Raw genomic sequence first — 57,671 nt, forward strand, 5'->3', positions numbered from 1 at the left:
AGTTATATTGATAAAATGAGTAACTACTGCGAAAAATGTCACTATAACAAAAAAGAAAAAACAACCGATAAGGCTTGCCCATTTAACAGTTTGTATTGGAATTTTTTGGATGATAAAAGAGACATTCTTGGTAATAATAGACGTATGGGAATGATGTATAGTTTATTAGATAAAATGGATAAAGGCCAATTGAATAGTATAAAAGAACGTGCAACCGCAATCATAGAAAATCCGGATGAATACTAACAGAGAACATATCAATGTGGTGTGGCTTAAACGCGATTTAAGACTTCAGGATAATGAGGCGATTTCTTGTGCATTATCTACAGGAAAACGTACACTCATCATTTATGTTTTTGAACATATTTTACTAAATGATGATCATTATAGCGAACGCCATTTTAACTTCATAAAAGAATCTCTTAGAGATATAAATATAAAATTAGAGGCTTACGATTCCAAAGTACTTTGTGTTACTAGCGATATTACAAGTGCATTTAATCAGTTACAAGAGTCTTATAAAATTGATACCATTTATTCGCACGTAGAAACGGGCTTATTAGTCACCTACAATAGAGATAAAGAATTTAAACGATACTGCCGAAATAATTTTATAGAATGGCACGAATCTAAAAACAATGGTGTAGAACGTGGTTTATTGAATAGAGATAATTGGTTTGAAAACTGGGAGGATTATATGAACAGTAATCTTGAAGTATTTGAACCTCTCGACAACCAATTGCTCAATAGTAACGAAATTGACCATTTAGAGAAAGTCTTTTCTGTAACGGATTTAAACACACCAACAGAGACTAATTTTCAGAAAGGTGGTACAACTATGGGTTGGAAATATGCCAATTCATTTTTTGAAACTCGTCACGAAGAATACATGTTCAATATCTCAAAACCAGAAGCCTCAAGAAGTAGTTGCAGTAGAATTTCGCCATATATAGCTTGGGGAAATTTATCGATAAGACAAGTTTTTCAAAAAGCAAATCAATTAAAAAAAGTGTCTAAAGAGAGGCAACATATTGGTGCGTTTATTTCGCGATTGCGTTGGCAAGCTCACTTCATTCAAAAGTTTGAAATGGAACACACGATGGAAAATGCAAGCGTTAATAAAGGTTATCACAAACTTAAGAAAAGCATATCGGACAGTTATATTGACGCATGGAAAACAGGCCAAACGGGATTTCCATTAGTCGATGCAAGTATGCGATGTTTAATTGAAACAGGTTACGTTAATTTTAGAATGCGTGCCATGTTGGCATCCTTTTTCACTCACATATTGTGGCAACCTTGGCAGTATGCTACCACACATTTATCGCAACAGTTCTTAGATTTTGAACCTGGTATTCATTTTCCACAATTACAGATGCAAGCTGGTGAAACTGGTATCAATAACCTAAGAATTTACAACCCAACTTTAAATGGATTAAAACACGATCCTGATGCAACATTCATTAAAAAATGGGTGCCAGAATTAGCGCATCTAGACATCGCCTTTATTCATGAACCATATCTTATGACAGAGATGGAACAGACCTTTTATAATTTTAAGTTAGGCGAAGATTACCCAATGCCTATTGTAGATATAAAGGAAAATCGTAAACGCGCTAGTGATATTCTCTGGAATATGAAAAAGGATCCTACGGTAGTTCGTGAAAGTTTTAGAATTTTAAAACGACATACTATACAAGACAGAAATCGTATGCTGAAAAGCGACTAATTCTTCATTCGATATAAACACTTTTCTATACTCATAATTATCTGTTAATTTTTGTTTAACTATTTTGATAAATAGTTAAACATTTAGTATATTTGACTAGATATGATACTGAACACGACTCATTATAATGCTGAACACAAACAGATTATTGCCGACTTAGTTGGCAGTCCTTTTAGTTTGGTACAGAAATTGAAAATGAATGGTGTAGGTTCTAAACGCATGATCATTGATGAAGTGAGTCCAAATATGCAATCGTTGATGAATTTGGTTTCAGACATTAATTATGGTAATATAGAATTAAGACCTAAAGGCATTCTCATAAGAATAAATAAAGGTTTAAAAAATTTTACATGGATTATACCTTATTACCATCTCGTTATTTATAAAATCAATGGTTCTAGCATACATGCACAAGGAAAATTTGTGCATTTTAGAGCAAATAAAACATTTCGTGAAAACAAAAAGTTTTTTGACAAACTTTTAGATGAAAAAACGAAATATGATATGCAATATGCAATGCCTCATAGTTTATGAAATTAGAACTTAGAGATATAGATAGAATTATAGAAATGGCATGGGAAGACAGGACACCGTTTGATGCTATTACCTTTCAATTCAAATTAAAAGAACAAGAGGTTATTAATTTAATGCGTCGCGAATTAAAACCTAGTAGCTTCAGATTATGGAGAGCAAGAGTACAAGGCAGAGCTACTAAACACAGTAAAAAAAGAACGTTTGACGAAGGCAGATTTAAATGCTCGAGACAAAGAATAATAACAAACAACTCTATTTCAAAACGTTAACACGTGCTTTGATTTAAGCTTGGAGTACTTAAAGACAGCACATTAAAAAGATTCTATGAAAACAGAAACGATTTCCAAAAAAAATGGTCACAGTCTAAAAGCCTTTAATGTAGAAGATATCGGAGACGACCATTTATTTACAGGTTTAGAAACACCGATGAAGCCTAACGCTTTTGAAATGTCTAATACCGAAAAAAAAGAACGCATATCTATCTTATTTTCAGAAATAATGGATGTTCTAGGTTTAGACCTAAATGATGATTCTCTACAAGGTACGCCAGACAGAGTAGCTAAAATGTATGTAGAAGAAATTTTCTCAGGACTAGATCCAAAGAATAAGCCAAAAGTTGCACTCTTTGATAATAAATATCAGTATAATCAGATGCTTGTAGAAAAGAATATTACTTTCTACTCTAATTGCGAACATCATTTTGTACCAATTATTGGTAAAGCACACATTGCATACAAATCATCTGGAAAGGTTATTGGACTTTCAAAATTAAACCGCATTGTACAGTATTACGCCAAGCGTCCACAGGTACAAGAACGTTTAACGAACCAAATAGCAAATGAATTAAAAACTGTTTTAAACACAGAAAATGTCGCTGTTATTATAGATGCTAAACATTTATGTGTATCTTCAAGAGGTATAAAAGACGATACATCAACAACAGTAACAACTTATTATGGAGGTGAATTTAATACGGCCTCAAAAATTGCAGAATTACAAAACTATATAAACAATTAAGCTATGAAAACAATAGAAAGAGCTTTAGAATTTGAAAACAGAAAGTTTTCTTTTAAAACAACAAGTGACAGAATTATAGCAGCTAGAGAAGCAAAAGATATTATACTAGAAGTTAACGAATTATATAAAAAAGAAAAAGATTCTAAACTTATGGATTTAATGAAACGTCTTACTGTTATTAAGCAAAAAATAGAAAAGCGTTTAAAAGGTAGACCTTTAACAGCATCTTAATATGAAAACTATAATAGTTATTGGAGGAAGCAAAGGTATAGGTAATGCAATAGTTTCTTCTTTGCTTTCTTCAAATAACAAAGTTGTAAACATTAGCAGAACATCACCAGAACAATCGCACGAAAATTTTACGCATTATAACTGCGATGTGTTACACGATGAATTACCAGATATAGGTGTTGCAGACGGTCTTGTTTATTGTCCGGGAAGCATAAATCTTAAACCCATAAGTAGACTGAGTATAGACGATTTTAAAAGCGATTTTGAAATTAATGTGCTTGGAGCGGTCAAAGCGGTTCAAAAATATTTAGCCATCTTAAAAAATGGTAACAAACCATCAATACTACTATTTAGTACTGTGGCTTCTAAATTAGGTATGCCATTTCATGCCAGCGTAGCAGCTTCAAAATCTGCAGTAGAAGGTTTAACCAAATCATTAGGTGCAGAATTAGCACCGACTATTCGTGTTAATGCAATCGCACCTACAGTAACAAATACAGATTTAGCTTCTAAATTATTACGAAACGAAAGGATGATTGAAAACATGAATGAGAGACATCCACTCAAAAAATATTTAGAACCACAAGAAGTTGCGGATATGGCTATATTTTTATTGTCTGATAAAGCTGCGTCCTTATCTGGACAGATTTTTGAAATGGATTGCGGTATTGTTAGCTTTAAACTATAGACTATGAACCCTTTTAAAGCATTCATCAGTACAATATCGACTACAGATGCCAGTGTAAAACAAAATGCACTACAATCTATTTATGATATTGAAATTAATAGTCTTCAAGGCAAACCAATTCAACTTTCCGACTTTAAAGGAAAAAAGATATTATTTGTAAATGTAGCTTCAAAATGCGGATTTACACCTCAATATAGAGAGTTACAGCAATTACATGAAACCTATAAGAATAACTTAGTAGTTATTGGTGTACCATGTAACCAATTTGGAAAACAAGAACCAGGTCAATCTAATGAGATTCAAGAATTTTGTGAGGTTAATTACGGTGTGTCTTTTTTAATAACCGAGAAGATTAGTGTTAAAGGCTTAAATCAGCATCCATTGTACAAATGGTTAACAAAGAAAGCTATTAACGGCCGACAAAATTCAGTGGTGAAATGGAATTTTCAGAAATATTTAGTAGATGAAAATGGTGAGTTCATTGATTACTTCTACTCGATTACAAAACCAATGAATTCTCGTATTACCAAATATTTAAAATAAAGATTATGTTCGGATTATTTAAGAAGACGTCAGAGTTAGATAAATTACAAAAAAAATACGAAAAGCTTATGGCCGATTGGCATAAACTCTCAACCACCAATCGAGCTGAAAGTGATAAGAAGTACGCTGAAGCTGAGAGAATATCTGAAAGGATAAAAGCTTTAAAACAATCTTAGTTTGAAAAGAATTTACTATTTAATAATTTTTCTTGCCATCAATTTTGGTGGTTTAGCTTTAGGAAGCTGGCTTATGGACTCAGGGCCAACCTCAGAATGGTATCTAAACCTAAATAAAGCACCATGGACACCACCAGGTTGGGTTTTTGGTGCAGCATGGACATTGATTATGCTATGTTTTTCTTGGTACTTAAGTGTTCTATTTCATTTGAGAAAATCGCGGTTTTTGTGGCTTCTATATTTATTTCAAGTATTACTAAATGTAAGCTGGAACTGGATCTTCTTCAATCAGCATTTAACCAACATTAGTTTAGTAGTTATCATTTTACTAACACTGGTTATATTTTATTACTTCATAACGTTTAGAAGTGATAAACTTAAAAACGCAAAGTATTTACTGCTACCCTATTTAATTTGGTTATGCATTGCAACCTCACTAAATGCATACATTGTCTTTAACAACTAAGAATTCTGATGAAAATATATAGATTACATAAAAAACAAAATCTACCTATTACTATTGACCAAGCGTGGGATTTTTTATCGAGTCCGAAAAACCTTAAAACGATTACACCAGATTATATGGGTTTTAATATCCTATCGGGTGCTGACAGACCAATGTTTCCAGGTCAGATCATTCAATACATTGTCACTCCAGTGTTAGGTATAAAAACAAAATGGGTCACAGAGATTACACATGTTAGAGATAAAGAATACTTTGTAGATGAACAACGCTTTGGACCGTATGCTCTTTGGCATCATAAACATTTTATTAAAGAAATTGAAGGTGGTGTAGAGATGGAAGATATTATAGATTACAAAGTGCCAATGGGAATTTTAGGTCAACTAGTTCACCCAATTTTAGTAAAACCAAAACTCGAAGAAATTTTTAACTACCGAACAAAAAAGCTAGAAGAACTTTTTGGCAAATATTAGTTTATGAATTCTACTGTAAATATTTTTTGGTTTAGAAGAGACCTGAGATTAGACGATAATGTTGGTTTTTATGAAGCCTTAAGAGGAGAACATCCTGTATTACCAATTTTTATTTTCGATTCTGAAATTTTGAATAAGTTACCAAAAGATGATGCTCGTGTAACTTTTATACATAAAACGCTTCAAGGCATGAGGCAGACTTTGCAAGACGAACATGCAAGTAGTATTGCAATTTATCATGGCAAACCAAAAGATATTTTTAAGACCTTATTAAAAGAATTTAAAATTCATACTGTTTATACTAATCACGATTACGAACCTTATGCAAAAGAACGTGATGAAGAAATAGAAAAGTTACTAGATAAAAATGATGTTAGCTTTAAAACTTTCAAGGACCAGGTAATTTTTGAAAAAGATGAAGTTGTAAAAAAAGATGGTGATCCATATGTCGTGTACACACCTTATATGCGCACATGGAAGGAAAAATTTAAAACTATAGACCTAGAGATTTTTTACACCAATTCCTATCTCAACAACTTAGTTGAACATTCAAGATTGCCAAATTTAAGTTTATCAGACATTGGGTTTAAAACTTCGAAACAAGAAATTGCAGATTATGAAGTAACACCTACTCTAATTCAACAATACGAAGACACTCGAAATTTCCCAGCAAAGGATGCCACATCTCGATTAGGTCCTCACTTACGTTTTGGTACGGTTAGCATTCGTAAAATGATTAAAAAAGCCATTGCTGAAAACAATGAAATCTTTTGGCAAGAATTGATTTGGCGCGAATTTTTTATGCAAATTCTATGGCATTATCCTAGAACAAAAGATGAATCTTTTAAAACAAAGTACGACCGCATAGAATGGAGAAATAATGAAAAAGAATTTAAAAAATGGTGCGAAGGTCAAACAGGTTATCCATTAGTGGATGCTGGTATGCGCCAGCTCAACGAAACCGGTTTTATGCATAATCGCGTGCGTATGTTGGTTGGCAGTTTCCTCTGCAAACATTTACTAATAGATTGGCGTTGGGGAGAAGCCTATTTTGCAGAGAAACTTCATGATTACGAAATGGCCAGCAATGTTGGTAATTGGCAATGGGTTGCGGGAAGTGGTGTTGATGCTGCACCTTATTTCAGAATTTTTAATCCAACAACTCAGATAGATAAATTCGATAAAGACAGAAAGTACATTAAAAAATATGTCCCAGAATTTGAGTCTGATGATTATGTGGAAAGAATGGTTGATCATAAAGAAGCTAGAGAACGTTGCTTAGAAACTTATAAATCTGCATTAAATTAACGCTATTATTTAAATTATGTCATTTTTTTAACAATTTAACACAATAAACAAAGTTTTATACCGTTACTAAATTTAAGTCGAATTTTCGTCTTATTTGAATAACCATTTCAAAAACAATTTAAAAGCTCCGTTTTTAGTCATCGGAGCTTTTTGCTATATATAATTTAGAAACCTGTCAATAATTTAGGGCTTTGTTCATTTCTTTTCTTTAATTTTAAGGAATTAATATTAAAACTAAACAATTATGAATACTTGGGATGTTGCCAAAAAATGGAAAGAAATGTGCGAACAAGGAAAAAGTCTTGAATGCATTAATGAACTTTATGCAGACAATATAGTTAGCCGAGAAATGCCTGGTATGCCTGGTGAAGTTACAGAAGGCAAACAAAACGTATGGAATAAAAGTAAGGAATGGTTAGAGAATGTAGAAGATTTTCATGCAAGTACAATTAGTGAGCCAATTGTTGCTGGCAACTTTTTTAGTGCAAAAATGGGATTTGACTGTACATTTAAAGACAGAGGAAGACAACAAATGGAAGAAGTCTGTGTTTATGAAGTAAAAGATGGTAAAATTACGAGTGAACAGTATTTCTATTCAATGGAATAAGTATATAACTTTTTTAAAACAAAAAAAGCTTCAAGTTAATCTTGAAGCTTTTTTTTATAATTAAGAATTTAAAGATATTCTAATTACCTTCTACTCGTTCAATTTTAGCACCAATGGCTCTTAAACGTTCATCTATATTTTCGTAACCTCTATCAATTTGTTCAATATTATGAATAGTTGAAGTTCCTTTTGCAGATAAAGCCGCAATTAGCAACGACACACCAGCTCTAATATCTGGTGAAGTCATCGTTGTTGCTTTTAAAGTCGATTTAAAATCATGACCAATTATTGTCGCTCTATGTGGGTCACAAAGAATAATCTTTGCACCCATGTCGATCAGTTTATCAACAAAGAACAAACGGCTTTCAAACATTTTTTGATGTACAACTGCACTTCCTCTAGCTTGGGTTAATACCGTAAGTATAATACTCAATAAATCTGGCGTAAATCCTGGCCATGGAGCATCTGCTATAGTAAGAATAGAACCGTCGATATAGTTTTGTACTTCGTAACCATTTGTATGTGCAGGAATATGTATATCGTCACCTTGACGTTCTACTGTGATACCTATTTTTCTAAATACATTTGGAATTTGACCTAAATCGTCCCAACTTACGTTAGTAATAGTTAATTCACTTTTGGTCATAGCAGCTAAGCCAATCCAACTGCCAATTTCAATCATATCTGGTAACATTCTATGATCTGTACCACCAAGAACATCTACACCTTCAATAATTAACATATTAGAACCAACTCCAGAGATTTTTGCTCCCATGCGGTTCAACATCTTACAAAGTTGCTGCAAGTAAGGCTCACAAGCTGCATTATAAATGGTCGTTGTACCTTCAGCTAAAACGGCAGCCATTACAATATTTGCTGTACCAGTTACTGAGGCTTCATCTAAAAGCATATAAGTACCTGTTAACTTGTCTGCTTCTACTCCATAAAATAAATCCTCTTTGTTATAACGGAATTTTGCACCAAGGTTAATAAAACCTTCGAAGTGCGTATCTAAACGACGACGCCCAATTTTATCTCCACCTGGTTTTGGGATGTATCCTTTTCCGAAACGTGCTAATAAAGGGCCCACTATCATTATAGAACCTCTTAGACCTTTACCATCTTCTTTGAATTCGGCAGATTCTAGATATTTTAAATTAACTTCATCTGCCTTAAACGTATAAGATCCTTTACCAACTTTATTGATTTTAACACCTAGCTTCTTTAATAAAGCGATCAGTTTGTTAACATCTATAATATCTGGAATATTATCTATCTTAATTTCTTCGGCAGTTAAAAGCACTGCGCATAAAATTTGTAAAGCTTCGTTTTTTGCTCCTTGAGGCTGAATTTTTCCCTTTAGTTGGTGGCCTCCTTCAATTTTGAATGTTCCCATACGTTGTTAGTAACGTTTTCTGTTATTGGAATATTTTTTCTTGTTGTTATTCTTTTTGTTTGAATTGCTTTTACCACCATACTTAGATTTGGCGCGCATTAAACTAGAAGAATCACTTAAATCTTCATCGCTATTTTTTAGATTTATTTTTCCATCTGAAAGTTCATATAAATGATCGAAAATTACTGCATCTTCAACTGTGTCTTTATTCCAATTAAGGAAACACTTTTTCATATGGTTAGCAATTGTATATTTTAAAGCTTCTTTAAGCTCTCCTTCCTCCCAACTAACAGCAACATCTATCATTGTTTTTATGTTGTTTCCATAAAAACGATACTTCGGATGATTTTGCGGATATTTTAAAGGTTCTGGTCTTGCTTGTATCTCTTCTTTAGACGGTTCCCCATAAGGTGAATCTACATCTATATCAAAATCAGCCATAATGAATAACTGATCCCATAATTTATGCTGAAAATCTGGCACATCTCGTAAATGTGGTTGAAGATTTCCCATGACAGAAATAATTGCCTTCGCCACTTTATTGCGCTCTTCTTTAGTTTCGCGAGACTTAGCATAATTAATCATCTTTTGAAGATGACGTCCATATTCTGGTATAATTAAATGCTCGCGTTCTGTGTTGTATTCTAAATCGTCAATCAAAATTTTAAAATGTGTAGTAAATAATAGTTAAAACCTGTAGTCTTTTAGGTTTTGCTGCAAAGTACAAAAAAATAAGAATCTAAAAAGGCTTTTTAAAGGGAAATTACTCCCTCAACATTTTCGGCCACTTCCTTATATTTAGCTATTACAGCTTCAGGGTTTTTTAACCTAACATTAATAGACACACTAGTATATTTACCATTTTTAGATTCGTTAGTTGTTATAACTGCACCCAAATCATTAAAAAGATCCTCTATATCTTTAATTCCGGTACCACTAGAAACCACAATAAATTTATATAAATACTCTGATGGCCAAAGTGCTGTATCGTAAAGTTGTGCCTTTAATTTCTCGTAAAATTCGTCTGTTTTTTTAGAACTATCCATGCTTATTTTTTTCAGATGCAAAGATACATTTAACTTTACATTTTTTATATTTAATTTTACTGCAAAAATATTGCCAATTTGAATCCAAAAAAAGTCGTAATTGCTGGTGGACCTGGTACAGGAAAAACATCAATCATCAATTATTTAAAAGAACGTGGTTTTATTTGCTATGATGAAATTTCGAGACAAATAACGCTTCAAGCCAGAGAAGATGGTATAGAACAATTGTTTTTAACCGAACCTTTACTATTTAGTGAAAAGCTTTTAGAAGGAAGAACGCAACAGTTTATGGATGCAACAAACGAATCTGAAACTGTTGTCTTTATAGATAGAGGTATTCCAGATGTACTGGCTTATATGGATTATATAGGTGACACCTATCCTAAACATTTTATAGAGGCGTGCGAAAATCACAAATACGATCATATTTTTGTTTTAGCTCCTTGGCAAGAAATATTTACAAGCGATAACGAACGTTACGAAAATTTTGAAGAAGCCATTGAAATTCATCATCATTTATTAGAAACCTATCAACGATTTGGTTACAAATTAATTGATGTGCCATTTGGAAGTATTAAAAATAGAACGGATTTTATTCTAGACTCCTTAAATTTGCAGTAATGCATCCTATAGAAGTTTTAGAACGGTATTGGAACCACACCTCCTTTAGACCATTACAAGAAGACATCATCTCTTCGGTATTAAACCGTGAAGATACCTTTGCATTGTTGCCAACTGGTGGAGGAAAATCGGTATGCTTTCAAATTCCTGCATTAATACAAGATGGTATTTGTATTGTTGTATCACCTTTAATTGCTTTAATGAAAGACCAAGTAAATACCTTAAAAACTAAAGGTATTAAAGCAATTGCACTTACATCTGGTATGTCTTACAAGGATTTAGACACACAGTTAGATAACTGCATTTATGGTAATTACAAATTTTTGTACCTCTCTCCAGAACGTTTATTACAACCTTTGGTACAAGAACGCATTCAACAAATGCAAGTGAATTTAATTGCTGTAGATGAAGCACATTGCATTAGTCAATGGGGAAATGATTTTAGACCGGCATATAAGAATATTAGTGTTTTAAGGCAAATGCATCCACATACAAATTGTATTGCCTTAACAGCAACTGCAAAACATGATGTTATTGATGATATTATTAAAAATCTAGATTTTGTGAGTCCAAAGATTTTTAAAGCCTCATTTTCTAGATCTAATATTGCGTATAGTGTTATACATACAGATGATAAATTATTTCAGCTTCAACATCTTTTAAAAACACATCAAGGATCTTCTATTATATATGTTAGAAATAGGAAAGCCACGATAGAAATCCATAATTATTTAGAAGCAAAAGGCTTCTCTTCTACCTTTTATCATGGAGGTATTACTAATAAAGAAAAGCAAGACCGGTTAAACCAATGGACTAATAACCAAATACAAATAATGGTTGCTACAACTGCTTTTGGAATGGGTATTGATAAAGCTAATGTAAAAACCGTAATTCATTTCAATTTACCAGAAAGTTTAGAAAGTTATTATCAAGAAGCAGGTAGAGCTGGTCGTGATGGAGAACTTGCACATGCCATTGTTTTAAAACAACATATTGATGAAGATCATCTGCGCAGTCAGTTCTTAAATACATTGCCTTCAATTGCATTTGTAAAAACCGTTTATAATAAATTGTGTAATTATTTTCAGATCTCATATGGTGAAGGAGAGAATAGTTTACATCAATTTGATTTTAAATCCTTTTGTAATGATTACAAATTAAAAGCAGGCTTAACGTACAATGCTTTATTATTACTAGACAGAAACGCTATTATTACACTTACTCAACATTTTAATTTTAGAACTAAAATTCAGTTTATAACAACCAATGCAGTTTTATTTCAATATTTAGAAACCCATTTAGACCTCAACACCTTAGTTAAGGTATTATTGAGGACATATGGAGGTATTTTTGATTATGAGACAAAAGTGAATCTTAGTTTAGTAATTAAAAAATCTGTTTTATCTGAAAAGCAAGTTATAGAACAATTACATCGTTTAGAAAAAGATGACGTAATAAGTTTACAAATGGCAAATACCGATTCTGAAATAACTTTTTTAAAACCACGCGAAGACGATATTACTATAAACCCAATAGCAAAAACTATTGAGCAACAACACACCCTAAAGCATCAACAAATTGAAGCAGTAATAGCTTATATTAAAAATGATTCGATATGCAGAAGTCGACAGTTACTTTCTTATTTTGGAGAAAAAACGAACTCAACTTGTGGAATATGTTCTGTATGTTTAGCTAAAAATACAGAGGTACATCTAGATGCATCAACTAATGTTTCAAACAAAATATTAAACGCCTTACAGACCGAAGCATTATCTTCGCGACAATTATTACAAACTATAAAATGCACTGAAAAAGAGCTTTTACAAAGCATTTCGGAACTTATAGAAATTCAAAAAATTAAAATAACACCAGCAAACACTTATATAATTATATGACAACAAAACGCGACCTACGAATTGTTTTTATGGGCACACCAGATTTTGCCGTTGCAACTCTAAAAGCCCTTTTAGACCATAATTATAATGTGGTTGGAGTCATTACGGCTCCAGACCGAAATGCAGGTCGTGGACAAAAATTAAGAGCCTCTGCCGTAAAAGAGTTTGCTATAGAACAAAATCTAAACATATTACAACCCAAAAATTTAAAAGCCGAATCTTTTATTGAAGAACTAAAGGCTTTAAATGCCAACTTACAAATTATTGTTGCTTTTAGAATGTTACCTAAAGTGGTTTGGCAAATGCCAAAATATGGTACATTTAATTTACACGCTTCTTTATTACCACAATATAGAGGTGCAGCACCAATCCATTGGGCAATTATTAATGGTGAAACAAAAACGGGTGTAACCACTTTCTTTATCGATGAAAAAATTGATACTGGAGCAATTATTTTAAGTAAAGAAACTAGTATTGGAAATGAAACTACTGTTGGAGAATTACATGATGAGTTAATGACAATTGGTAGTAATCTTGTAATTACAACTGTAAAGCAGATTGAAACAGACTCTGTGACTACAGAAATTCAACCACAGACCAAAGACTTAAAAACAGCTTACAAACTAAATAGAGATAATTGTAAAATTGATTGGTCTGAACCAATTGATAACATATATAATAAGATTAGAGGACTCAACCCTTTTCCCGCAGCTTGGTGTTATTTAGATAATGGTGAAAAAGATCTTTTAAATATAAAGATTTATGGAATTGAAAAATTTGAAGAAAATCATAATCTTGAAGATGGGCAACTTGTTTCAACAAAAGAAGAACTAAAAATAGCTTGCAAAGGAGGTTACATTAAGATTATAGAAATGCAATTACCTGGAAAGCGAAAAATGGATGTAAAATCTCTCTTGAATGGGTTTAATTTTTTAAAAACAGCAAAACTGCTGTAAACCCTTATCATTGTTGGTATTACAAAAAATCCGATAAAACGCATACCTTTATTAACAAATGGTGTAAGTTATTAACAAAAAGCCCTTTTTCCCTTGCTATTACTTGCGTAGCTTAATATTCCTAATAATTTTGTGTACGGATTTTAAAGATCTATAATTTTAAAATCGAATTTTTAACAATTTAAATTTAATATTTTATGAACAAAACAGATTTAATCAACGGAATGGCAGAGAATGCTGGGATTACTAAAGCAGCAGCAAAAAAAGCATTAGACTCTTTATTAGTTGATATCGAAGGTTCTTTACAAAAAGGGAACAGAGTATCTTTAGTAGGTTTTGGTTCTTGGTCAGTTTCTAGAAGAGCTGCAAGAGACGGAAGAAACCCACAGACTGGAAAAACTATCAAAATTAAAGCTAAAAATGTAGTAAAATTTAAGGCAGGTTCTGACTTAAGTAGTGCTGTAAACTAAAACATTTTTTGTTTAAAATACAGAGCCTGCTCAATGAGCAGGCTTTTTTTTGTCTTAATTTTAAAGGTATTAAGTTGTTTTTTTAAGAAAAAAACTCTAGATTTAGTAGAAATAAAGCGAATTATAAAAGATGACCAAGCCCGAAAAAGGTAATTTATTAATTGCAGAACCATCCATTATTGGTGATATATCATTCAATCGTGCTGTAATATTATTGGCAGATCATAATGCTCTAGGATCTGTTGGGTTTATCTTAAATAAGCCTTTAGATTATAACCTCAAAGACCTTATTGAAGGCACTGATTCTGAATTTACAGTATATAATGGTGGGCCTGTAGAGCAAGATAATCTTTACTTTATTCATAAATCACCAAAGTTAATTCCTAATAGTATAGAAATATCTAACGGGATTTTTTGGGGTGGCGATTTTAGTGTTGTAATAAACCTCATAAACGATAATAAAATATCTCAGGATGATATTAGATTCTTTTTAGGCTATTCTGGTTGGGACGAACAACAATTAGACAACGAACTTCAGTCTAATGCTTGGTTAGTTTCAGAAAATATTTACAATAATGAAATTATATCTAAAAGCTGCAATTCATTTTGGCGCGAGAAAATGATAGAACTTGGTGGTGACTATAGTATTTGGTCTAATGCACCAGAAAACCCTAGTTATAACTAAGTTAATCGCAGTTTTGCATTTAATTTGGTTACAACTTTTTGAGCAAATTCATTTCCATATTTCTTTTTACGGTATTGGGTAATGGGAATGATACCTTGAATGACGTTCGTAATAAATAATTCATCTGCTTTTTGAAGCTCAAAAGGAGAAATTGAAGCCTCTTCTATAAATAAATTGACATCTTTTGCTAATATTTCTAAAATCTGCTTACGCATTACACCTTTTAAACATCCATCTTCCAATGGTGGAGTTTTAATTTTATCAACTTTTACTAAAAAAAGATTTCCATTTAAAGCTTCAATTACATTTTTATTGGTATTTAATACTAAACAATTATCAAAATCATTTTCATTAGCATAAATACTTCCTATAACTTGTATAGCTTTATTGTTAGATTTTAAACCAGATAATAGTCCTGGTGCCATATAATAATCCTTATACAAATCGACTTTATAAGATACATTAGTTTTGATGGTGTAAAATGGATTGCTATGAGGTTCTGCAACTATATTAAAATTTACTTGTGCAGTATCAGTTGGCAAATATTTGCCACCTTCACCTCTATCAACATTTAATCGAACACGAGCTGAAGCGTTTATTAAATCATTTGCTTTCAACGTTTTTTGGATTTCTGCCTCAAGAAATTCCATTGTAAAGTTCATAGGAATATCCATACGTAGAATTCGCATAGAAGCCATCAACCTAAAATAGTGATCTTCCCAAAAAAAGATTTTACCATTAACAACTTTAAGAGTTTCAAAAAGAGCATCACCATATTTATAACCTCTATTATTAGTTGAGAGTTTAGAATCTTCCGGCGATATCAGTGTTCCATTAAAATTTATCATAAAAAAAAAGTCTCGATTTAGTTTATAAAATTAAATCGAGACAAATATATAATAGTTGAGTTAGTTACGCTTATCTTGAGCCTAAAACTTGTTTAAGGCTAGAAATTTGATTTGTCCATAACATTTTCCCTTCATCTATTTCATCGTCTTCAGCAAAATCTGTAATCATTAATGAAACATCTTTAGTAATTTCATCAACCTGAATACGGATTTCAAAAAAACAACTAGAACCATCTTCATCATCTGCTAACCATCTAAACTTAACACGTTCTCCACTTTTTTTACTTAATAATTTGGCTTGCTCCTCAGAGCCATCCCAAATAAAAGTGAATAATTCTCCACGAGAATTAACGTTGTCGGCAAACCACTCTGATAAGCCTGAAGGTGTTGATATATAAGTATATATTAGTGAGGGAGAAGCCTGTATTACAAACTCCATTTCATATTTTTCTTTATCGTCCATAGCTGCATTATATTATGTGCTCAATATATACAATTATGACTCAATAAGAAACTTTAAATTAAAAATTATTTTTTTAGATTGTTATGTTTGTTGTCGTAGAATTTGTTTTTATATTTGCAGCCGCAATTATGGCGAGGTAGCTCAGTCGGTTAGAGCGTCGGATTCATAACCCGGAGGTCACGAGTTCAATTCTCGTTCTCGCTACAACAATAAAAGTTCAGTATTAAAGTACTGGACTTTTTTTATGTATTTCTTTGAAAATCACTTCAATCAAAATCATCACATATAAACACCACAACTATTTTAATAAAGATTAATTGTTAATTTAGTTAAAAAAATATTGCCAATCCGTATTTCTATTAGAAAATTATTTAGTTCATGAGATCCAAATGTTACATACCGCTTTTAACTCTTCTAGGTTTAATGCTGTTATTTTTTAATTGTAAAAAAGAAACCAAAGCAACAGATAAAATTAACACTATTGAAAATAAAAATAATTCTCAACCATATAACTTAATCGTAGAGAAGCCTGAAGGCATATCTACTCCCGAAGGTATGGTTTGGGTTAATGGCAAAACATTTTTACAAGGAGCAAAAGCTAATGATAAGTTTGTAATGATGAGAGAAAAACCAGCGCATCAAGTGAGTGTTGATGGATTTTTTATAGATATTACAGAAGTAACAAACAAACAGTTTAAAGCTTTTGTCGATGCTACGAGTTATATAACCGTTGCTGAGCGACCTATAGATTGGGAAGAAATGAAAAAAGAACTTCCTGCAGGCACTCAAAAACCACATGATTCCATTTTACAACCTGGTAGTCTAATTTTTAACAAAAATGTGGATGCAGTTGTAAACATGGCCAACTATAGTCAATGGTGGACATGGAAAATAGGTGCTAATTGGAAACATCCTGAAGGTCCAGAAAGTTCTATTGAAGGTAAAGATAATTTTCCTGTTGTGCATATTGCTTTAGAAGACGCATTGGCCTATTGTAAATGGGCAAATAGAAGATTACCTACTGAAGCAGAATGGGAATCAGCAGCTCAAGGTACTGCTGCAGATAACATATATACTTGGGGAAATGAGCCAAGTATTTTAGATGACAATGCTAATACATGGCAAGGTACATTTCCTATTAAAAATGAAAGTGTTGATGGTTTTGAACTTATTGCACCAGCTAAATCGTACCCACCAAATTCTATTGGTGTTTATGATATGATAGGGAATGTTTGGGAGTTAACTTCAGATTTATTCAATGTTAATTATTATCAGGAAATTGATAATTCAGAAATATTGATTAATCCTAAAGGTGCTAAAAAAGCATTCAGTCCTGATAATCCGTATCAAAAAGAAATTATTATAAAAGGAGGCTCTTTTTTATGTCACGCATCTTACTGTGCTAGTTTTAGAATTTCTGCTCGCATGGGAATGAGCTTGGATTCTGGCTCAGATCATACTGGATTTAGAACTATTGCTACACCGAAAATGTTGGAGTAAAATTATTGTTTTAATGATCGATTTCATCATAAAAAAGATAGACTCAATCATTTAATGTTAAAATTGAAAAGTGCAATATTAGCCACAGACCTTTATATTAGTTTTCTAGTTACTATAGTACTTTAAACCCTACATATGTAAATCATAATTGTATATTAGCAATAGACAACTTACTTTTCAATTCAAAAATAAATGAATTCACCAAAACAAAGAATAGGTCTATTTTTAGGACCACTTTTATTTATACTTATTAAGTTTTTCTTTCATCCTGAAGGTATAGGTGATTCAGCAAATGCTATATTAGCATCGACTGCTTGGGTAGCTGTCTGGTGGATTACTGAAGCCATAGCAATACCTGTAACTGCATTGTTGCCTATTGTTTTATTTCCATTATCTGGTGGAATTTCTTTAAGCGAAACCACGGCATCATATGGTCATAAATATATTTTTCTATTTCTTGGTGGATTTATTATAGCAATTGCAATTGAGAAATGGAACCTACATAAACGCATTGCATTAAACATTATAAAACTTGTAGGTACTAATGTTAGTAGAATCATTCTTGGATTTATGGTAGCAACAGCGTTGTTATCTATGTGGATTTCTAATACTGCAACAGCTGTAATGATTTTACCTGTTGGTATCGCTATAGTACTGCAACTTCAAGACAACCCAAATACCAAAGAGAATGAAAATTTAATCTTTGGAAAAGCATTAATGCTCGCTATAGCATATAGCGCTTCAATAGGCGGTATGGCAACATTAATTGGCACTCCACCAAACCTTGTACTTGCTGGTGTGGTTGAAAGTACCTACAATACAGAAATTACATTTTCACAATGGTTTATGTTTGGTTTTCCAATAAGCATTATCTTATTAATTATATGCTGGATTTATTTAACTCGATTTGCATTTAAATTTGAACAGAAAGAATTTCCAGGTGGTCGAAATGAAATTGATAAACAGCTTAAAGCATTAGGTAAAATATCTTATGAAGAAAAAATGGTTTTAGTCATATTTTCTATAGCAGCAATAGCTTGGATTTGTCGATCATTTATTTTAGCCAAATGGCTGCCTGCTATTGACGATACTATTATTGCAATTATCGCTTCAGTAGTTTTATTTTTAATACCTAACAGCAAAAAGAATGAAGCCATTATTAATTGGGAAGATGCTGTAAAATTACCTTGGGGAATTTTGTTGTTGTTTGGTGGTGGTATGGCTCTAGCTACAGGATTTGAAACTAGTGGTTTAGCTGGTTGGATTGGCAATCAATTAACTTCATTAATTGGGGTTTCAGTTTTTGTGTTGTTATTAGTATTGATTGCATCCGTAAATTTTTTAACAGAAATCACATCAAACATGGCTACAACAGCAATGCTTTTACCCGTTTTAGTTGCTCTAGCTACAGTTTTAAATATCCATCCATATATATTAATGGTTAGTGCAACTTTAGCAGCCTCATGTGCTTTTATGCTGCCTGTTGCAACACCACCTAATGCTGTGGTATTCGGTTCTGGTTATTTAAAAATTGAAGACATGGTTAAAAAAGGGATTTGGATGAATGTCATTTCAATTGTCCTTGTCACCTTAATTGTGTATTTTGTATTGCCTTTGGTTTGGGATTTGAAATAAGAATTATCTTTTACGACTTCGGTCAATTTTACAACGTCTGCATCTCGATAAATACGTTACAGACAACTCGTAAACCCCATTGGTTCGTCCTATGTTAGTTGTATTCATATCGTAAGATAATCCAAATCTAAATTCGTCGTATTCTAATCCAAGAAAACCATTTATAGAGGTTAACAAATGACTGTTATTATCATTCTGCGCAGGATTTGTAGCAGCAGTAACACCAATAAGAAATTGATCCACTATAAACAAAGAGCCTATATCTAAACGGTTATATTCACCTTGTTGCATATAATTAGCTGTCATCATAATACCATAATCTCTCAAAAATGGAAAACGGAAATTACCATGTAATGAATAGAAAATATCTAATGGTAATTTTTCTCCATCTACAAATGAAATATTTGGACGATTAAGATGCTTTGCAGAAGCACCAAACCAATAGGTAATGCCGTTTAATTCTTCTCTTTCAAAAGCTAAACCAGCTGAAATATCTCCAAAAAACACATTATCTGTATTATTGCTTAATGGATCTACAGATGTTGGACTAATAGTACCAGAATTAATATTAATCTGGTCTGCCAAAGTAAGGTTACTAAAACCTATATCCTTAAATCCTAAACCAACTTCTATTGCTGGCCTAAAAAACCAACCACCATCAAGATTAATGCGATGCATATAATTTACATTGGCCTGATAATAATTGTACTTATTGAAAGTTTCATGTTGTCTTAAAAAATTGATTCCAATACCAAAACCAAGACTTGGCCCATAATCGTAAGACTTATTGAGATAAGCATATTGTGTATCTACTCTAAGATCTAAATTAGGCCATTGGGTTCTGGTTAAGACACCAGCTGCAATTCTGTCGCTATCTTCAAATCCAGAAAAACTAGGATTTAATGTTTCTTGTATATAATTAGATTGTGTAAAAATTGGATCTTGAGCATTTGCACAAAAACCTATCAAAATTAAAACTATAAATATTATTCTTTTCAAAGTGATTCTTAATTATTTGATATATACAAAAGCTCCTTGTTTGTTAATTTCATCACCATAAAACGTTTTGGCAGTAAATGTGTAATAGTAATTTCCGTTTTCAGCAATTTCATCCTTTACTTTTCCGTCCCATCCTCTAATACTATCTCCTTTCTCCTTATATATAAGACTTCCCCAAGTATCATAAATATTTATTTCTAAAGTATTGAGTCCAATGTGTACTGGAGCAAAATAATCATTTAGTCCATCTTCATTTGGTGTAAAAGCATCTGGCATTATTAGTTTATAACCTTCTTCAATATTTAATGTGATAACTTTAGTATAAACGCAACCTAAAGGGTAAGTAACCGTTTGTGTAACAATGTAACTACCAATATTGAAATAAGTATGTGTTGGATTTTCTTCTGCCGAAAAACTACCATCTCCAAAATCCCATAAAACACTTTCATAATTACCAGTAGCTGTATTTATAAATTCAATTGGATCTTGAATTGTATAAATTCCATAATTTAAAAACCCGAATGATGTAGTTTCAAAATCAGCATCGCCCAAAACAGGAGTTTCAACATTTAGCGAATATGTAGTTGTACAACCATTGCTATCTAAAACTTCAACAATCACTAAACCATCTTCATCTGTAGTCATTTGTTCATTATTAATACCACTTACCGTTCCTGTTGACCAAGTATACTGAAATGGTGGCACACCTCCACTTGCCATAGCAACAAAGGTTTGATTAACATTATGCGATTCACAATCTACTTCAGTTTGTGTTTCGATATCTATAGTTAAAGGTTCAAACCTAATAACATCCCAACTGCCTTGAATTTCGCAGCCATTAGCATCAGTAACATTTGCCACATAAGTATTAGGTGGTACGCTATCTAAATCTTCTGTATTTGCTCCATTTGACCATACAACATCAAAAGGTGGTGTTCCTCCTTCAATTAATAAATTAATTGCTCCGCTATTGGTGTCATCGCAATCTAAGGCATCAGTTACATTAGCCGAAAGCTCTAATGGTAGAATATTATAAATGGTAAAACTATCCTGTATTACACAAGGCGTACCATCTGTTATCGTAACCGAATAAGTGCCAGGAGCAAGATTATTTCGCTCAGTTCCAGCTACAGGATCATCATCCCAAACTAAGGTTACTGGATCTATTCCTCCAACAAAATTTAAAGTAATACTAGCATCATTTTCACCAGAACATGACATTTGAGTTACTACTGGATCTATTAAAAATATTGGAGGTGCTTCAATTTCAATAGGAAAATCGCGTTCACAATTTTCACTATCAGTAATAGTTATTGTATATATTCCGGGTGATAAATTTATTTGGCTATAGCCTGTACCTAAATTACTCCACGCTACTTGGTAAGGTGGTACTCCACCAGAGATATTATTAATGGTAATTGAAGCATCATTGTCTCCATAACACATTATTTCTGTGGCCGTAACATCTATTTCAATTTGATTATTTTGAATAATTTCAACTTCAAGTGTATCTATACATTCAGAATTATCAGTTACTGTTAAGTTATAAATACCAGCAAATAGATTATCAATATTTTGATTGGTACTTGTGAAACCATTAGGTCCAGTCCAAGCAAATGCATAATCTATTCTACCACCAACTACATCTACAGTTATCGCTCCTGTTGCATCACCAAAACAAAGTACATCTGTTTTAGTGTCTAAGGTCACATCTAATAATTGAGGTTCTTCAATACTAAAATCTAGCGTTATTGGACCACAATTATTTGCATCTGTTACAGACACATTATAATCTCCTGGACCTAGATTAGTTAAATCTTCGTCAGATGAAAATGATGCTCCGTTTAAAGTCCATGTGTATGTATAAGGCAATGTACCACCAGCAATATCGATACCAATACTTCCATCATTGGCACCAAAACAAGAAATAGTTTCAGGATCAAAATCTATGGCACTAAATACTAATTCGTCTGGCTGAGAAATTGTAAATGATTCAGAATAAGGACAACCTCCATTATCTTCAATATCTAGAGTATAGATACCAGCTTCAAGATTAAAAATATCTTCAGCATTACTTGTATAACCATTTGGCCCTGTCCAAGTAACATTATAAGGATTTCCTGTTGTAAAAGGTATTCCACCAACTATGGCTATTTCAATTGAGGCATTATTAGACTCAAAACAAGAATTATTTACAACCGTTGAAGCAACAGAAATGGAAGGGTTTACGGTTACTACAATTTCAAAATCTTCACCTTCACAATCTCCAGAAATTGGGGTTACTGTATAAATTACTGTCGCTGGATTAGTTGTCATATTCTCTAAATATTGAGACACCGTAGCAATAGGTGTCGCTTGAGCAGTTGCACCAGTAATGCTTCCAATAGGATTAACTACAGGATCTGTCCAAGTATATAATGTGTTTAATGGTACAATATCACCTGTGTTTGAAGTATCTGGCACAAAAACAAATGTATTTCCACTACAAATCAACACTTCAGAATCATCAATTATTGGTGTTTCTTTAACAATAATCTCTGCTGTATTGGATATAATTTCTGAACAACCTCCAGAATTAAACGTAATAACTACATAATAATATGTAGTACCAACAGTATTTACCATTGGACTATAAGTGCTAGAAGTTGCACCTGCAATTGCGGTTCCTGTGGTTGTATTATCTAGCGGATTTTGATACCATTGATATGTAGGTGTTCCTGCACCATTGGTATAAGAAACATTTAATGCAGACGTGGTTTCTCCTAAACACAATTCATCTGAAATGGGTTGCGCACTAAATTGTGCTCCTTCACTAACCTCAACCTCACTAATTTCACTAGTAACCTCACAACCTGATACATCTTGAGTAACAATACAATAGTAAAAAAATGTCCCAACTGTTGTTGTAGGTGGTGTATAAGTTGCTGAAGTTGCACCTGAAATTGCGGTTCCTGTTGTTGAATTATTTACTGAATTCACATACCATTGATATGAATTATTACCTAATCCACCAGAGACCATAACCTCTATATTTTGTGCTACGGTATTTTGACATATACTCTGAAAAGCCAATGGCTGAGTTGTAATTATAGGATCATCTACTACAACAATTTCTGAAACATCACTTATTAAACCTGCACAACCACTTGCGCTATATGTTACTTCAGCATAATAATAAAATGTACCTGTACTTGTAAACATTGGAGGTGTATATGTTGAAGCTGTTGCACCTACAATTAAAGTACCACCTGTGTTTGCATTTACTGTATTGCTATACCATTGGTACGACTCCACACCTGCGCCACCCGAAACAGTGATGGATAATTCTTGTGCTATACCTCCTTCACAAATAGTTTGCGTATTAATAGGTTGTGCATCAATTTGTGTTGTATTTGCTACTTCAATTTCTGCTGTATCCGAAACAATTTCATTACAGCCGCCTGTAGAAAATGTAATTACTACATAATAATAGGTTATTCCAACTGTATCTGTTGGTGGTGTATATGTTGCTGAAGTTGCACCAGATATTGGTGTTCCAGTTGTAGTATTATCTACAGTGTTTTCGTACCATTGATAATTAGGTGTACCAGTACCTTGAAGGGTTACCGATAAATCATCAGCAGTACCATTTAGACATACAGAATTTGATATGGGTTGAGCTGTAATTAATGGTGCTGGCTCTACAGTAATTTCAAAATTAACTGGAGCACCAACACAGCCACTAATTTCTGGAGTTACCGTATAAATTAATGTAATTGCTGTAGATGTCGAATTTATTATTGTTTGTGATGGAATTGTACTAGATGTTCCGCTATCTACAAAACCTGTAAGACCTGCAGGATTATTTGAAGACCAACTAAATGTAGTACTTGCATTGTCTGAAGTTAAATTAATAGCATCTGATACTGTACCAGAACATATTGTTTGCTCTAAATCTGTATTAGTTATTGTTGGTGAATCGTTAATTGAAAAATCTTCGGTAACTGTAGTTGTACCACAAGCATTGGTAACACTAAAGGTTATTGTATAATCACCAACCGTAGAATAAGTTACTGTTCCAGGATCTAACTGATCTGAAGTAGCAGGAGAACCACCAGGAAACAACCAGCTATAAGTTATAGTATCTGAAGCGGGCGCACAAGTATCTACAGTTGCCACAGGAATAAAAGTTGCCATACCACAAGCATCTGTAATCTCATCTATCATAGCATTTGGTGGTTGTTTTACTTCAATTGTTTCTGATATTGAAAAATCGCCACAGCCATTTGTTGCCGTCATAGTTAACTCATAGGTTCCTGCAGAATCAAACTGAAATGATGGATTGGCTGAATTTTCATCTGTACCATTTGTAAAACTCCAAGCTGCAGAAGTACCGCATGAAGCCGCTGTATAGTTTACTTCCCATAAATAGGTTGGCGGATTACAACTATCTGTCTCATCAGTACTATTTACAGTAGTTACTTGCAAAGGTGAACACCCTTCATTAACATTTGTAGTAAAAATTGGAACTAAATCTTCTTCTATACATATAGTCTTAACAACTGGATCTGTAGTACCACAAAAATTCTCTTCAATGAGTGTTACTGTATAAGTTCCGGCTGATGTATAAGTATGACTTGGGCTTTCTAAATCTGATGTTGTGCCATCACCAAAGTCCCACATATGATTAGCATCTTCGGTACAATTAGGGCCAAAACCATTTTCAGTTTCATTGGTAAATAATATCGCTGTTCCTACACAACCAGGTGTTTGAAAGGTAAAATCAACATCAGGTAATTGTAATAATGTAACTGGTCCTGCTGTAGAAAATGTTTGACCACAAGACGTTGTAATAGTTAGAGATACAATATAACCTGCTCCTGGACAATTTGATGCAGTATAGGTATAATCTAATAAAATAGGGCTAGCCGCTTCTGGATTAGCAGGATCATAATCTGTAGATAATGCTATTAAATCAGCCTGAGTAAATGTTTCTTGATTACCATCACCGTAATCTACATAATATGTGGTGTCCTGAGGATTATCTCCCCATTCATCAATTGTAAATCCTAAGTTACTAACAGGTAAACATAAATTAGTAGTATTACCAGGATTAGTAACATTACCACCAGGATTACTAGAGTTTTTTACAAGTATGGTTTCAGTAGAAATACATCCACTGTCTCCATAACCAGTGAATGTCATATTAAATGACCCTAATTCTGTATAGGTATGCGTTATAGGAAAGGAAATATTGGTTTCAGAGCTACCATCTCCCCAACTAACGTCATATGAAGTAATACAACCTGCAGAAGGAGAAACATTTCCTACATTAATTATATAAGTAGGATCAACCGTATTATTGCCACAGTTATCAAATGGAAGAAATTGATCATCTAAATCTTCAAAAACCATTTGTGGACGCTGTTCAACATTTATCGTTTGAGATGAACTCGCTGTAGAATTATCACTTTCGTCTGTAACCGTTAATGTTACAGTAAAATTAGAAAAACCACATCCAAATGCATTATATATTTTATTAGGATTTTCGATAGTAGAACTCGTACCATCTCCAAAATCCCAATTGTAAATAAAAGGACCTGTACCTGTTACAGTAGAAGTAAAATTTATTACTGTACCAGAACATGCATTGTCATTGTTGAATGTAAAGCTAACTCCTGGCGGATTAGCAGATGAAACTAACCTATTATTTAGTGCATCTATTTTATTAAAAAAAACAGTTTCTGTGATGTTAAATGCACCAATTAAACCAAAAAAAGACACAACAAGTACAAGTAAGCTATATTTTATTTTCCCCATAAATATTTAACAGCTAATTCTTTGAAGGGTTTAATGTAGTTAAATTCTTGTTAAGCCATTATTAAACTTTAACATTTTTCGACAAGAACATTGAATTATCTATGAATGACCGTTTTACATTAATTATGACAGCCACATTACTTAAAGTTTATGAAAATTAGTTACGCAATATTTTTATAATAATCATATTAATTTCCTTATTTTTAAACACTTAATTAATCAACATACCTTTGCTAAAGCTTGGGTGTAATAAACCAACCATATGAAAAAGTACAATCACTTTTACATTGCCCTCCTCTTACTACTTTTTATAAACATTTCATTAGCTCAAGAAACTTCAAAACAAAAAGACTCTACAAAGAAAGCGACAAAAGAGTTACCTCTAGAGCCTACCAGAAAAGTTAACTTTACTACGGATAAAGGCACTTGGATTTCGGTAGATGTAAGTCCTGATGGTAAAACCATTATGTTTGATATGATGGGAGATTTATACACCATCCCAATTACTGGAGGTAAAGCAACCCGAGTTACAGAAGGTATGCCCTATGATGTGCATGCACGCTACAGTCCAGATGGTAAATCAATTTTATTCATTTCAGATAAAAGCGGATCGGATAATCTTTGGACCATGGATTTGGCCACTAAAGAACAAAAACAATTAACTAAGGACAAAGACAAATACCATGTTTCAGCAGCCTGGAGTCCAGATGGTGATTATATAGTTGGTACTCGTGGCAGACGAAATATAAAACCATTTATAGTTCATAAAGACGGTGGTTCTGGTGCTAATTTATTGAGTAAACAAAAAGCTAATAAATATATCGACCCTGCATTTAGTGCAGATGGTAAACATATATATTTCTCTGCTCGTCGTGGAGCTTGGAATTATAATGCTCAATTACCACAATATCAAATTATGAGTTTTAATCGCGAAGATGCAGCTACAGAAACGGTGACTTCTCGATACGGTTCAGCATTTACTCCAACCTTATCAAAAGATGGAAAATGGATGGTTTATGGTAGTCGTTTTGAAGAACACACTGGTTTAGTACTAAGAAATCTTTCATCTGGTGAAGAACGTTGGTTAGCATATCCTGTACAAAGAGATGATCAAGAGTCAATAGCGCCATTAGGTGTTTTACCTGCAATGGCTTTTACTCCAGATAGCAAAAACTTAATAGCTTCTTATGGTGGAAAACTCTACAAAATTGGAATTGCAGATAGTAAAGCAACAGAAATTCCATTTTCGGTAGATGTAGATTTAGATATGGGACCAATGGTGTCGTTTAAATATCCTATTGATGATTCACCCGAAGGACTTGTAACTCAAATAAGAGGTGCAAAACCCTCACCAGATGGTAGTAAGATTGCATTTACAGCATTAAACCGTCTGTATGTTATGGACTTGCCAAATGGCACACCTAAGCGTTTAACCAATCACAATTTTACAGAAGCGATGCCAGCTTGGTCACCAGATGGAAAACAAATTGTGTTTACAACATGGAAGCCAGATGGAGGTCATTTGTTTAAAGTTAATGTTTCTGGAAGAGGTAATGTAACGCAATTGACCAAAGAACGAGGAATCTATACCAATCCTGCTTGGTCTTATAAATCCAATAGAATTGCTTTTACCAAAGGGGCTGCTCAAACTTACGATGATGCTATAGATCCTTTTAATGGCAGGACAGTTGAAGAACTCGCATGGATTTCTAGTGATGGTGGTGATATAACTATTATAGATAGAGCAAAAGGAAGAGGACTACCACATTTTACTAAAGTAAATAATCGTATTTATTTAAATCATGGTGGTAAAGGTTTAATATCTGTACGTTGGGATGGTAGTGACGAAAAAGAACATTTAAAACTAACAGGAATAAAAACGTATGGTTCTTCTGATATTTTCGGGAAAGATCATGACCATGCTGCAGCAATGCCAAGTCATGAAGATGGTTGGAGAGAAAATAATACAGGATCTAGACCGAGTGAAATTAGAATTTCGCCAGATGGAACGCATGCATTAGCAAAAATTAATAACGATATCTATTCGGTTATTATTCCTATGATCGGAACTACACCTTCTATCAATTTAGCTAAACCCGAAAATGCCGCCTTTCCTGCTAATAAACTTACTGTTATGGGAGGTGAATTTCCTGAATGGTCTAATGATAGTAAAAAAGTTCATTGGTCATTAGGCGCGAGTCACTTTGCTTATGATTTAGTAAAGGGAAAAGCATTTTCAGATAGTTTAGCTTTAGCGAAAAAGAAGGAAAAGGAACTTAAAGAAGCAGAAAAGAAAACGGATTCTACTAAAACAGATAAAAAAGAAGAGAAGAAAAAAGAGAAACCAACTTTTAAAGCTGAAGAATATAAGGTAAAAGTAAAGTACCAAAGAGCTATTCCAAAAGGTAAAACACTACTAAAAGGTGGTAGAATTATCACCATGAATGGTAAAGAAGTTATAGAAAATGGTGATATTTTAATTGAAAATAACCGTATTATTAATGTTGGTGTTTCTGGAAGTTTTAATGTACCAAATGATGCAGTAGTTATAGATGCCAAAGGCAAAACAATAACACCTGGTTTTGTAGATACCCACGCACACATGTGGCCAAATTGGGGAGTTCATAAAAATCAGGTATGGATCTATTCTGCAAATTTGGCTTATGGAGTAACCACTACTAGAGATCCTCAAACAGCAACTACAGATGTATTAACTTATGCAGATATGGTAGAAGCAGGCATGATTCATGGACCAAGAGTTTATAGTACAGGACCCGGAGTTGGTTATTGGGCTTATAATATAGAAAGTCTTGATCATGCTAAAGAAGTTTTAAAACAATACAGTGAGTATTACAACACTAAAAGTATTAAGAGTTATTTAGTAGGTAATCGTCAACAAAGACAATGGGTGATTATGGCTGCTAAAGAATTAAAACTAATGCCAACTACAGAAGGCGGTTTAGATTTTAAACAAAATATGGTGAATATGATGGATGGTTATCCTGGCCATGAGCATTCGTTTCCTATTTACCCAATTTATGATGATGTTATAAAAGTTTCAGCTCAGTCTCAAATGGCTATTACACCTACCCTTTTAGTAAGTTATGGCGGTCCTTGGGCAGAAAATTATTTCTATTCTAGAGAAAACCCATATGATGATCCTAAAATGCAATACTTTACTCCTTATGCAGAATTAGCTCAAAAATCAAGAAGACGACCAGGATGGTTTAAGGATGAAGAGCATGTATTTAAAAAGCATGCTGAGTTTATGAAAGATCTAATAGAAGCAGATGGTATTGGTGGTGTTGGTAGCCATGGTCAATTACAAGGTTTAGGATATCATTGGGAATTATGGGCTGTTGCAAGTGGTGGCATGAATAACCATGATGCCTTACGTATTGCAACCATTAAAGGATGTGAGGCATTAGGCCTAGACAAAGATTTAGGATCTATCGAAGTTGGAAAAATTGCTGATATCTTAATAATGAGCGGTAATCCACTTGATAACTTACGAAACACAAACACTTTAACGCATGTTGTAAAAAATGGTATTGTTTATGACGCCAATAATCTAGACGAAGTTGCACCTGTTAAAAAGAAAGCCGAAACGTTTCATTGGCAAACTAAAAAACCTCTAGGACTACCTGGTATAAAAAATTAAAAAGTAAACTATTCTTATTTTTTAAAAAGCCATTACAATCTTGTAATGGCTTTTTTAATAAATATCGCATTTCTATTTTCTTTTCTCTAATATACTACAATTACCTACAACCATATATTTTTAGTTAAAATTGCTAAAAATTTCAACACTCTGATTTTCAGTATTTTATAAAATTTAATAAAATTATTTGTGCATTTTATCGTATTTTTTTGCATTTCGTAGATTTTTTTTTGTTATGTTTGCTCGTCATTAAACCTCAAATCTGACATTAACAGCTTATGAAAATTTCTGATTTACATATAAGAAAAGCGTATATCCAAGGTATAGTGATACTCGTTATTTCTTGCATAGCTTTTTTGCAAGATTTTAGTTTTCTATTTGGTAATGATCAGTTACAAAATCCAAATATTTATTTAGCATATAATATACAAGAAGAACTTAGCGATGAATTTCCAAATTCAATTGATTTACTGCATAATACGTTAGAATTAAAAACTACAAATTCAAATGATATAACTACACCATTAAATAAAAGTAATAACAGTTACATTAATGAAGATGTTGATATTTTAAAAATTAGTTTAGCCAACGCCAACGCACAAAATCCAACTGCTAACGGAACTACAGAATTTTTAACTATAGAAAATAATGAAGCAAATTTAAATTATACAGCTTCACCTATAGCGACTGACCTTAGTTCTGGTATAACTAATACTTCTTTAAACACTGAAGTTTATTTAAAAAGGATACAACGTATTTGGACCATTATACCGACGAGTACAAATACTCCAACAATGACTATTAAAATTCCAAGGGCCTCAATTGCAAATGATCCTTCACTTGGTAATTTTTATATGCTAGTGTCAAATTCTAATGTATTTGATTCTAACTCAGATTACAGAATACTGACGTTAGATGAAAACGGAGATTTAGAAACAAACTATAAATTTGAAGAAACGGCATATATTTCTTTTGGATTTTCACCTCAAATTTCAATCGAGCGATCCATTTATTTCAATGGTTATCAAGATTATATAGATATTCAAAATCAATTAGAATTAAATCCAGACGGTTTTACGATTTCTGCATGGATTAAAAGAGATCATAATGATTTTGGTGAAGTTTCCATACTATCAAAAAGAGATATTGGTTTTACAAAAGGCTTTGATATTACACTTAACAGTGATAATAAATTAAGAATTAAATGGAAAAACGAAAGCTATCAAACACTAAAGTCTTATACACCTATTCCTTTTAATATATGGCACCATGTGGCTATTACATATAATGGTTCTAAAGTATCAATTTATATAGATGGTGTGTTAGACAATTCAGCAATAAAATCTGCTCCTGTCGCTACAAATGAATCCTTTCTTATAGGTGCTGCCGGAACAGATAGACCTATACAACATTTTAGAGGACATATTGACGAAGTACGAATTTGGAAAACGGATTTAACAGAAGACCAACTACGTTTTATAATGAATCAAGAAATAGCAAATAATTCTGGTTTAGTATTTGGTAAAGCCTTACCAACTTCAATTACCAAAAACGATATTAATACAATTTCATGGTCAGATTTAGCAGGCTATTATCCAATGTCTGCCTTTACTTATAATAATACAATGGATGCTTCTGGTAATGGCAATAACGGATTACTAAAAAATATAATGACAGTTGACGTTGAAACCACTCCATTACCATATAAAACAAATCTTGATGGAGATTGGGACGATAACTCAACTTGGGCTAATGGAAATTTACAGTACATACCTGGTTCAACATCAATTGTTAACCCAAACACAACTATAGATTGGAATATCGTAAAAATTCAACATAATTTATTGATGGATAATTCAGATTTACCAGCTATAAATAAATTAAACAGAATTATTTTAGGATTATCTATTGATGCTAATTCATTAAAATTAAAAGGAGATAACGACAGTGGTACAGGAAATGGATTAACTATTACGCATTACTTAAATCTTAATGGAAAATTAGATCTCGAAGGTGAATCTCAATTAATTCAAACTTTAAAAAGTGACCTAAATGTTACCTCCGAAGGTTTAATTGAACGCGATCAACAAGGTACAGCAAATACCTATACATACAATTATTGGTCATCTCCTGTTACCAAACAAAACTCTGAAGTCAATAGTTTTAAAATTAGTGATGTAATGAAAGATGGTACTTCATCCTCAAATCCATTACCAATTAATTTTTCATCTTCTGGTTATAATGGAGCTCCATCTAATCCAATTCGTATTGCAGATTATTGGGTATGGAAGTATGCAAATGAACTTAATAACAACTATTCTTCCTGGCAACATATTAGAAGAACAGGAACTATTTTTCCAGGTGAAGGCTTTACCATGAAAGGACCTGGAACTGGGACTGCAGAAATACTTCAGAATTATGTATTTACAGGAAAACCCAACAATGGAAAAATTAATCTTAATCTGGCTGCAGATAATGAATATTTAATCGGAAATCCATATCCATCTGCTATAGATGCGGATAAATTTATTAGAGATAATGGAATAAATGATTCCGCTTTAATTAGTGGTACTCTATATTTTTGGAAACATTATGGAGGTAACTCTCATGCTGTACAAGATTACAAAGGAGGTTATGCAACTTATAATTTTGCAGGCGCAGTTGCAGCAGCTACAAAAGGTAATATTAACAACTCCGAAGTATTAACACAAAAACCTGGACGCTACATACCAGTTGGTCAGGGCTTTTTTGTAATGGGTGAAAATGGTGGCACTATTAATTTTAATAATGGTCAACGTGTCTTTAAAAAAGAAGGAAGTAACTCCCTATTTTTAAGAAGCAGTACACATTCTAATAATGAAGAAAACATTGATGGTAGAATGAAATTTAGAATAGGTTTTAACTCTGTAAACAACTTACATCGTCAATTACTCTTAACTATCGATGAAAGCACAACACCCAACGTGGATTGGGCTTACGATGGCAAATTAAACGAAAATCAGATAGACGATATGTTTTGGGTAATACAAAATGAAGCCTATATTATTCAAGCTAGTAATGAAGCTGAAGTTTCTACAACCTATCCTTTGGGTATAAAAACCAATTCTAATGGTTTAAACCGTATCACAATTGACGCCTTAGAAAATGTTCCAAATGATATGGATATATATGTACATGATATCGTTATAAACACCTATCATAATTTAAGAACTAGTAATTATGAAGTTTATTTAAATGCAGGTGAACACTTAGATCGTTTCGAAATTACGTTTGGTGTGCCATCAGAGGCTCTTAATATTGATGATGAAATTTTGAGTAGTCTCAATATAGTATACGCTAATGACATCAACAAAATAGTATTAATTAACCCAAACCAAATAGAAGTAAAATCTATTGTTCTATATAATATGCTAGGCCAACCGATTTTTACAATAAAAGATATATTAAGAAAGGATCATTCAGAATATGATATTAAAAATTTAAGTGCTGGAGCTTACATTATTAAGTTACATGCAGTTAACGATTCTGTATTGACCAGAAAAGTAATAGTTGAGTAATTTCAATTGTTTTTAGTTAGTTAGTGATTAGAAAAGTCTCAGTCTATTTATAGCTGAGGCTTTTCTTATTAAACTCATTTTAAAGTTTCTAACAACTCATTGAATGGCAATTTAGTTTGCTCACCAGATTCCATATGCTTTAACGCAAAGGTCTTAGCATTTAATTCTTCCTCACCAACCAAAACCACATACGGAATATTTCGACGATTAGCATAGGTCATTTGCTTTTTCATTTGCTTACCAGACGTAACCGCATCAGGATATAATTCGGCTTTTACACCATTTTCTCTTAACTTGGATACTGCTTTTAATGAAGCCATCGCCTCCTCATCACCAAAACTTATAAATAACACTTTTGTAGCTTCGGTAATTGTATCAGGAAACAAACCTAATTCTTCTAAAACTAAATAAATACGATCTAAACCAAAGCTGATGCCTACTCCACTCATATTTTTTAGGCCGAAAATGCCTGTAAGATCATCGTAACGACCTCCGCCTCCTATGGAACCCATTTTTACACCATCTGGTGCAGAAACCTCAAAAATAGCACCTGTGTAATAGTTAAGCCCACGAGCAAGGGTAACATCTAATTGCAGTGTTGCTGTTTTTAATTCTAAGTTTGAAATGGCAGTATTTATAAATTCTAATTCTTCAATACCTTTGAGTCCGATTTCAGAAGCATTTAAAATAGATTTTAAACTCTCTACTTGGTTTCCAAAATCACCTTTAAGTGTGAATAAAGGTTGAAGTTTAGCAATACCTTCTTCTGATATACCTTTAGAACGCATTTCTTCTTTTACCTTCTCCTCACCTATTTTATCAAGCTTATCTAATGCTACTGTAAAATCGATAAGCTTATCTTGGGCTCCAATCACTTCGGCAATACCAGATAAGATTTTACGATTGTTAATTTTTATAATAACCCCTTCTAATTGTAAAGCTGAAAAAACCGCATCATACAGCTGCACAAACTCAACTTCTTGAAATAACGATTTAGACCCAACAACATCAGCATCACACTGGTAAAACTCTCTAAAACGTCCTTTTTGCGGACGGTCTGCACGCCAAACAGGTTGAATTTGGTAACGTTTAAAAGGGAATTCTATCTCGTTTTGGTGTTGTACTACGTAACGTGCGAAAGGCACAGTTAGATCATAACGAAGGGCTTTTTCGGAGATTAGCGTAGTGCTTTTATAGGAATTCATAGAGTATTCTTTCAAATACTCATTATAGAAAGCAATAAATGCATCGGACTTTACAGTTTCTTTTCCAACAGAGTTTAAGTTTTTAAAGTTTAAAAAATCTTCTTTGAATATATTAAAGGTTTTATTCAATAACACTTTTATATAATCATCATCATTCTTAAAATAAACATCGATTGATTCTCTCAAGGTTTCAGAAAAACTTAAATCATCATCCAATGAGCGTAAAATCTTATCATAAACTCCAAAAAAATTTGAAACTCTCAAGGCTATTTTAACATCATTCTTTCTTAAGTCTTTAAAATAGTCTCCGCTATTCAAAATCTTAAAAATCAAGCGATCACCTTCATCACCATATTTTCCCATTAAGGTTTCTGAGTTTTCAAAACTAGGAGTTTCAATTGGTTGAAATCCATAAACTTGAAACTGCTCTTTTATCGTTTCCATGATATAAGAACGCTTTGCAACTTCTGCTGCATTAAAATCTCTGGTGCCTTTAGGAATACTTGGTTTTTGTGCCATGCTTACTTCCTGCGAAAGCAGGAATCTTTTTTAATTAAAAAATACTTTCAAAAAAATTGAAATATTCTGTCACATTGAGCATTGGTTGAGATAAAATAATTTTTTATCGAAAGCACTTTGCAAAGCAAAATGAAATGTATTAAAACTATTAAATTATAACTTCTCAATTGCGCTCGAAATGACAGTAGAAAAAACTTCTCGTCCATTCAATTCATCACAAAAATATTATAATTTTTAGAGCCAAACCCAAGATATTTGGTTTTTATAGTAACTTTATCGTGTTTAAGTAGTCTTATACTTTTAAACAAGCCAACTAACTATACATAACACTATGTTTTCATTAGCTAAGGAGAATATTAAAATTGCTTTCGACTCTATTAAAAGTCAATTACTAAGAACAATTTTAACCGTTTTAATAATTGCCATAGGTATTATGGCCTTAGTTGGTATTTTAAGTGGTGTTTCTGCCTTAGAAAACACTATTTCCGGCAGTTTCTCTTCTATGGGTGCTAATACCTTTAACTTTCAACGTTATGAATTTACTGCGCAGCGACAAAGTAGAAGAGAACGTCAAAAGATTAATCCGGTTATCAATTACAGAAATGTAAAAGATTTTGAAGATAATTACGATTTTCCTTTTACTAAAGTTGCTGTATCTTTTATGGGTACATTTACTGCGGAAGTAAAATACGAAAACAAAAAAACAGATCCTGAAGTAAGAGTTCTTGGTGCCAACGAAAATTTTATAGAAAACTCAGGTTTAGAAATTGATAATGGTCGTTCGCTTAACGTTTTTGATATAGAAAATAGTAGTGCCGTTTGCGTTGTTGGTAGCGATTTACAAAAAGCATTGTTTCCTGACGACAATCCAATTAACAAAACTATAAGTGTACGAGGATCTAAATTTAAGATTATTGGTGTATTAAAAGAAAAAGGATCGACGTTTGGTAATAATCAAGATTTACGAATGATTATTCCTATACAGAAAGCCCGATCCATATTTACAAATCCTAATATCAATTATACACTAAGTGTAAAAGTAGATAAACAAGATATGCTCGAAGGAGCACAAGATGATGCTATTTTAACTTTTAGAAATATTAGAGGTTTAAACCCAGTTGAAAAGAATGATTTTGGAATAGAACGTAGTGATGATTTATTAAATAGAGCTGCTGAAAACACCTCTACATTATACATAGCAGCATGGATTATTAGTATCATCACCATATTTGGTTCTACCATTGCACTTATGAATATTATGCTTGTTTCCGTTACAGAACGCACAAGAGAAATAGGTGTACGTAAAGCTTTAGGTGCTAAAGCTAAAACCATTGCTTTTCAGTTCTTTATGGAAACTATAATTATTGGTCAACTTGGTGGAATTATAGGTATTGCCCTCGGAATTTTAATTGGTTGGGGAGTTGCAAAAGGTTTTGAATTAGACTTTTCTACACCTTGGGTGGCTATGATTTGGGCAACGACTATTGCTTTTATTGTAGCAGTAATTTCAGGGTTATATCCAGCTACCAAAGCTGCTAAATTAGATCCTATTGAGTCGTTGCGTTATGAGTAATTTACCTGCGATAAAGGAATATATGTTGTATATTAATTAGAAAGTTTGAGCGCCAAGCAAATTATTTTTTATCATGAAAGAATTCTTTATAAAACTAAATAACTTTTTCAGAAATCTTCTACTTAGTGATGTCGACAAACCTTACGACCGACCACTTCCATACCACAGAAAATTTGGCTCTGTAGAAAGACAAAAAAATGACTTAAAACAGAAGAGAGCTCAAGAACAAAGAGAGCAATCTAGAGGCTTTTAAGCTCCTTTAATCAAATTAGCAAAATAATTAAATAACTCTCCTTTTGTAATATTTGCACCAGACTGAATCATTTTAAAGATATCTAAATGCTTATCGTCCGAATAGTCCTTTTTAGCATTATAAAATTGAATACTATCAGACAACAAATTATCTCTTAACCATTGAAAACCTTCTTTAGAAGTAAAATCTATTGCTTCATTTTCAATTTTCAAGGCAATTAAGCGCATGTTTTTTTCATTACATTGAAACAAATGAATTTGATTTGGTGAGATATGCTCCAGGTATTCTACTTTACTCAATACACCAAACCAAACTAAATCACTAAAAACATCTAACTCTTGCTCTGCGGCTTCTGGCTTGTTTTCTTTAATGTCTGCCCACTCATCTGCAGTGATAGATTGAGTAGCTAAAAAATTGATGAATTCTTGGTGTAATTCTTCAAATTGTTCTTTTGTTAGTCTTGTATATTTCATTGACAAATTTATTTGTCATTCCGCAATTGATGCGGAATCTCATTTATATTAATTAATAGCTTTAAATGCTTCAAACGGTCTGTCTGTAGCTATTATATCTACTCCTATACTCATCCATTTGCTATAAAGTTCATCACCTCTTGCTTCGGCTTGTCCGTCTAAGTTTCCTAGTGTTCCAAGAATACAAACAATATCTTCTGCGTGCAATCTTTTAAAAAGTGACTCATCGGATAAACGTGTTCCTGTAAAGGCTAACATATTTTTCGTTGGGATTTTGGTAGCCAGCAACCTATCGAATTCCTTATCATTTCTAGCAGAAACGGATAACAATAACTCTGGCGCATACTCAAAAGCAGAAATTGCTTGGTTAACATCGTAAGTAATAACAATGCTAATATCTTCTGCTTTTGCCTCTCTAATAGCGTTAATAACAGCTTTCTGACTTACACTACGTTTTATATCTACTGTTAGGATGACATTATTTGCTTTACACCATTCTAAAACCTCAGAAAACAAAGGAATTTTAAAATCGGTCTTATTCCCATAATCGTCAACTAAATTGAATTTTTTAAGTTCATTATAAGTTAAATCTTTTACCAATCCAGAGCCATTTGTTGTTCTTTCAATAGAATTGTCGTGCATTAACACTAATTGACCATCTTTAGTTTGTGCCACATCAATTTCGTATATAGCAGAAATATTTTCATTAACATACTTAATTGTTTCTAAACAATTTTCAGGATAATTTTTAATGCTTTTACCTCCGCGATGTACACTAATTTTAGGATAATCTCCTTTTGAAGCGTTAAAGACTTCAATAAGTTTAGAATGCGTGATTACTTCTGGCGTATCAGTTTTAGAATCTTTACATCCTAAAAAAAGCACTAAAAAAAAGGCTAGTAATAAATGTTTCATATTGATGGAATACTAAAATTAAAAAAACCGTCTAGATAAACTAAACGGTTTTTAAATAATATAAAAAATTGAGATTAAGCTCCCGCAACTACCTCAAATGGTAATTCTACAGTAACTTCTCTGTGTAATCTGATTACAGCATTGTATTTACCTAAACGCTTTACATTACCACCAATTACATTGATGAATTTTTTATCAATTTCTTGACCTTCTTTTTGTAAAGCCGCAGCTAAATCAATATTATTTACTGAACCAAAAAGCTTATCACCAGCACCAACTTTAGAGGCTATTTTTACTTCTAAACCAGCTAATGCTTCAGCAACAGTTTTTGCTTCGTCAATAATTTTCTTTTCTTTAAATGCGCGTTGCTTTAAAGTTTCTGCTAATACTTTTTTTGCAGAAGTCGTAGCCATTACAGCTTGACCTTGAGGAATTAAAAAGTTTCTACCATAACCGTTCTTAACAGATACAATATCGTCTTTAAATCCTAAATTTTCAACGTCTTGTTTTAATATAAGTTCCATTGTGTTATGATATTTTATTTTAATAAATCAGCAACATATGGCATTAAAGCTAAATGTCTAGCTCTTTTTACAGCCACAGATACTTTTCTTTGGTATTTTAAAGATGTTCCTGTTAAACGTCTTGGTAACAATTTACCTTGTTCGTTTACAAAACCTAATAACCAATCTGCATCTTTGTAATCTACATACTTGATACCAGATTTTTTGAAACGACAATACTTCTTATTTTTAGAAGTTTCTATATTTAAAGGAGTAAGATATCTAATTTCTCCGTCCTTTTTTCCTTTTGCTTGTTGTTCTATTGATGACATAATTACGCTTTTGCTTTTGCTTTAACTTTAAGTTTTTCTCTTCTTCTCTCAGCCCAAGCTACAGCGTGCTTGTCTAATTTTACAGTTAAGTAACGCATAAAACGCTCATCACGTCTAAACTCTACTTCTAAAGGTTCAATTGCTTCACCAGCAACAGTGTACTCAAATAAATGGTAAAAACCACTTTTTTTGTTTTGGATAGGGTAAGCTAACTTTTTTAGTCCCCAATCTTCTTTGGCAATCATCTTAGCACCTTTAGAAACGAGGAAATCCTCATATTTCTTTACTGTCTCCTTTATCTGATCTTCAGATAAAACGGGATTTAAGATGAAAACAGTTTCATAATGATTCATAATTAATTGTTTTGTTTATTGTTAAAACGGCTGCAAAAATACATATAAATTCTAATTCTGGCAACGTTTTTGAAAGTAAAATTACTAGTTGATTTTTACAATAAAGGAAATGTTAAAAAATACACTTTGTCGGTATTATTTGTTTTTTAACCGAAATTATCGTACTATTGTCGATATCTTAACCTAATAAAATATTAATGTTATGACTTTAAACTGTGTAGTTGTTGATGATTCTGCGATTCAACGTCTCTCTATAGTAAAGTTAATTGAGAATCATTCCTCACTTAACCTTATTGCAGAGTACAGCAGTGCGTTAGAAACAAAAAACGGTCTTAATACACACAAAGTGGATCTTATCTTCTTAGATATAGAGATGCCTGTATTAAACGGTTTTGAACTCTTAGATGTACTCAACAACAAACCCCAAATTATTTTTGTTACTGGTAAAACCGAATATGCTTTTAAAGCATTTAACTACGATGCTACCGATTATCTTCAAAAACCAATCACGAAGGAACGATTTAACACAGCCGTCGAAAAAGCTATTGAGCAACACAAGCTTAAATTAGACTTTAACGAAACGGATGGTGAACATATTTTTGTGAAAAGTAACCTTAAAAAACGTAAAGTTTATATTAAGGATATTAAATGGATTGAAGCACTTGGTGACTACGTAAAGGTAGTAACAGAAGAAAACAGCCTAGTAGTATTATCTACAATGAAGGCTTTTGAACAGGAATTACCTGAAGGTAAATTTTTAAGAATTCACAAATCCTACATTGTGAATCTCGATAAAATTGACCGCTTTAACAGTAAAAATGTTGAAGTTGGAGCCTATGAAATTCCTTTGAGTCGAAATAAAAAGACCCAATTAGTTGATGCTTTAAACAATATGTAAAAACTTTACATTAAAAATTTAAAGCATTACATAATAGTTTATTAAAATCCCGATAAATACATCGGGATTTTTTTATTGTTAAGAGTTATATTATTGCTTGATTAATTTCATAACTCTTTCTTGATTTAGACTAATCACTCTTATAAAATAGATGCCACTTTCAAAACCACTCATATCAATTTCTACACCAGTATCATTAATTATCTTAGTGAAAATTTGTTTTCCATGGATCGATGTTATTTCTAAAGATGTTAACACTGAATTATTAGAAATTTGAAGTTTATCCTCCACTGGATTTGGGTACATTTTTATCATTTTTAATTCACTTTCAGCAGTACCTAAGCTTTCCACAAAAGTTGTGGTCCAAGTATTAGTTACTATTGCAGGATTAAAATCAAAATAGATTTCTGCCGTATTCAGGATAACATCACCTATTTCATAATCTGGGAAAGGTTTTATTTTAAAAGTTATAAATCCATGACCAATTTGCGAATCTATATTATCTTCAGAAGGAGGCAAATCTATGCCTGCGAAATTCCACTCTAAATACTTTCCTACGCGTTCTAAAGTATATGAATGGCTTGCATCTACCATTTTCAATGTAGACTCGTCTAATTGGTCGTCTAATACATCTTCAATTCTTACATTAATAGCATTGGCAGTTCCTGTATTTTCAAATCGTATGGTATAAGTAAGATAATCATCGGTAGTAAATGTAGAATATACAATCTCTTCACCATGTTTTTCAGTAATATCGTTAGGGTCGTAAGAACCAACAATGGTTTGTGTCAGATCAGAAGCATTATTTAATGGTAGAATATCTCCTGAAAGTAATTCTATGTCAACAGTGTTTGTAATGAGTTGCCCTAGACTTACTGTTGGTAAAGTTGGAACCTGCATTCTTACCCAAAGGTTCTTAGTTTCAAATGGACCCAAATCATTAAATACATAAGAAAAACCCTCACTAGTTGTAGCAATAGATGCTATATTATCAGCATTCAAATAGTCTGGTGCTTCATAAACGTTTAGTAAATCTAAAGCCTCATCTATAATAAAATTTATAGTTCCAGAAGTTACTGTTTCATTAGAATTATTCGTATAACTTATATAGTTCCAATACTCAAAACCTGGCATTGGTGGTTGTAAAGATGCAGAAACTTCTATTGCTAAATCAGCATAAGATGATACTGTTATCGGAAAATCGTAAGTTGTAATATTTGAACCTTCAGGAATAGTTATATCAATAAAATTAGCGTTTGTAGCATAATAAGCCGTATAATCAGAATCTATCGTATAGGATAAATCGTAGGTTGAATTCGGATTAGATTCATACAAATAATGTAGTGATACATATAAATTATTGACCACGCCATCGTTATTGATTTCATAATTGAATTGCCCTAATGGAAAATTAATTTCATCTGCTTCTTGAGTACCATTACCATTAGTATCTACAAAAGCATTAAGTTTTAAACCGTCCGACCTTTCTAAACTAAATTCTGGATATACACTTTCAATGACTTCTGAATCGTAATAAGTACCCAAAAAGTTTATTACACCAAACCAACTAAAAATGTGGAAACCAAAATTAATATCATTTTGTGTAATAATGTGCATGGCTGAAAATGTTGTATTATCCATTTCTCCAGTGTCTAAACTTGCTAATGGACCACCAACTATATTAATATTTTGAGGATAGGATGCAAAACCATCAATATTCGTCACAGGCAAATTTCCATTATTTGTAACAGCAAAGTCAAACTCAATAGTATCACCAACGCTCGTATAACCGTCTCCATTAAAATCATTGTATGCTATAGTAACAATAGTTTGGATTGGAGATTCAACTTCAACAATAATCCTTGCAATGTCACAATTAGTTGTATTTGCTGCTAAACAAATTTCATAGTCTAAATAATAATTGCCAATTGATAAATCTACTGGAATAGTTAATACTCCTGATGGGCTTAAAGAAAAACCAAAGGTATTCGTGCTCACCAAAGACACATTTAAATCTAGCGGATTAACAGGTAATCCTTCAAACGTATCATTATTTAGTACCTGAAATGTTGCACCAACTTCTAGTACTGCCGTGATGTTGTCTGGTTGCGCATTAAGGTGATAATTATCTAAAATAATGCCCTCTAAAGTATATTCATTATTATAAGTGTTTTCAGAAGTTACAACCGCATTTATAAAAATATTTTCATCATCTTCATCTTGTTGATCTAAAATAGTTGGGTAACTTAATATTTCATTATTATAATCCTGACCAGCTGGAATTGTAGTAGTTATTATAGACGTTGTATAGTCTGAATTATCTGCGGTTCCATTTGTTGTTGTAATCTGAATTTCAGTATCTATTGTGCTGGGATGTGTTAATCTTGGTACAAATTGAAGTTCGTAGCCTTCTACTGCTACAAGACTGTCATCAGATTCACCTGTATTAGGGTTATAAACTCTTGCTAAATAAAAATCTGGAAGCCCATCGTTATCGATAATAGTTACAATTCCGCTTTCAGAATTATTTGTGGTATTACCAGAAAAAACTGTAGCTATAAAATTTATAGTTTCTTGTGGTTCGTCTATATCATCATCAATGACTGGAATTTGAAAAACAACATCATCATCACCTACTTCTATGGTTTTTGTTTGTAAAATATCTGTGTAATCAGAATCATCAGCAGTGCCATTAGAAGTTTCTAATTGTATTATTACATCTGAGTTAAATACCCTATCCATAATTATTCTTACACTCGCCGGATTACTTTCGGAGTAATGGTATTGTACAAAGCTGAGTGTAGGAATAGTGTCATTGTCTAGTATAGTTACTATAACTTCAAAAAAACTATTAGTTGTGTTACCTGAAGTCACTGTAAAATTAATTGTATAGATTTCGTCTTCTTCTGGTGTATCATCTTCTATTGTTGATATTGTATAACTTGCATCAAGTTTCCCAGCTGGTATTGTTAATATTGTAGTTGTTGTGATATAATCAGAAACATCAGCACTGCCAGGTAAAGTCGTAAGATCTATAGTTATATCCTCACGATAATAATTGCTTAATGAAACTGAAAATGTAAATCCTTGTCCTTCTATCAAATTTCTGGTAGGCCAAGTCTCTACAGTAGGCGTAGTATCATTATCCCATAGTATAATTGATTGAGAAATATCTATATTATGAGTGTTATTAGAAGTTACTGAAGCCTCAATCGAAAAAGATTCATTTTCTTCTATAACAGAATCATTATTCGTAGCAATACTAAGTTCGTTACTACTTAAATCTCCTGCAGGAATTATGACGGTTGTTGTTAATGATGTATAGTCAGTTTCATCAGCCGTATCTGCAATTGTTTCAATATTAAGAATAACATCCGAGTTTGTAGGCATATTTAAACTTATCTTAAATGTGAATATATCACCTTCGATTAATGGATAACTATTCAAAGTACTAACGATATTAACCGTTGGGTCTTGAGAGAAACTTAAAAATGATTGACAAACGAGAATAAGTAATAGTATAATTTTCTTCATAGCGATTGATTTTGTTAGTTTCCTTTTTCACTTAGAAGATGTAAAAAACGAAAAAGAGTTGCGTTAAAAAGACAATTAAATATTCAACTAAATGAAATAACCTTATTGATTCAGACGCACTTTATGACAATTGGGAAGAATTATCTAGCCTTAGTGGAACTTAATAATTATCAACATTAATAATGACTCTCACAGCCCTAAAATCCTTTACAGCATTAAAACTATTATCTATTTTAATAATGGCTTCTTTTGTTTTAGCTAATGATTGTTTTTCTGGAATTTTAAGTAATATGTTTTTTAGATAAAGATTACGAATTCTAGATACTGGCGGAAACTCTGGTCCTAAAACATTAGCTTTAAAGACTTGTCTTAATGATTTAGCGTACCAATCTGCAGCTAAGTTAACACGATTGTAATCCTTATGCTTAAATGTTATTTTAATTAACCTATAAATTGGTGGATATTTATAGTTATATCTATCATTCATTTGCTCAGCGAACATGTCTTTAAATGAATTAGTAGATACTTGCTGCAAAATATTATGATGTGGATTATAAGTTTGAATCAACACCTTTCCTCTTAAATCTGTACGTCCTGCCCTACCAGATACCTGAGCCATTAGTTGATAACTACGCTCGTGTGCTCTAAAATCTGGAAAGTTGAGCAAATTATCCGCATTCATAATACCAACCAGCTTCACATGTCTAAAGTCTAAACCTTTAGTCAACATTTGTGTGCCAACTAAAATATCGACTTCGCGCTGTTCAAAGCTATTTATAATTTTCTCAAAACCATATTTGCCTCGCGTCGTATCTAAGTCCATGCGAGCAACTTTCTTTTCAGGGAATAGCGCTTTTACCTCTTCTTCTATCTGCTCTGTACCAAATCCTTTTGTATCCAAAGTTGCATTTCCACAAGCTTGACAACTTTTTAGCATCATAGAGTTATAACCACAATAATGACAACGCAATTGATCTCTGTATTGATGATAAGTTAAACTTACATCACAATTAGGACATTGAGGAGATGTTCCGCAGGTAGTACACTCTATAATAGGAGAAAAGCCTCTTCTGTTTTGAAATAGTATAATTTGAAACCCTTGTTCTAAGGTTTCGGTCATTTCTTCAATAAGTCGGTCACTAAAATGACCTTTCATTCGCTTGCGTTTGTATTTATCAGCTAAATCTACCAATTCAATATCTGGCATTAATACATTATTGTAGCGTGTATTTAACTCTATTAATCCATATTTACCTTGGCTAGCATTAAAATAACTCTCTAGACTTGGTGTTGCTGAGCCTAAAAGTGTTTTGGCACTATGTAAATTAGCCAATACAATAGCAGCATCTCTGGCATGATAACGTGGAGCAGGATCGAATTGTTTATAGGATTGCTCATGCTCTTCGTCTACTATAATTAAGCCTAGATTATTAAATGGTAATAACAAGGATGAACGCGCTCCGATAACAACTTGAGCTTTTTCAGAATTTTTGAGCATATTATTCCAAACCTCTACCCTTTCATTACCTGAATATCTACTATGGAATACTGCCACCTTATCTCCAAAATAGTCTTGTAATCGCTGCACTAACTGTGTTGTTAAGGCAATTTCTGGTAATAGATATAGTACTTGTTTTCCAGAATCTAATTGCTTTTTAATGAGTTGCACATAGATTTCTGTTTTACCAGAAGATGTTACTCCATGCAAAAGCGCAACTGATTTTGATTGAAAAGCGTCTTCAATCTCATTAAAGGCTACTAATTGGGCTTCGTTTAAAGTTTTAACATCTGCATCTCCTTCCCCCTCAAATTTAATTCTATCAGTTCTTATATGATACTCTTCTAGAATAGACTTATCAATTAAAGTCTTAATTATAGCGCTTGAAGCTCCGCTTCGCTCCGCTAATTCAGTAACCTTTATAGGCTGATTAGAGGCTTCTAAAGTAAACAATGCCAAAATAACTTCGCGCTGTTTTGGCGCACGACTTAATTCTTCTAATAACTCTTGAAGGTTTTTTTCTGTTTTATAGCTTTCGTGCAACTTAACATATCGCACTAATTTTGGAGTGTATTTTTCATAAAGTTCTTCTTGTAAATTCAGAATTCCTTTTTCTACCAGCCCATTAATAACTGGTAATACGCGCTTTTTGTCTAAAATTGACACCACATCATTAATTTTTAATGAGGACTGATGGTGTAAAGCTTCATAAATTAAAAATTCATCATCTTTTAATTCTGAATCTTTAACTTCTATTTTATCGTTTTTAGAGATGATGGTTTCGCTTTCTAAAATAAATGCATTAGGCATTGCTGCACGCATTACCTCTCCAACACTACACATATAATATTTAGCAATCCATTCCCAATGTTTTAGTTGGGTTTGAGTAACAACAGGTACTTCATCTAAAATTTGATGAATGGTTTTTGCCTCATAAGCTGTTGGCGGATTATTATGGATTTTATAGGCTAAAGCAGTATAGATTTTGCTCTTACCAAAAGGTACAGCAACACGCATACCAGGTTTAATGAATTGAGCTTCTGCTTCTGTAATGTGATACGTAAAGGCTTTTTGAAGAGGAATTGGCAATATGACATCTAAGAAATAGATCACTCGCTAACGCGTTTCCAATATTGGGTTTTGTAGAAGAAGGCTATGTAACCTCTTACTTGTAGTGTATCTTTGTCATCTTCAATTTTTAGTCGACATTTATATACTTTTCCATTGGTTGGGTTTAGTATATTTCCTCCTTCGTAAACGTCATCATCTTTTTTTAATCCGTCAATAATTACCATCCCAATAATGGGTTTATCTTTATTTTTACCTTCACATTTATCACAAAGTGGATTTTTACGTTTGGCGTTTATTACTTTTAAAATTTTACCATAAATCTTTCCTTCAACCTCATAAATCTCTACTATCGATTTTTCTTCGCCCGTCTCATCATCAATTGTTTTCCATTTACCTATAACCGACTGAGCCGAAAGACTCATCAGCATAAAGTACATTACAAAAAGTAATATGAAATTTTTAAACATGACCAGGTGTTTTTGAGTTTAAAATTATTTCTTATTTAAAATAACTGCAAAAACTCATATAATATTTCAAAAGTAATAGGTTTATTTAAAAAAACCATCTCAAATTGAGATGGTTTTTAAAAGACTAAACAAAAAAAATAATTATTCGTCAGTGTATTGAACATCATTAAAAATACCATCAGTGACATTGTATAAAATATTTGGGTTGTCATCATCTATTGCTGTAAAGTAAAACTCTCCAGATACAATTTTATTGACTTTATCTATAGCTGTTATTTTTACATAGGCATTTAACTCTGACTCTGAACTAAGATATGTTCCATTTTCATCTTGTTCACTATAATAACCACTCACTGTAATATCCTCTTGTTGAGCAAAATATTCTGTTCCTGCCGTTATTACATTAAAATCTAAACCACCTAAACCTATACCTATTGCTTCAGTATTAGTACTACCATCAAAAGAAGCTGCGCCAATTGCAAAGGCAAAAACAGGACCTGCTTCCACTAATTGAGCATGTACTCCATCAAAAAGGCTATTGCCTTCAGCTACAAAATTTTGCCCATTTACTTTAGCTGTTAAATAAGCACCATCTAGATTATCTGAATCACTAGAATCGTCATTACTACTACAACCTGTAAATAATACTAGTGTTAGGAATAAAAAAAATATTTTTTTCATGATTAAATCGTTTTTGTGAATTAATTACCAATTTTTAATAATTTGCGCAATGAAGATGTATCTTTCTTCTTTGTTTTCGCTTTTACCTCTTTAGTTTTTGCTTTATCCTTGATTTGTCTTGAAGAACTTCTTGATCGTTTTTTATCATCAGGTATTCTCCTTTCGCTGGATTTTGTGTTTTTATTAATAATCAGCATATTTGGTTCGGTACCTCCAGATTTTTTATCTGCTAAAGCTCTTAATCTTGCCACCTCAGTATCTAAATCACCTAAATAAATTTTATCATAAAGCACTATAGCTTCCGAGTAACGTTCTTGCTCTTCGTAGATCCAGGCCAATAATAATAACTCGTGTCGTGTAGATTTAACATTGTCTTTATTAGGATTTACTTCTAAGCTTTTATTTACATCAACCTCTGCCTCTTTTATGTTTCCTAAATAAAATTGTAATTGTGCTCTCATGTAATATGCCATAGCATTTGGCGACAATGCAACCATTTGATTATACCTCTCAAGCTCACTTTCTTTCGCGTTTTCTCTAGCAATGAGTTTTTTACTAGTTCGTTCTCGATCTAGGTAGTTGTAATAGGTATCGCAACTATATATTAATTCATAATTCAAAGAGATAATCAATTCTTTTCGAGCTAATTGGCCCTTATAAAATTTTTGATTGATATCTTCTTCTACAATTTCTGCATCAATTTGAGTTGCATATTTTGGTAGCGTCTCTCTAAAACAAGTTTTATAGGCATTTTCTGTGAGATGACGTTTTAGACTTTCTTCTTCTATACAATTACATATATCAGATTTGAAAGCAGCTTTATATGATTGCCCATTAACCTTACAATGACATAAAATTGCTATAAAAATTGCTACTATTAATTTCATAATTACTCATTTAACACCATTAATTATCATCTTCCTCTTCTTCAGTTCCCATGAAATAAGCTTTTACTGTAGTGCTGCAAAATTTCAATGCTTTTTTTGCTCTATTTAAGTTAAGCGTAGCTTTAGCCTGTTTCATAAATGAAGCATCACTAATGTCATCTACAATGTCTGGTACAACTTGCCATAGACTATCAATATTTTGCTCTGCACGCTCTACTAGTTCATCTTCAATTTCAGATGGCACATCTACGCCAGCTTTTACTAAACTATCGTATACAAAAACCTTGTGATACAAATCAAATGAATGATTAACAAACTGATCTACACTTGCTACCTTTGATGCTCGCTTTGGAGGCTTAATTCTTTTTTGAGACCAGCTAGAAGCAGGTATTAAAAAAAGAATTAAAATGACTACTACTGCTAGTTGATTAAGACTATTTTTTGTTTTCATGAGGGAATTATTTTGTTGCTTATAAATATGATGACTACAGTTAATCATAGTTTATAGTTCCATTCATAGTTAAAATCGTTTCTGTATCTACATTTATAACTGTTGTATTACTAAATACAATTTCTTTAGCAATCTTATCTACACTAAATCCTGTACCACAATCTGTATTATCAGCAGCAGTTGTTGGTGGTGTAGAACATACGTAACTGTATTCTACTCCATCTTTTAATATGGTCATTGAAATAGCTTTATTAACCTCGGTATTAACAGTAAACTCTGCTGCCACAATGACAAAGGCATTTGAAAAATCTGTTGGCACCAATTCATCATTTTCTATTGTGGTATTTTCATCTAATAAAACAACAGAATCTGAAGTACCTGTAGTATTAAAAGCATCTTCACTAATATTACCAACAACTAAAGTGCTACCAACACTTGAAGTGTCTGGACCTGATAATTGGATGGTTCCATATACTTCACCATCAGAATTTGAATCATCATTACTTGAGCAACTCATTATTGATAATACAAGTAAAGCGATTGTGAAGAGTTTTAATTTAGTTTTCATAACGTTGGTTTATTTCGATTAATGTTATATAAAACAACAACATATTTATAGGAATTACCATAGCAAACTTATTATCGTTGACTTTAAATGTATTAACGTTGTTTTTGTAGCTCATTTTTGACAATTTATCGCTATTTTTAACCAGCTATTAATTGATTATCTAAATGAAAAAATCCCTAATTATCATCTTTTTTATGACCTCCATGTTTTGTTTTTCTCAAAACAAAATGTTAGACTCATTAGAAAATGTTATCACTAACTATAAAATAGAAGACACTAACTACGTCAACTTAAGAATTAAGTATGTTGCCAGGAAAATGTTCTTAACACCTTCTGATACAACATGGACATCATATGTTAAAAAGACATTAAACATATCTAAAAAGTTAAATTACCCTAAAGGCATTGCCATTTCATATAATAATTTAGGTATCATAAATCATTACTTTCTATCTGATCCATTAGAAGGTTTAGAGTTTTACCAAAAGAGTTATGATATCTTTGAAAAAGAACCTAAGTTTCAAAAATATGCGGTTAGCGTACTTACAAATATTGGTCTTATAAATTTAGAACAACAAGAATTTGATAAAGCCTTAAAAAGTTTTAAAACTCTGTTGCATAATCCAGAGAACACCAGCAAATACAATGCAGAATTTTACATTGGAAATGTTTTTGGAGATCAAAAAAAATTAGACTCTTCTATTTATTATTACAAAAGAGCACTTGCTGGAGCAGAGAGAGACAAACATATATTATATATAGCCAATATAAAAACTAATTTGGGTTTGGTACAAGCAGACGCAGGCCTATTAGAAGAAGGTCTAGCAACCATAAATGAAAGTTTAGATTTAATAGAAAAACATAATATTGAAAGTTTACGTGTAACAGCTTATACCAATGCGGCTGAAGTCTATTTAAAAAACAACGATATAGAGAAAGCAGAATATTACGCAACCAACAGCCTAAAACTAAATGAAGCTTTAAATAGTCTTACTACAGAAAATAGCGCTCTGGCAACATTAGCAAATGTCTATGCCCAAAAAGGGGATTATAAAAATGCACTTATTACGTATAAAAAACATATTACTTTAAGAGATAGCCTTATAAATTCTGATCGTAAGCTTGAGATTTCACGTAAAGAAATTCAGTATCAGGCAGATAAAGATCGAGCAATTTCTGAAATTGAAATAGAACGCCAAAAGTCTATAAAAAATGCATCTATTATTGGTGGTTCTGGGCTTGTGTTGGCTACTCTAATTGGTTTTATACTCTATAGACGTAAACAAGAAGCTGTTTCTAAATCTAAAGAAGCTGAATTTAATGCAAAGGTTTCTGATACAGAATTGAAAGCCTTACGCTCACAAATGAATCCGCATTTTATTTTTAACTCTTTGAATTCTATTGGAGATTATATTTTAAAAAACGACACCCAATCTGCCAGTGATTACTTGAGTAAGTTTGCTAAACTTATGCGGCTAACCTTAGAAAATTCTGAAAAAAAAGAAATTCTTCTCAGTGAAGATCTCGTGCTTTTAAAAACCTATATGGATATTGAACGTAAGCGTTTTAATAATAAATTTAACTACACTATTGAAATAGACGAAACGTTAGATCCCGAGGACATTTTAGTGCCACCAATGATTCTTCAACCCTTTATAGAAAATAGCATTATTCACGGTTTAGCTCAAAAAGAAGAACTTGGAAATATTACAATTTCATTTAAAGCGAAAGATAATATGTTAATCTGCAGTGTAGACGACAATGGCATTGGTCGAGCAAATACTCACAAAGAAAATTCTGATAAAAAATCAATGGGAATGGCAATTACCAAAAGTAGAATAGAAATTATTAACAAGGTAAAGAATACTAAAGGAGATATAAAGATTATTGATAAAACTAAAGGCACAAGAATAGAAGTTTCACTCCCAATGCAATTAGCTTATTAATGAGTATGATTAATACAATTATTATAGATGATGAAAAACATTGCTCTGATCGTATATTAAACCTTATTGAGCAACATCCATATACTTTTAATGTACTTGCTGTAATTGACACTGTAGAAGAAGCGCTAAAGACTGTACCAAAATTACAACCAGATTTAGTGTTCTTAGATATTAAAATTCATGATAAAACAGGGTTTGATTTTTTGCAAGATATAAATGAGGTGAATTTTAAAGTTATATTCACCACAGCTTTTGACAACTATGCCATTAAAGCCTTTAAGTATAGTGCGTTCGATTATCTATTAAAACCTATAGATAGTGATGATTTTAGTGATGCTGTAAGTCGTTTAAAAGCAGATATAAATCAACATAATATTGAAAATCAGATTCAGAATTTATTAAAAAACCTAAACCCGAATCAGAATAAAATAATTACTATTCCGTCGTTGACAGGTTTTGAAACTTTAAAGGTTGAAGATATTATTCATTTAGAAGCAGATACGAGTTACACCCACATACACACAAACGAAGGTAAATTCATGGTTTCTAAACCTATTAAGTTTTATGAAGATTTATTGGATGAAAATTCATTTTTTAAAACACACAAATCGCATTTAATTAACATGAATCATGTTAAGAAATATTTTAAGGGCAAGCAAAGTTATGTCGTAATGTCTAATGATGCTAAAGTGCCTATTTCTGTAAGACGAAAGGATAAGTTTTTAAAGCGGTTTATGTAATCAATTACTTATTTAGGTAAGTACTGTACCTATAATAGAAGCTTAATAACTAAACTTCATCAGCCTTTATATTTTATTCAATTAGTTTTATAAAATACGCTTCTTGTATTTCTTTATTAAGTAGACTTTGTGAAATTTGATTTACAGAGATAAAATCTAAGAAAATAACATCTATTGCTTTACTATCTTGAATGTTGCTTTTTTATTTTCTGACAATAGCTCTAATAAATATATTCCACTTTGCAATTTGTCAAGATTTATTTCTCTTAAGTTCTCATTTTTAAAATAGATTCTTTTACCTGTTAAATCATAAACATTAATTTGAGAGATAAGAATATCATTTTTTAAGTCTATATTAATTTTGTTGAAAAAGGGATTAGGATAAATATTAGCGTAGCCTAATGTATTTAAATTGTCAAAACTGAGTGTTGTTAAATTTTTGAACAATCGTATTGAACTTATCGTTTGCGAACCTGTAATTATATCTCCATCTCCATCATTATCAACATCAGCAATTGCTACCAATCCAGAAAAATTAAGATTTAAATCAATATCATGTTGTATGCTAAAATCGCCAATACCATCGATATTCTCAATCCAAGATAGTTTACCATAGCCTCTTAGAACTATATCCAAATCGTTATCCAAGTCAATATCTGCAACAGAAATTGGTTTAAATCCACCAGAAGAAGATGAGACAATAAAATTTCCACTACTATAATTACCATTACCATCTAAATTTTCGTACCAAATTACTGCTCCAAAATCTTCATAGGAAATTATAACATCCATGTCACCATCTGAGTCAATATCTGCGTTAAGAAATTTATTGTATAAATAGAAACCCTCATAAGGTATAATTGTATTTAAAGAGGTAAACTGACCCAATCCATCTATGTTTTCAAACCAAAACAAACCTCCATAAGTAGCTGAAACTAGCATAATGTCTAAATCATTGTCAGTGTCCACATCAACAAATTTTACCTCATAAGGAGAATTAATTTGGTCAGTGATAAGAATGGGAGTTTCAAAATTCAATATATCACCTGAGTTTATTATCAAATGAACAGTGTCATAACTTTCAGAAGAAATTACTAGGTCCAAATCACCATCTCCATCAATATCTCCGGCAGTAACATTATTTGCCCCAAGCAATTGATTAATTTCAATTTCTGAACCAAAATTTCCTTGACCATCCAAGTTTTCGTATAAAGAAATTGTATTTGGGCTAGAAGATATTGTAACAACATCCATATCTCCATCATTATCTATATCTGCATATAATGAAGAATTAATAATGCGGTCTTTATTAGTTATTATTATTTGGTTACCAAATAATCCTTGACCATCTAAATTTTCAAACCACGAAAGTTCACCATCATAAAAAGAAGATGTGGCAACATCTAAATCCCCATCATTATCCATATCTATAGACTGCAAATTGTTCAATACATTAGTATCCGCCATTGGTAATTTTGAATAATTAAATTGATCCTCTATTTCGTTAAAACTGTACCATGTAAGCTTACCATAATATTGACTGGAAGTTAATACATCGTTTTTTCCATCGTTATCTAGATCTGCTACGAAGACAGACTCAGGTGAAGTTATATTATCTCTCATAATATAAGCTTCCACAAAATCTCCTTCTCCATTATTGTCATAATAAACTGCCTTTCCTAAACCATCAGGCTCTGCAGATACTATATCAATATCTCCGTCACCGTTAATGTCTTCACAAGATATAGATGTAGGACCGCCAGCAGAGAAAGTAATGATATGATTTGCTCCGTAATTACCTAAACCATCAATATTTTCGTGCCATATAATTATATCTGAAATCCTAGAACATGAAACAACATCCATATCTCCATCACCATCCATATCAGCAGCACTAACATCGCTAATATTGGAGCCATACTGACTAATTAATTGCTGCCCACCAAAACTTCCTAGTCCATCTAAGTTTTTATACCATGTAACTTTACTATCATTACTAGATGCTGATATAACATCTAAATACCCATCACCATCGAGATCATCTATATCCAATGCTGTTCCTAAACTAATATTATCATTTATAAAGTTTTGAGACCCAAATGAGCCAAATCCATCCGTATTCTCATACCAAACGACTTTATCATATAATATTGCGACAATATCACTATCTCCATCACCATCTATATCTGCAGAACCAACATCGTTTAGTACATTAAGATTTACGTCTATTAAATGCTTTTGAATTGATTCACCAATTCCATCTACATTTTCAAACCATATTAGCTCACCTGTATTAACATCAGCTGCAACTATATCATTATCTCCATCACCATCTATATCTGTTCCAAAAATGGATACAATACCATCTACTTCTATTGATAAATTTTTTATATGTGAGAAATTCCCTTGACCATCAAGGTTTTCCTGCCAAACAATTTTTTTATAATAATTACAAGATGACACCACATCCAAATCTCCATCATTATCCATGTCAATAGCTGTAGCTGTTTTTGCATATAATATAGACTGGCTCCCATCAAGTATTACATTTTGCTCAAAGTTTACTTGACCAAAACAAAAAGAGGAAAAAAATATTATATATACGAGTAATACTATACGATTCATAAAACTAAATTGATAATATATTTTATAAAAGTAATATTTAACTTTATAATGAGAATAATTGAAAACTAAAAATTAATCCAATAACGACATTATGTGATCTCCTTCTTAGCACCTGGATACTTCTTTAAGAACTGAAGTGAAGCATTTAACTCATACCCTAAAAGCAATATATTAGAGTTTAGCCATAGGTATAAAAGTAAAATTAATAGTGCTCCAATAGAGCCGTACAATTCATTGTACTTAGAAAAATTATCTATATAAATTCCGAATAAATAAGACGTTAAAATAATAAGTAACGTGGTTAATAGTGCACCTAATGAAAAGAAACGTGTGTTGCGACCTTCTTTAGTTCCAAAATAATATAAAGTTGCAGTAGCAAGATATACCATTATTACAAAAAACATATATTTAGCAAATATAATCCAACCTATTCCTTTTTCTGCTAAGGCTTCTCCACTCCAGCTTTCGTAAAGTGGGCTAAGTATATATATCTGAAAATATCCAAATACAGCAACAGTTAACAACACAAGGATAGCTAAGATTAAAGCAATACCTAAGGCATATAAATATTGTTTAAAAACATTTCGTGTTAATTGCCGATGATAAGACGTTTCAAAACCTGAAAACACCGCATTAACACCATTTGCCATTAATAACATTGACAATAAAAATACAGATGAAATTAAACCACCACTCGTATTACTACTCATATCCTGAAAGATACTATCAATCAAAAATTCTGAAGTTTGAGGTGGTAACATGGAATTTATAAAATCTAAAAATCTAGATTGAAACCCTTCAATTACATTCTCAATATATGGTATAACAATAATAACAAATAACAAAAAAGGAAAAATGGCTGTGAAGAAACTAAAGGCAATAGCACTTGCTCGTGTAGTTAATGCACCTTTTACAATGCCTATTACATAAAGTTCTAATAAATCATAAATAGATAAACCCTCAAATCCAGGTAACCTAATTTGTTTAAAAAAACGCATAACAAGGTTTAATACCGGAATTTTATCAACTCTATCTTCTATGTTTTTAGACATGCTAGATTACTAGATTCTTAGATTTTTCAGACCGCTTTTAAGCTCAGATCCATATTGTAAACCGAATGTGTTAAAGCTCCAGAAGAAATGTAGTCTACACCACACTCAGCATAATTTCTTACTGTTTTCTCATTTATTCCTCCAGAAGATTCAGTTAAACATTGGTCACCAATAAGTTTTACAGCCTTACGGGTATCTTCATAATTAAAATTATCTATAAGTATTCTGTAAACTCCACCACAATCTAAGATTTCTTTAATTTCTTCGAGATTTCTGGCTTCAACAATAATTTTTAAGTCGCGATTTGTATCCTTCAAATATTGCTTTGTTAAATTAATTGCTTTAGATACTCCATCTGCAAAATCAATATGATTATCCTTTAACATTATCATATCATACAAGGCAAACCTATGATTTTCTCCACCACCAATTTTAACGGCCCATTTTTCTAAAGCTCTAATTCCTGGTGTGGTTTTTCGTGTATCGAGAATTTTTGTTCCTGTACCTTCTAATAAATCAACAAACTGTCTGGTTTTAGTTGCAATAGCACTCATACGTTGCATAGCATTGAGCACCAAGCGTTCTGCCTTCAGAATCGATTGTGAAGCCCCTTCTACATAAAAAGCAATATCACCATATTTTACTTTGCTTCCATCTTCGATTAAAGTTTCCACTTTCATATCTTTATCAACGTAAGCAAACACTTGTTTTGCAAATTCTATTCCTGCAATAATCCCTTTATCCTTAACTAATAACTTAGCTTTTCCTTGTGCAGAAGCAGGTATGCAAGCTAAGGAACTATGATCGCCATCTCCTACATCTTCTCTAATGGCATTTGCTATAATTCCTGCTATCTCTTTATCGAATTGTTCTTTTGAAATCATATGTAAACTTATTTAGTGTAAAAATAGGAAATTGATTTACGTTTTGCGATTTTGGAATTACAAAATATAAATAAAGCCTACTATATGTTGTAACTTTGAAAAATTGGCAGCAAAGTTCTGTCCTCTCGAGCGTAGTCGAGAGATAATTTAATGAGGTCTCGACTACGCTCGACCAGACAGAAGATATGAATATTAAACTCATAGCCATAGGCAAGACCGACAACAAAAATCTAATTAGTTTAATTGAAGATTACACAAAACGTCTTGGACATTATATTCGGTTTGAATTTGAAATAATTCCAGATTTAAAAAAAGTTAAACATCTCTCTGAAGCCCAACAAAAAGAAAAAGAAGGTGAGCTTATTTTAGCAAAAACTCAAACTTCTGATGTATTAATTCTACTCGACGAAAATGGAAAGCAACTAGATTCTGTGGCATTTTCTAACTACTTACAAAAACATTTAAACTCTGGCATTAAAACTTTAATCTTTGTAATTGGCGGGCCTTACGGGTTTTCGGATGCTATATACAGCAGAGCAAATGGCAAACTTGGCTTATCTAAAATGACATTTTCACATCAAATGGTACGCTTATTTTTTATAGAACAATTGTACAGAGGGTTTACTATTCTTAAAAATGAACCTTATCATCATAGATAAATCAGTGTTTTAAATTAATTACTCTAACCCTAAACTTTTAATATAGGCTTGGTTGTTCATTGGTCGTCCTATAAATTCTTCTACGGCATCATCAACAGGTCTTTGGCTTCCATTTGCTAAAATCATTTTTCTGTAGTTGACACCTGTTTTTTGATCTCGTAAACCATTCTTTTTAAAAACTGTAAACATATCTTGCGCATAGACTTCTGACCATAAATAGCCATAATAGTAAACAGGATGTGTGTTAATATGAATCCAACTTCCTTGCGGATGTGTTCCTTCTA

The 57,671-nt window shown here is 32.2% G+C and carries 53 protein-coding genes and 1 tRNA gene (2 of these 54 only partly in view); 29 read left to right on the forward strand and 25 right to left on the reverse strand.

The window, feature by feature from the left end:
• From H8K90_RS09975 to H8K90_RS10035, 13 genes are all read left to right on the forward strand, one after another.
• Positions 1-246 carry the 3' portion of a cryptochrome/photolyase family protein gene (locus H8K90_RS09975; RefSeq protein ID WP_186845816.1) on the forward strand. Its footprint begins 1,287 nt before the window's first position, so only the last 246 of its 1,533 coding nucleotides appear in the window; the start codon falls outside the window, past its left edge; the stop codon is at positions 244-246.
• Entirely contained in the window at positions 236-1,729 is a 1,494-nt protein-coding gene (locus H8K90_RS09980; RefSeq protein ID WP_186845817.1) for a cryptochrome/deoxyribodipyrimidine photo-lyase family protein, read from the forward strand. Before H8K90_RS09975 ends, H8K90_RS09980 begins: the two co-directional genes overlap by 11 nt.
• 102 nt (positions 1,730-1,831) lie before the next feature.
• Positions 1,832-2,263 carry a hypothetical protein gene (locus H8K90_RS09985; RefSeq protein ID WP_186845818.1) on the forward strand — a complete coding sequence of 144 codons (432 nt, stop codon included), beginning with the start codon at positions 1,832-1,834 and terminating at the stop codon, positions 2,261-2,263.
• Positions 2,260-2,532, forward strand: coding sequence for a TIGR03643 family protein (locus H8K90_RS09990; RefSeq protein ID WP_186845819.1), 273 nt, complete (start codon positions 2,260-2,262; stop codon positions 2,530-2,532). Before H8K90_RS09985 ends, H8K90_RS09990 begins: the two co-directional genes overlap by 4 nt.
• 55 nt (positions 2,533-2,587) lie before the next feature.
• Positions 2,588-3,280, forward strand: a complete 693-nt coding sequence (gene folE, locus H8K90_RS09995; protein ID WP_186845820.1) for a GTP cyclohydrolase I FolE — start codon at positions 2,588-2,590, stop codon at positions 3,278-3,280.
• 3 nt (positions 3,281-3,283) lie between these two features.
• A complete protein-coding gene (locus tag H8K90_RS10000; RefSeq protein ID WP_186845821.1) occupies positions 3,284-3,511 on the forward strand; it encodes a hypothetical protein in 228 nt (75 codons plus the stop codon).
• A 1-nt stretch (position 3,512) separates the two neighbouring features.
• Positions 3,513-4,199 (forward strand): SDR family NAD(P)-dependent oxidoreductase, encoded by a 687-nt coding sequence (locus H8K90_RS10005; protein WP_186845822.1) that lies wholly within the window; start codon positions 3,513-3,515, stop codon positions 4,197-4,199.
• A 3-nt stretch (positions 4,200-4,202) separates the two neighbouring features.
• The gene (locus H8K90_RS10010) at positions 4,203-4,742 is read left to right on the forward strand and encodes a glutathione peroxidase (protein WP_186845823.1); all 540 of its coding nucleotides are present in this window, start codon (positions 4,203-4,205) and stop codon (positions 4,740-4,742) included.
• 5 nt (positions 4,743-4,747) lie between these two features.
• A complete protein-coding gene (locus tag H8K90_RS10015) occupies positions 4,748-4,918 on the forward strand; it encodes a Lacal_2735 family protein (protein ID WP_186845824.1) in 171 nt (56 codons plus the stop codon).
• Position 4,919: 1 nt separating this feature from the next.
• Positions 4,920-5,384 carry a TspO/MBR family protein gene (locus tag H8K90_RS10020; RefSeq protein WP_186845825.1) on the forward strand — a complete coding sequence of 155 codons (465 nt, stop codon included), beginning with the start codon at positions 4,920-4,922 and terminating at the stop codon, positions 5,382-5,384.
• 8 nt (positions 5,385-5,392) lie between these two features.
• Positions 5,393-5,854, forward strand: coding sequence for an SRPBCC family protein (locus H8K90_RS10025; protein WP_186845826.1), 462 nt, complete (start codon positions 5,393-5,395; stop codon positions 5,852-5,854).
• 3 nt (positions 5,855-5,857) lie between these two features.
• The gene (locus H8K90_RS10030) at positions 5,858-7,162 is read left to right on the forward strand and encodes a cryptochrome/photolyase family protein (RefSeq protein WP_186845827.1); all 1,305 of its coding nucleotides are present in this window, start codon (positions 5,858-5,860) and stop codon (positions 7,160-7,162) included.
• 244 nt (positions 7,163-7,406) lie between these two features.
• A complete protein-coding gene (locus H8K90_RS10035; protein ID WP_186845828.1) occupies positions 7,407-7,769 on the forward strand; it encodes a nuclear transport factor 2 family protein in 363 nt (120 codons plus the stop codon).
• Positions 7,770-7,848: 79 nt separating this feature from the next.
• On the opposite strand, the gene murA is transcribed toward H8K90_RS10035, so the two are convergent.
• The 3 genes from murA to H8K90_RS10050 form a co-directional block, all read right to left on the reverse strand.
• Positions 7,849-9,165, reverse strand: coding sequence for a UDP-N-acetylglucosamine 1-carboxyvinyltransferase (gene murA / locus H8K90_RS10040; RefSeq protein ID WP_186845829.1), 1,317 nt, complete (start codon positions 9,163-9,165; stop codon positions 7,849-7,851).
• A 6-nt stretch (positions 9,166-9,171) separates the two neighbouring features.
• Positions 9,172-9,825: a DUF4290 domain-containing protein gene (locus H8K90_RS10045; RefSeq protein WP_186845830.1), complete on the reverse strand. Its 654-nt coding sequence runs from the start codon at positions 9,823-9,825 to the stop codon at positions 9,172-9,174.
• 92 nt (positions 9,826-9,917) lie between these two features.
• Positions 9,918-10,211, reverse strand: a complete 294-nt coding sequence (locus H8K90_RS10050) for a DUF493 family protein (protein ID WP_186845831.1) — start codon at positions 10,209-10,211, stop codon at positions 9,918-9,920.
• A gap of 78 nt (positions 10,212-10,289) precedes the next feature.
• Between H8K90_RS10050 and H8K90_RS10055 the strand changes: the two genes are divergently transcribed.
• The 5 genes from H8K90_RS10055 (at position 10,290) to H8K90_RS10075 (ending at position 14,838) form a co-directional block, all read left to right on the forward strand.
• Positions 10,290-10,832 (forward strand): AAA family ATPase, encoded by a 543-nt coding sequence (locus tag H8K90_RS10055; protein WP_186845832.1) that lies wholly within the window; start codon positions 10,290-10,292, stop codon positions 10,830-10,832.
• Positions 10,832-12,727 carry a RecQ family ATP-dependent DNA helicase gene (locus tag H8K90_RS10060; RefSeq protein ID WP_186845833.1) on the forward strand — a complete coding sequence of 632 codons (1,896 nt, stop codon included), beginning with the start codon at positions 10,832-10,834 and terminating at the stop codon, positions 12,725-12,727. Before H8K90_RS10055 ends, H8K90_RS10060 begins: the two co-directional genes overlap by 1 nt.
• The gene (gene fmt / locus H8K90_RS10065; protein WP_186845834.1) at positions 12,724-13,683 is read left to right on the forward strand and encodes a methionyl-tRNA formyltransferase; all 960 of its coding nucleotides are present in this window, start codon (positions 12,724-12,726) and stop codon (positions 13,681-13,683) included. Before H8K90_RS10060 ends, fmt begins: the two co-directional genes overlap by 4 nt.
• 197 nt (positions 13,684-13,880) lie before the next feature.
• Positions 13,881-14,153: an HU family DNA-binding protein gene (locus H8K90_RS10070; RefSeq protein ID WP_008271173.1), complete on the forward strand. Its 273-nt coding sequence runs from the start codon at positions 13,881-13,883 to the stop codon at positions 14,151-14,153.
• A 130-nt stretch (positions 14,154-14,283) separates the two neighbouring features.
• Entirely contained in the window at positions 14,284-14,838 is a 555-nt protein-coding gene (locus H8K90_RS10075; protein ID WP_186845835.1) for a YqgE/AlgH family protein, read from the forward strand.
• Here H8K90_RS10075 and H8K90_RS10080 read toward each other — a convergent pair.
• Positions 14,835-15,686, reverse strand: coding sequence for an aminotransferase class IV (locus tag H8K90_RS10080; RefSeq protein WP_186845836.1), 852 nt, complete (start codon positions 15,684-15,686; stop codon positions 14,835-14,837). The genes H8K90_RS10075 and H8K90_RS10080 overlap by 4 nt on opposite strands.
• Positions 15,687-15,756: 70 nt before the next feature.
• Positions 15,757-16,149 (reverse strand): START-like domain-containing protein, encoded by a 393-nt coding sequence (locus H8K90_RS10085; protein WP_186845837.1) that lies wholly within the window; start codon positions 16,147-16,149, stop codon positions 15,757-15,759.
• A gap of 130 nt (positions 16,150-16,279) precedes the next feature.
• Between H8K90_RS10085 and H8K90_RS10090 the strand changes: the two genes are divergently transcribed.
• The 3 genes from H8K90_RS10090 to H8K90_RS10100 all read left to right on the forward strand — a co-directional run bounded on the left by H8K90_RS10090 (position 16,280) and on the right by H8K90_RS10100 (position 19,284).
• Positions 16,280-16,353, forward strand: a tRNA-Met gene (locus H8K90_RS10090).
• Positions 16,354-16,527: 174 nt separating this feature from the next.
• Positions 16,528-17,649, forward strand: coding sequence for a formylglycine-generating enzyme family protein (locus H8K90_RS10095; RefSeq protein ID WP_186845838.1), 1,122 nt, complete (start codon positions 16,528-16,530; stop codon positions 17,647-17,649).
• Positions 17,650-17,841: 192 nt separating this feature from the next.
• Positions 17,842-19,284 carry an SLC13 family permease gene (locus tag H8K90_RS10100; RefSeq protein ID WP_186845839.1) on the forward strand — a complete coding sequence of 481 codons (1,443 nt, stop codon included), beginning with the start codon at positions 17,842-17,844 and terminating at the stop codon, positions 19,282-19,284.
• A 3-nt stretch (positions 19,285-19,287) separates the two neighbouring features.
• Here H8K90_RS10100 and H8K90_RS10105 read toward each other — a convergent pair whose 3' ends face one another.
• Both H8K90_RS10105 and H8K90_RS10110 read right to left on the reverse strand, forming a co-directional pair.
• Positions 19,288-20,283 carry a PorP/SprF family type IX secretion system membrane protein gene (locus tag H8K90_RS10105; RefSeq protein WP_186845840.1) on the reverse strand — a complete coding sequence of 332 codons (996 nt, stop codon included), beginning with the start codon at positions 20,281-20,283 and terminating at the stop codon, positions 19,288-19,290.
• Between the two features lie 12 nt (positions 20,284-20,295).
• Positions 20,296-26,082, reverse strand: coding sequence for a PKD domain-containing protein (locus H8K90_RS10110; RefSeq protein ID WP_186845841.1), 5,787 nt, complete (start codon positions 26,080-26,082; stop codon positions 20,296-20,298).
• A 262-nt stretch (positions 26,083-26,344) separates the two neighbouring features.
• Here H8K90_RS10110 and H8K90_RS10115 point away from each other — a divergent pair, with 262 nt between their 5' ends.
• On the forward strand, positions 26,345-29,743 hold the full coding sequence (locus tag H8K90_RS10115) for an amidohydrolase family protein (RefSeq protein WP_186845842.1): 3,399 nt from the start codon (positions 26,345-26,347) through the stop codon (positions 29,741-29,743).
• Positions 29,744-30,021: 278 nt separating this feature from the next.
• Entirely contained in the window at positions 30,022-33,300 is a 3,279-nt protein-coding gene (locus tag H8K90_RS10120) for a LamG-like jellyroll fold domain-containing protein (protein WP_186845843.1), read from the forward strand.
• A 74-nt stretch (positions 33,301-33,374) separates the two neighbouring features.
• Here H8K90_RS10120 and hisS read toward each other — a convergent pair whose 3' ends face one another.
• A complete protein-coding gene (gene hisS, locus H8K90_RS10125) occupies positions 33,375-35,024 on the reverse strand; it encodes a histidine--tRNA ligase (RefSeq protein ID WP_186845844.1) in 1,650 nt (549 codons plus the stop codon).
• Positions 35,025-35,355: 331 nt separating this feature from the next.
• On the opposite strand from hisS, the gene H8K90_RS10130 reads away from it, so the two are divergent.
• On the forward strand, positions 35,356-36,597 hold the full coding sequence (locus H8K90_RS10130) for an ABC transporter permease (protein WP_186845845.1): 1,242 nt from the start codon (positions 35,356-35,358) through the stop codon (positions 36,595-36,597).
• Positions 36,598-36,670: 73 nt separating this feature from the next.
• Positions 36,671-36,850, forward strand: coding sequence for a hypothetical protein (locus H8K90_RS10135; protein ID WP_186845846.1), 180 nt, complete (start codon positions 36,671-36,673; stop codon positions 36,848-36,850).
• On the opposite strand, the gene H8K90_RS10140 is transcribed toward H8K90_RS10135, so the two are convergent.
• The 5 genes from H8K90_RS10140 to rpsF all read right to left on the reverse strand — a co-directional run bounded on the left by H8K90_RS10140 (position 36,847) and on the right by rpsF (position 39,426).
• Positions 36,847-37,323 (reverse strand): DUF6495 family protein, encoded by a 477-nt coding sequence (locus H8K90_RS10140; RefSeq protein ID WP_186845847.1) that lies wholly within the window; start codon positions 37,321-37,323, stop codon positions 36,847-36,849. The genes H8K90_RS10135 and H8K90_RS10140 overlap by 4 nt on opposite strands.
• Before the next feature lie 48 nt (positions 37,324-37,371).
• Entirely contained in the window at positions 37,372-38,238 is an 867-nt protein-coding gene (locus H8K90_RS10145) for a glycerophosphodiester phosphodiesterase family protein (protein ID WP_186845848.1), read from the reverse strand.
• A 74-nt stretch (positions 38,239-38,312) separates the two neighbouring features.
• Positions 38,313-38,762 (reverse strand): 50S ribosomal protein L9, encoded by a 450-nt coding sequence (rplI, locus tag H8K90_RS10150; protein WP_186845849.1) that lies wholly within the window; start codon positions 38,760-38,762, stop codon positions 38,313-38,315.
• A gap of 14 nt (positions 38,763-38,776) precedes the next feature.
• Complete coding sequence (gene rpsR / locus H8K90_RS10155; protein ID WP_186845850.1) at positions 38,777-39,073, reverse strand: 30S ribosomal protein S18; 297 nt, start codon at positions 39,071-39,073, stop codon at positions 38,777-38,779.
• Between the two features lie 2 nt (positions 39,074-39,075).
• On the reverse strand, positions 39,076-39,426 hold the full coding sequence (gene rpsF, locus H8K90_RS10160; protein ID WP_186845851.1) for a 30S ribosomal protein S6: 351 nt from the start codon (positions 39,424-39,426) through the stop codon (positions 39,076-39,078).
• A gap of 202 nt (positions 39,427-39,628) precedes the next feature.
• Here rpsF and H8K90_RS10165 point away from each other — a divergent pair, with 202 nt between their 5' ends.
• Positions 39,629-40,324 carry a LytR/AlgR family response regulator transcription factor gene (locus H8K90_RS10165; protein ID WP_008271090.1) on the forward strand — a complete coding sequence of 232 codons (696 nt, stop codon included), beginning with the start codon at positions 39,629-39,631 and terminating at the stop codon, positions 40,322-40,324.
• Positions 40,325-40,414: 90 nt separating this feature from the next.
• On the opposite strand, the gene H8K90_RS10170 is transcribed toward H8K90_RS10165, so the two are convergent.
• The 8 genes from H8K90_RS10170 to H8K90_RS16985 all read right to left on the reverse strand — a co-directional run bounded on the left by H8K90_RS10170 (position 40,415) and on the right by H8K90_RS16985 (position 49,596).
• Entirely contained in the window at positions 40,415-43,858 is a 3,444-nt protein-coding gene (locus H8K90_RS10170; protein WP_186845852.1) for a DUF7619 domain-containing protein, read from the reverse strand.
• A gap of 160 nt (positions 43,859-44,018) precedes the next feature.
• Entirely contained in the window at positions 44,019-46,469 is a 2,451-nt protein-coding gene (gene priA, locus H8K90_RS10175) for a replication restart helicase PriA (protein WP_186845853.1), read from the reverse strand.
• A complete protein-coding gene (locus tag H8K90_RS10180; protein WP_186845854.1) occupies positions 46,466-46,894 on the reverse strand; it encodes a DUF2147 domain-containing protein in 429 nt (142 codons plus the stop codon). The genes priA and H8K90_RS10180 overlap by 4 nt, the downstream gene beginning before the upstream one ends.
• A gap of 141 nt (positions 46,895-47,035) precedes the next feature.
• Complete coding sequence (locus H8K90_RS10185) at positions 47,036-47,575, reverse strand: DUF6252 family protein (protein WP_186845855.1); 540 nt, start codon at positions 47,573-47,575, stop codon at positions 47,036-47,038.
• Between the two features lie 20 nt (positions 47,576-47,595).
• Positions 47,596-48,462, reverse strand: coding sequence for a tetratricopeptide repeat protein (locus H8K90_RS10190; protein ID WP_186845856.1), 867 nt, complete (start codon positions 48,460-48,462; stop codon positions 47,596-47,598).
• 19 nt (positions 48,463-48,481) lie between these two features.
• A complete protein-coding gene (locus tag H8K90_RS10195) occupies positions 48,482-48,913 on the reverse strand; it encodes a hypothetical protein (RefSeq protein WP_186845857.1) in 432 nt (143 codons plus the stop codon).
• Between the two features lie 40 nt (positions 48,914-48,953).
• Positions 48,954-49,481 (reverse strand): hypothetical protein, encoded by a 528-nt coding sequence (locus H8K90_RS10200; RefSeq protein ID WP_186845858.1) that lies wholly within the window; start codon positions 49,479-49,481, stop codon positions 48,954-48,956.
• On the reverse strand, positions 49,471-49,596 hold the full coding sequence (locus H8K90_RS16985; RefSeq protein ID WP_261799351.1) for a hypothetical protein: 126 nt from the start codon (positions 49,594-49,596) through the stop codon (positions 49,471-49,473). The genes H8K90_RS10200 and H8K90_RS16985 overlap by 11 nt, the downstream gene beginning before the upstream one ends.
• 49 nt (positions 49,597-49,645) lie before the next feature.
• Between H8K90_RS16985 and H8K90_RS10205 the strand changes: the two genes are divergently transcribed.
• Positions 49,646-51,427, forward strand: a complete 1,782-nt coding sequence (locus tag H8K90_RS10205; RefSeq protein ID WP_186845859.1) for a tetratricopeptide repeat-containing sensor histidine kinase — start codon at positions 49,646-49,648, stop codon at positions 51,425-51,427.
• On the forward strand, positions 51,427-52,167 hold the full coding sequence (locus H8K90_RS10210; RefSeq protein ID WP_222611341.1) for a LytR/AlgR family response regulator transcription factor: 741 nt from the start codon (positions 51,427-51,429) through the stop codon (positions 52,165-52,167). The genes H8K90_RS10205 and H8K90_RS10210 overlap by 1 nt, the downstream gene beginning before the upstream one ends.
• Before the next feature lie 171 nt (positions 52,168-52,338).
• Here H8K90_RS10210 and H8K90_RS10215 read toward each other — a convergent pair whose 3' ends face one another.
• The 3 genes from H8K90_RS10215 to nadC all read right to left on the reverse strand — a co-directional run bounded on the left by H8K90_RS10215 (position 52,339) and on the right by nadC (position 56,728).
• The gene (locus H8K90_RS10215) at positions 52,339-54,792 is read right to left on the reverse strand and encodes a T9SS type A sorting domain-containing protein (RefSeq protein WP_186845861.1); all 2,454 of its coding nucleotides are present in this window, start codon (positions 54,790-54,792) and stop codon (positions 52,339-52,341) included.
• An 89-nt stretch (positions 54,793-54,881) separates the two neighbouring features.
• Complete coding sequence (locus tag H8K90_RS10220) at positions 54,882-55,844, reverse strand: YihY/virulence factor BrkB family protein (protein ID WP_186845862.1); 963 nt, start codon at positions 55,842-55,844, stop codon at positions 54,882-54,884.
• Positions 55,845-55,870: 26 nt separating this feature from the next.
• On the reverse strand, positions 55,871-56,728 hold the full coding sequence (gene nadC, locus H8K90_RS10225) for a carboxylating nicotinate-nucleotide diphosphorylase (RefSeq protein ID WP_186845863.1): 858 nt from the start codon (positions 56,726-56,728) through the stop codon (positions 55,871-55,873).
• A gap of 185 nt (positions 56,729-56,913) precedes the next feature.
• Between nadC and rlmH the strand changes: the two genes are divergently transcribed.
• Positions 56,914-57,387 carry a 23S rRNA (pseudouridine(1915)-N(3))-methyltransferase RlmH gene (rlmH, locus tag H8K90_RS10230; protein WP_186845864.1) on the forward strand — a complete coding sequence of 158 codons (474 nt, stop codon included), beginning with the start codon at positions 56,914-56,916 and terminating at the stop codon, positions 57,385-57,387.
• A gap of 18 nt (positions 57,388-57,405) precedes the next feature.
• Here the strand turns inward: rlmH and H8K90_RS10235 are convergent, their stop codons facing one another.
• Positions 57,406-57,671, reverse strand: the final stretch of a protein-coding gene (locus H8K90_RS10235) for a M3 family metallopeptidase (protein ID WP_186845865.1). 1,801 nt of this gene lie beyond the right edge of the window; only the last 266 of its 2,067 coding nucleotides appear in the window; the start codon falls outside the window, past its right edge; its stop codon occupies positions 57,406-57,408.

It is taken from the genome of Winogradskyella echinorum (assembly GCF_014297365.1).
Taxonomy (GTDB): domain Bacteria; phylum Bacteroidota; class Bacteroidia; order Flavobacteriales; family Flavobacteriaceae; genus Winogradskyella; species Winogradskyella echinorum.

What these genes read in the sequence shown, in the direction of transcription:
- fmt (WP_186845834.1), top strand. Translation starts at nt 12,724, where the DNA reads ATGACAACAAAACGCGACCTACGAATTGTTTTTATGGGCACACCAGAT.
- H8K90_RS10180 (WP_186845854.1), bottom strand. Translation starts at nt 46,894, where the DNA reads ATGTTTAAAAATTTCATATTACTTTTTGTAATGTACTTTATGCTGATG.
- H8K90_RS10195 (WP_186845857.1), bottom strand. Translation starts at nt 48,913, where the DNA reads ATGAAAACAAAAAATAGTCTTAATCAACTAGCAGTAGTAGTCATTTTA.
- rpsF (WP_186845851.1), bottom strand. Translation starts at nt 39,426, where the DNA reads ATGAATCATTATGAAACTGTTTTCATCTTAAATCCCGTTTTATCTGAA.
- H8K90_RS10085 (WP_186845837.1), bottom strand. Translation starts at nt 16,149, where the DNA reads ATGGACGATAAAGAAAAATATGAAATGGAGTTTGTAATACAGGCTTCT.
- H8K90_RS10205 (WP_186845859.1), top strand. Translation starts at nt 49,646, where the DNA reads ATGAAAAAATCCCTAATTATCATCTTTTTTATGACCTCCATGTTTTGT.
- H8K90_RS10035 (WP_186845828.1), top strand. Translation starts at nt 7,407, where the DNA reads ATGAATACTTGGGATGTTGCCAAAAAATGGAAAGAAATGTGCGAACAA.
- H8K90_RS10015 (WP_186845824.1), top strand. Translation starts at nt 4,748, where the DNA reads ATGTTCGGATTATTTAAGAAGACGTCAGAGTTAGATAAATTACAAAAA.
- H8K90_RS09990 (WP_186845819.1), top strand. Translation starts at nt 2,260, where the DNA reads ATGAAATTAGAACTTAGAGATATAGATAGAATTATAGAAATGGCATGG.
- H8K90_RS10070 (WP_008271173.1), top strand. Translation starts at nt 13,881, where the DNA reads ATGAACAAAACAGATTTAATCAACGGAATGGCAGAGAATGCTGGGATT.
- H8K90_RS10010 (WP_186845823.1), top strand. Translation starts at nt 4,203, where the DNA reads ATGAACCCTTTTAAAGCATTCATCAGTACAATATCGACTACAGATGCC.
- H8K90_RS10200 (WP_186845858.1), bottom strand. Translation starts at nt 49,481, where the DNA reads ATGAAAACTAAATTAAAACTCTTCACAATCGCTTTACTTGTATTATCA.
- H8K90_RS10135 (WP_186845846.1), top strand. Translation starts at nt 36,671, where the DNA reads ATGAAAGAATTCTTTATAAAACTAAATAACTTTTTCAGAAATCTTCTA.
- rplI (WP_186845849.1), bottom strand. Translation starts at nt 38,762, where the DNA reads ATGGAACTTATATTAAAACAAGACGTTGAAAATTTAGGATTTAAAGAC.
- H8K90_RS10220 (WP_186845862.1), bottom strand. Translation starts at nt 55,844, where the DNA reads ATGTCTAAAAACATAGAAGATAGAGTTGATAAAATTCCGGTATTAAAC.
- H8K90_RS10215 (WP_186845861.1), bottom strand. Translation starts at nt 54,792, where the DNA reads ATGAATCGTATAGTATTACTCGTATATATAATATTTTTTTCCTCTTTT.
- H8K90_RS10095 (WP_186845838.1), top strand. Translation starts at nt 16,528, where the DNA reads ATGAGATCCAAATGTTACATACCGCTTTTAACTCTTCTAGGTTTAATG.
- H8K90_RS10025 (WP_186845826.1), top strand. Translation starts at nt 5,393, where the DNA reads ATGAAAATATATAGATTACATAAAAAACAAAATCTACCTATTACTATT.
- H8K90_RS09985 (WP_186845818.1), top strand. Translation starts at nt 1,832, where the DNA reads ATGATACTGAACACGACTCATTATAATGCTGAACACAAACAGATTATT.
- H8K90_RS10165 (WP_008271090.1), top strand. Translation starts at nt 39,629, where the DNA reads ATGACTTTAAACTGTGTAGTTGTTGATGATTCTGCGATTCAACGTCTC.
- rpsR (WP_186845850.1), bottom strand. Translation starts at nt 39,073, where the DNA reads ATGTCATCAATAGAACAACAAGCAAAAGGAAAAAAGGACGGAGAAATT.
- H8K90_RS10145 (WP_186845848.1), bottom strand. Translation starts at nt 38,238, where the DNA reads ATGAAACATTTATTACTAGCCTTTTTTTTAGTGCTTTTTTTAGGATGT.
- H8K90_RS10115 (WP_186845842.1), top strand. Translation starts at nt 26,345, where the DNA reads ATGAAAAAGTACAATCACTTTTACATTGCCCTCCTCTTACTACTTTTT.
- H8K90_RS10170 (WP_186845852.1), bottom strand. Translation starts at nt 43,858, where the DNA reads ATGAAGAAAATTATACTATTACTTATTCTCGTTTGTCAATCATTTTTA.
- hisS (WP_186845844.1), bottom strand. Translation starts at nt 35,024, where the DNA reads ATGGCACAAAAACCAAGTATTCCTAAAGGCACCAGAGATTTTAATGCA.
- H8K90_RS10080 (WP_186845836.1), bottom strand. Translation starts at nt 15,686, where the DNA reads ATGATAAATTTTAATGGAACACTGATATCGCCGGAAGATTCTAAACTC.
- nadC (WP_186845863.1), bottom strand. Translation starts at nt 56,728, where the DNA reads ATGATTTCAAAAGAACAATTCGATAAAGAGATAGCAGGAATTATAGCA.
- murA (WP_186845829.1), bottom strand. Translation starts at nt 9,165, where the DNA reads ATGGGAACATTCAAAATTGAAGGAGGCCACCAACTAAAGGGAAAAATT.
- H8K90_RS10100 (WP_186845839.1), top strand. Translation starts at nt 17,842, where the DNA reads ATGAATTCACCAAAACAAAGAATAGGTCTATTTTTAGGACCACTTTTA.
- H8K90_RS16985 (WP_261799351.1), bottom strand. Translation starts at nt 49,596, where the DNA reads ATGAGCTACAAAAACAACGTTAATACATTTAAAGTCAACGATAATAAG.
- H8K90_RS10120 (WP_186845843.1), top strand. Translation starts at nt 30,022, where the DNA reads ATGAAAATTTCTGATTTACATATAAGAAAAGCGTATATCCAAGGTATA.
- H8K90_RS10050 (WP_186845831.1), bottom strand. Translation starts at nt 10,211, where the DNA reads ATGGATAGTTCTAAAAAAACAGACGAATTTTACGAGAAATTAAAGGCA.
- rlmH (WP_186845864.1), top strand. Translation starts at nt 56,914, where the DNA reads ATGAATATTAAACTCATAGCCATAGGCAAGACCGACAACAAAAATCTA.
- H8K90_RS10140 (WP_186845847.1), bottom strand. Translation starts at nt 37,323, where the DNA reads ATGAAATATACAAGACTAACAAAAGAACAATTTGAAGAATTACACCAA.
- H8K90_RS10190 (WP_186845856.1), bottom strand. Translation starts at nt 48,462, where the DNA reads ATGAAATTAATAGTAGCAATTTTTATAGCAATTTTATGTCATTGTAAG.
- H8K90_RS10210 (WP_222611341.1), top strand. Translation starts at nt 51,427, where the DNA reads ATGAGTATGATTAATACAATTATTATAGATGATGAAAAACATTGCTCT.
- H8K90_RS10130 (WP_186845845.1), top strand. Translation starts at nt 35,356, where the DNA reads ATGTTTTCATTAGCTAAGGAGAATATTAAAATTGCTTTCGACTCTATT.
- H8K90_RS10060 (WP_186845833.1), top strand. Translation starts at nt 10,832, where the DNA reads ATGCATCCTATAGAAGTTTTAGAACGGTATTGGAACCACACCTCCTTT.
- H8K90_RS10110 (WP_186845841.1), bottom strand. Translation starts at nt 26,082, where the DNA reads ATGGGGAAAATAAAATATAGCTTACTTGTACTTGTTGTGTCTTTTTTT.
- H8K90_RS10075 (WP_186845835.1), top strand. Translation starts at nt 14,284, where the DNA reads ATGACCAAGCCCGAAAAAGGTAATTTATTAATTGCAGAACCATCCATT.
- H8K90_RS09980 (WP_186845817.1), top strand. Translation starts at nt 236, where the DNA reads ATGAATACTAACAGAGAACATATCAATGTGGTGTGGCTTAAACGCGAT.
- folE (WP_186845820.1), top strand. Translation starts at nt 2,588, where the DNA reads ATGAAAACAGAAACGATTTCCAAAAAAAATGGTCACAGTCTAAAAGCC.
- H8K90_RS10030 (WP_186845827.1), top strand. Translation starts at nt 5,858, where the DNA reads ATGAATTCTACTGTAAATATTTTTTGGTTTAGAAGAGACCTGAGATTA.
- H8K90_RS10005 (WP_186845822.1), top strand. Translation starts at nt 3,513, where the DNA reads ATGAAAACTATAATAGTTATTGGAGGAAGCAAAGGTATAGGTAATGCA.
- H8K90_RS10185 (WP_186845855.1), bottom strand. Translation starts at nt 47,575, where the DNA reads ATGAAAAAAATATTTTTTTTATTCCTAACACTAGTATTATTTACAGGT.
- H8K90_RS10000 (WP_186845821.1), top strand. Translation starts at nt 3,284, where the DNA reads ATGAAAACAATAGAAAGAGCTTTAGAATTTGAAAACAGAAAGTTTTCT.